Source organism: Cryptosporangium phraense, from assembly GCF_006912135.1.
GTDB lineage: Bacteria > Actinomycetota > Actinomycetes > Mycobacteriales > Cryptosporangiaceae > Cryptosporangium > Cryptosporangium phraense.
In genome coordinates this window covers 398,154-453,384 of record NZ_VIRS01000002.1, presented here as the reverse complement: position 1 = coordinate 453,384, position 55,231 = coordinate 398,154, and the positions used below count along the sequence as shown (strand labels likewise).

At 70.7% G+C, this 55,231-nt stretch carries 61 protein-coding genes and 1 pseudogene (1 of these 62 running past the window's edge); 17 read left to right on the top strand and 45 right to left on the bottom strand.

Going from position 1 to position 55,231, the window contains the following annotated elements; genetic code table 11:
- Positions 1–240 precede the first annotated feature (240 nt).
- The 3 genes from FL583_RS04475 to sigE are packed head-to-tail and all read right to left on the bottom strand — an operon-like array spanning position 241 to position 2,626.
- Positions 241–1,386: a sigma-E factor regulatory protein RseB domain-containing protein gene (locus tag FL583_RS04475; protein ID WP_142703157.1), complete on the bottom strand. Its 1,146-nt coding sequence runs from the start codon at positions 1,384–1,386 to the stop codon at positions 241–243.
- Positions 1,383–2,000, bottom strand: a complete 618-nt coding sequence (locus FL583_RS04470; protein WP_142703156.1) for an anti-sigma factor family protein — start codon at positions 1,998–2,000, stop codon at positions 1,383–1,385. Before FL583_RS04470 ends, FL583_RS04475 begins: the two co-directional genes overlap by 4 nt.
- Positions 1,997–2,626, bottom strand: coding sequence for an RNA polymerase sigma factor SigE (sigE, locus tag FL583_RS04465; RefSeq protein WP_142703155.1), 630 nt, complete (start codon positions 2,624–2,626; stop codon positions 1,997–1,999). The genes FL583_RS04470 and sigE overlap by 4 nt, the downstream gene beginning before the upstream one ends.
- A 140-nt stretch (positions 2,627–2,766) precedes the next feature.
- Between sigE and FL583_RS04460 the strand changes: the two genes are divergently transcribed.
- Positions 2,767–3,423 (top strand): O-methyltransferase, encoded by a 657-nt coding sequence (locus FL583_RS04460; protein WP_205751829.1) that lies wholly within the window; start codon positions 2,767–2,769, stop codon positions 3,421–3,423.
- On the opposite strand, the gene glgC is transcribed toward FL583_RS04460, so the two are convergent.
- Positions 3,413–4,627 carry a glucose-1-phosphate adenylyltransferase gene (glgC, locus tag FL583_RS04455; protein ID WP_240746573.1) on the bottom strand — a complete coding sequence of 405 codons (1,215 nt, stop codon included), beginning with the start codon at positions 4,625–4,627 and terminating at the stop codon, positions 3,413–3,415. The genes FL583_RS04460 and glgC overlap by 11 nt on opposite strands.
- A gap of 124 nt (positions 4,628–4,751) precedes the next feature.
- On the opposite strand from glgC, the gene glgA reads away from it, so the two are divergent.
- A complete protein-coding gene (gene glgA / locus FL583_RS04450) occupies positions 4,752–5,903 on the top strand; it encodes a glycogen synthase (RefSeq protein WP_170323474.1) in 1,152 nt (383 codons plus the stop codon).
- Here glgA and FL583_RS04445 read toward each other — a convergent pair.
- The 5 genes from FL583_RS04445 to FL583_RS04425 all read right to left on the bottom strand — a co-directional run bounded on the left by FL583_RS04445 (position 5,900) and on the right by FL583_RS04425 (position 9,450).
- The gene (locus FL583_RS04445) at positions 5,900–7,426 is read right to left on the bottom strand and encodes a leucyl aminopeptidase (protein ID WP_420843115.1); all 1,527 of its coding nucleotides are present in this window, start codon (positions 7,424–7,426) and stop codon (positions 5,900–5,902) included. The genes glgA and FL583_RS04445 overlap by 4 nt on opposite strands.
- Before the next feature lie 96 nt (positions 7,427–7,522).
- Positions 7,523–7,690, bottom strand: coding sequence for a DUF3117 domain-containing protein (locus tag FL583_RS04440; RefSeq protein ID WP_142703152.1), 168 nt, complete (start codon positions 7,688–7,690; stop codon positions 7,523–7,525).
- A gap of 211 nt (positions 7,691–7,901) precedes the next feature.
- Positions 7,902–8,495, bottom strand: coding sequence for a DNA-3-methyladenine glycosylase I (locus FL583_RS04435; protein WP_142703151.1), 594 nt, complete (start codon positions 8,493–8,495; stop codon positions 7,902–7,904).
- Complete coding sequence (locus FL583_RS04430) at positions 8,492–8,974, bottom strand: SRPBCC family protein (protein ID WP_142703150.1); 483 nt, start codon at positions 8,972–8,974, stop codon at positions 8,492–8,494. The genes FL583_RS04435 and FL583_RS04430 overlap by 4 nt, the downstream gene beginning before the upstream one ends.
- The gene (locus FL583_RS04425) at positions 8,971–9,450 is read right to left on the bottom strand and encodes a DivIVA domain-containing protein (protein ID WP_142703149.1); all 480 of its coding nucleotides are present in this window, start codon (positions 9,448–9,450) and stop codon (positions 8,971–8,973) included. Before FL583_RS04425 ends, FL583_RS04430 begins: the two co-directional genes overlap by 4 nt.
- 85 nt (positions 9,451–9,535) lie before the next feature.
- On the opposite strand from FL583_RS04425, the gene folP reads away from it, so the two are divergent.
- Positions 9,536–10,399, top strand: coding sequence for a dihydropteroate synthase (gene folP, locus FL583_RS04420; protein ID WP_142703148.1), 864 nt, complete (start codon positions 9,536–9,538; stop codon positions 10,397–10,399).
- Here the strand turns inward: folP and FL583_RS04415 are convergent.
- From FL583_RS04415 to FL583_RS42305, 8 genes are read right to left on the bottom strand one after another with little or no spacing between them, the layout of a single operon-like run.
- Entirely contained in the window at positions 10,396–11,631 is a 1,236-nt protein-coding gene (locus tag FL583_RS04415; RefSeq protein WP_142703147.1) for an MFS transporter, read from the bottom strand. The two genes, folP and FL583_RS04415, sit on opposite strands and share 4 nt — an antisense overlap.
- Positions 11,628–13,406 (bottom strand): HEXXH motif domain-containing protein, encoded by a 1,779-nt coding sequence (locus FL583_RS04410; protein WP_142703146.1) that lies wholly within the window; start codon positions 13,404–13,406, stop codon positions 11,628–11,630. The genes FL583_RS04415 and FL583_RS04410 overlap by 4 nt, the downstream gene beginning before the upstream one ends.
- Complete coding sequence (locus FL583_RS04405; RefSeq protein WP_205751827.1) at positions 13,403–14,647, bottom strand: FxsB family cyclophane-forming radical SAM/SPASM peptide maturase; 1,245 nt, start codon at positions 14,645–14,647, stop codon at positions 13,403–13,405. The genes FL583_RS04410 and FL583_RS04405 overlap by 4 nt, the downstream gene beginning before the upstream one ends.
- 55 nt (positions 14,648–14,702) lie before the next feature.
- Positions 14,703–14,834, bottom strand: coding sequence for a hypothetical protein (locus FL583_RS42325; RefSeq protein WP_276611554.1), 132 nt, complete (start codon positions 14,832–14,834; stop codon positions 14,703–14,705).
- 16 nt (positions 14,835–14,850) lie between these two features.
- Positions 14,851–14,982 (bottom strand): phenylacetate--CoA ligase, encoded by a 132-nt coding sequence (locus FL583_RS42320; RefSeq protein ID WP_142703145.1) that lies wholly within the window; start codon positions 14,980–14,982, stop codon positions 14,851–14,853.
- Positions 14,983–15,007: 25 nt separating this feature from the next.
- The gene (locus FL583_RS42315; protein WP_276611553.1) at positions 15,008–15,139 is read right to left on the bottom strand and encodes a hypothetical protein; all 132 of its coding nucleotides are present in this window, start codon (positions 15,137–15,139) and stop codon (positions 15,008–15,010) included.
- A 16-nt stretch (positions 15,140–15,155) separates the two neighbouring features.
- The gene (locus FL583_RS42310) at positions 15,156–15,287 is read right to left on the bottom strand and encodes a hypothetical protein (protein ID WP_276611552.1); all 132 of its coding nucleotides are present in this window, start codon (positions 15,285–15,287) and stop codon (positions 15,156–15,158) included.
- A 15-nt stretch (positions 15,288–15,302) separates the two neighbouring features.
- On the bottom strand, positions 15,303–15,434 hold the full coding sequence (locus tag FL583_RS42305; protein WP_276611551.1) for a hypothetical protein: 132 nt from the start codon (positions 15,432–15,434) through the stop codon (positions 15,303–15,305).
- Between the two features lie 205 nt (positions 15,435–15,639).
- Here FL583_RS42305 and FL583_RS42300 point away from each other — a divergent pair, with 205 nt between their 5' ends.
- The gene (locus tag FL583_RS42300) at positions 15,640–15,771 is read left to right on the top strand and encodes a hypothetical protein (RefSeq protein ID WP_276611550.1); all 132 of its coding nucleotides are present in this window, start codon (positions 15,640–15,642) and stop codon (positions 15,769–15,771) included.
- A 7-nt stretch (positions 15,772–15,778) separates the two neighbouring features.
- On the opposite strand, the gene FL583_RS04395 is transcribed toward FL583_RS42300, so the two are convergent.
- Genes FL583_RS04395 through dapE form a run of 4 tightly spaced genes read right to left on the bottom strand, consistent with a single transcriptional unit; the run spans position 15,779 to position 21,289 of the window.
- A complete protein-coding gene (locus tag FL583_RS04395) occupies positions 15,779–18,763 on the bottom strand; it encodes an AfsR/SARP family transcriptional regulator (RefSeq protein WP_142703144.1) in 2,985 nt (994 codons plus the stop codon).
- Between the two features lie 56 nt (positions 18,764–18,819).
- The gene (locus FL583_RS04390) at positions 18,820–19,419 is read right to left on the bottom strand and encodes an LOG family protein (RefSeq protein WP_142703143.1); all 600 of its coding nucleotides are present in this window, start codon (positions 19,417–19,419) and stop codon (positions 18,820–18,822) included.
- A complete protein-coding gene (locus tag FL583_RS04385) occupies positions 19,420–20,196 on the bottom strand; it encodes an LOG family protein (RefSeq protein WP_142703142.1) in 777 nt (258 codons plus the stop codon).
- A 31-nt stretch (positions 20,197–20,227) separates the two neighbouring features.
- Complete coding sequence (dapE, locus tag FL583_RS04380) at positions 20,228–21,289, bottom strand: succinyl-diaminopimelate desuccinylase (RefSeq protein WP_142703141.1); 1,062 nt, start codon at positions 21,287–21,289, stop codon at positions 20,228–20,230.
- A 22-nt stretch (positions 21,290–21,311) separates the two neighbouring features.
- On the opposite strand from dapE, the gene dapD reads away from it, so the two are divergent.
- Positions 21,312–22,286 (top strand): 2,3,4,5-tetrahydropyridine-2,6-dicarboxylate N-succinyltransferase, encoded by a 975-nt coding sequence (gene dapD / locus FL583_RS04375; protein ID WP_142703140.1) that lies wholly within the window; start codon positions 21,312–21,314, stop codon positions 22,284–22,286.
- Here the strand turns inward: dapD and dapC are convergent.
- Both dapC and fdxA read right to left on the bottom strand, forming a co-directional pair.
- Positions 22,272–23,357 (bottom strand): succinyldiaminopimelate transaminase, encoded by a 1,086-nt coding sequence (dapC, locus tag FL583_RS04370; protein ID WP_142703139.1) that lies wholly within the window; start codon positions 23,355–23,357, stop codon positions 22,272–22,274. The two genes, dapD and dapC, sit on opposite strands and share 15 nt — an antisense overlap.
- Entirely contained in the window at positions 23,354–23,680 is a 327-nt protein-coding gene (fdxA, locus tag FL583_RS04365; protein ID WP_035857536.1) for a ferredoxin, read from the bottom strand. The genes dapC and fdxA overlap by 4 nt, the downstream gene beginning before the upstream one ends.
- Before the next feature lie 120 nt (positions 23,681–23,800).
- On the opposite strand from fdxA, the gene FL583_RS04360 reads away from it, so the two are divergent.
- Entirely contained in the window at positions 23,801–24,751 is a 951-nt protein-coding gene (locus FL583_RS04360; RefSeq protein ID WP_142703138.1) for a GNAT family N-acetyltransferase, read from the top strand.
- Here the strand turns inward: FL583_RS04360 and FL583_RS04355 are convergent.
- Genes FL583_RS04355 through mshB form a run of 3 tightly spaced genes read right to left on the bottom strand, consistent with a single transcriptional unit; the run spans position 24,741 to position 26,487 of the window.
- Positions 24,741–25,232, bottom strand: a complete 492-nt coding sequence (locus tag FL583_RS04355; RefSeq protein WP_142703137.1) for a hypothetical protein — start codon at positions 25,230–25,232, stop codon at positions 24,741–24,743. The two genes, FL583_RS04360 and FL583_RS04355, sit on opposite strands and share 11 nt — an antisense overlap.
- A 41-nt stretch (positions 25,233–25,273) precedes the next feature.
- Positions 25,274–25,651 carry a hypothetical protein gene (locus tag FL583_RS04350; protein WP_142703136.1) on the bottom strand — a complete coding sequence of 126 codons (378 nt, stop codon included), beginning with the start codon at positions 25,649–25,651 and terminating at the stop codon, positions 25,274–25,276.
- Positions 25,648–26,487, bottom strand: a complete 840-nt coding sequence (mshB, locus tag FL583_RS04345; protein WP_142703135.1) for an N-acetyl-1-D-myo-inositol-2-amino-2-deoxy-alpha-D-glucopyranoside deacetylase — start codon at positions 26,485–26,487, stop codon at positions 25,648–25,650. Before mshB ends, FL583_RS04350 begins: the two co-directional genes overlap by 4 nt.
- Positions 26,488–26,517: 30 nt before the next feature.
- Here mshB and FL583_RS04340 point away from each other — a divergent pair, with 30 nt between their 5' ends.
- Positions 26,518–28,599: a S9 family peptidase gene (locus FL583_RS04340; protein WP_142703134.1), complete on the top strand. Its 2,082-nt coding sequence runs from the start codon at positions 26,518–26,520 to the stop codon at positions 28,597–28,599.
- A 142-nt stretch (positions 28,600–28,741) separates the two neighbouring features.
- On the opposite strand, the gene FL583_RS04335 is transcribed toward FL583_RS04340, so the two are convergent.
- The 6 genes from FL583_RS04335 to typA all read right to left on the bottom strand — a co-directional run bounded on the left by FL583_RS04335 (position 28,742) and on the right by typA (position 36,962).
- Positions 28,742–29,761 (bottom strand): ABC transporter ATP-binding protein, encoded by a 1,020-nt coding sequence (locus FL583_RS04335; RefSeq protein ID WP_420843114.1) that lies wholly within the window; start codon positions 29,759–29,761, stop codon positions 28,742–28,744.
- 5 nt (positions 29,762–29,766) lie between these two features.
- Positions 29,767–30,825, bottom strand: a complete 1,059-nt coding sequence (locus FL583_RS04330) for an ABC transporter ATP-binding protein (RefSeq protein ID WP_142703132.1) — start codon at positions 30,823–30,825, stop codon at positions 29,767–29,769.
- Complete coding sequence (locus tag FL583_RS04325) at positions 30,822–31,811, bottom strand: ABC transporter permease (RefSeq protein ID WP_142703131.1); 990 nt, start codon at positions 31,809–31,811, stop codon at positions 30,822–30,824. The genes FL583_RS04330 and FL583_RS04325 overlap by 4 nt, the downstream gene beginning before the upstream one ends.
- Positions 31,812–31,880: 69 nt before the next feature.
- Positions 31,881–33,623, bottom strand: a complete 1,743-nt coding sequence (locus FL583_RS04320; protein WP_205751826.1) for an ABC transporter substrate-binding protein — start codon at positions 33,621–33,623, stop codon at positions 31,881–31,883.
- A 53-nt stretch (positions 33,624–33,676) separates the two neighbouring features.
- A complete protein-coding gene (locus FL583_RS04315) occupies positions 33,677–34,753 on the bottom strand; it encodes an ABC transporter permease (protein WP_142703129.1) in 1,077 nt (358 codons plus the stop codon).
- A gap of 316 nt (positions 34,754–35,069) precedes the next feature.
- Positions 35,070–36,962, bottom strand: a complete 1,893-nt coding sequence (typA, locus tag FL583_RS04310) for a translational GTPase TypA (protein WP_142703128.1) — start codon at positions 36,960–36,962, stop codon at positions 35,070–35,072.
- A 291-nt stretch (positions 36,963–37,253) separates the two neighbouring features.
- Between typA and FL583_RS04305 the strand changes: the two genes are divergently transcribed.
- From FL583_RS04305 to FL583_RS42295, 5 genes and pseudogenes are all read left to right on the top strand, one after another.
- A complete protein-coding gene (locus FL583_RS04305) occupies positions 37,254–37,565 on the top strand; it encodes a hypothetical protein (protein WP_142703127.1) in 312 nt (103 codons plus the stop codon).
- 35 nt (positions 37,566–37,600) lie between these two features.
- Entirely contained in the window at positions 37,601–38,425 is an 825-nt protein-coding gene (locus FL583_RS04300; RefSeq protein ID WP_142703126.1) for a hypothetical protein, read from the top strand.
- 6 nt (positions 38,426–38,431) lie between these two features.
- Positions 38,432–40,471, top strand: coding sequence for a fumarate reductase/succinate dehydrogenase flavoprotein subunit (locus FL583_RS04295; RefSeq protein WP_142703125.1), 2,040 nt, complete (start codon positions 38,432–38,434; stop codon positions 40,469–40,471).
- Positions 40,471–41,247 (top strand): annotated as a pseudogene (locus FL583_RS04290) (succinate dehydrogenase/fumarate reductase iron-sulfur subunit); the annotation flags it as partial. The gene FL583_RS04295 and the pseudogene FL583_RS04290, both read left to right, overlap by 1 nt.
- Positions 41,248–41,507: 260 nt before the next feature.
- Complete coding sequence (locus tag FL583_RS42295) at positions 41,508–42,968, top strand: CpaE/TadZ family protein (RefSeq protein WP_276611549.1); 1,461 nt, start codon at positions 41,508–41,510, stop codon at positions 42,966–42,968.
- Positions 42,969–43,005: 37 nt separating this feature from the next.
- Here the strand turns inward: FL583_RS42295 and FL583_RS04275 are convergent, their stop codons facing one another.
- Positions 43,006–43,467, bottom strand: coding sequence for an SRPBCC family protein (locus FL583_RS04275; RefSeq protein WP_142703121.1), 462 nt, complete (start codon positions 43,465–43,467; stop codon positions 43,006–43,008).
- Positions 43,468–43,480: 13 nt separating this feature from the next.
- Complete coding sequence (locus FL583_RS04270) at positions 43,481–43,873, bottom strand: (deoxy)nucleoside triphosphate pyrophosphohydrolase (RefSeq protein ID WP_142703120.1); 393 nt, start codon at positions 43,871–43,873, stop codon at positions 43,481–43,483.
- Positions 43,874–43,981: 108 nt separating this feature from the next.
- Between FL583_RS04270 and trxA the strand changes: the two genes are divergently transcribed.
- The 4 genes from trxA (at position 43,982) to FL583_RS04250 (ending at position 47,256) form a co-directional block, all read left to right on the top strand.
- Complete coding sequence (trxA, locus tag FL583_RS04265; protein WP_142703119.1) at positions 43,982–44,356, top strand: thioredoxin; 375 nt, start codon at positions 43,982–43,984, stop codon at positions 44,354–44,356.
- A gap of 156 nt (positions 44,357–44,512) precedes the next feature.
- Positions 44,513–45,784 (top strand): EAL domain-containing protein, encoded by a 1,272-nt coding sequence (locus FL583_RS04260; protein WP_205751825.1) that lies wholly within the window; start codon positions 44,513–44,515, stop codon positions 45,782–45,784.
- Between the two features lie 56 nt (positions 45,785–45,840).
- Positions 45,841–46,020 carry a DUF1059 domain-containing protein gene (locus FL583_RS04255; protein WP_142703118.1) on the top strand — a complete coding sequence of 60 codons (180 nt, stop codon included), beginning with the start codon at positions 45,841–45,843 and terminating at the stop codon, positions 46,018–46,020.
- Between the two features lie 60 nt (positions 46,021–46,080).
- Positions 46,081–47,256 (top strand): low temperature requirement protein A, encoded by a 1,176-nt coding sequence (locus FL583_RS04250; RefSeq protein WP_142703117.1) that lies wholly within the window; start codon positions 46,081–46,083, stop codon positions 47,254–47,256.
- Here FL583_RS04250 and FL583_RS40750 read toward each other — a convergent pair whose 3' ends face one another.
- From FL583_RS40750 to FL583_RS04210, 11 genes are all read right to left on the bottom strand, one after another.
- Positions 47,257–47,760 carry a GNAT family N-acetyltransferase gene (locus FL583_RS40750; RefSeq protein WP_205751824.1) on the bottom strand — a complete coding sequence of 168 codons (504 nt, stop codon included), beginning with the start codon at positions 47,758–47,760 and terminating at the stop codon, positions 47,257–47,259. It abuts the gene before it with no gap.
- Positions 47,757–48,104, bottom strand: a complete 348-nt coding sequence (locus tag FL583_RS40745) for a nuclear transport factor 2-like protein (protein ID WP_205751823.1) — start codon at positions 48,102–48,104, stop codon at positions 47,757–47,759. The genes FL583_RS40750 and FL583_RS40745 overlap by 4 nt, the downstream gene beginning before the upstream one ends.
- Before the next feature lie 137 nt (positions 48,105–48,241).
- Entirely contained in the window at positions 48,242–48,616 is a 375-nt protein-coding gene (locus tag FL583_RS04240; RefSeq protein ID WP_142703115.1) for a YciI family protein, read from the bottom strand.
- A complete protein-coding gene (locus FL583_RS04235; RefSeq protein WP_142703114.1) occupies positions 48,613–49,008 on the bottom strand; it encodes a VOC family protein in 396 nt (131 codons plus the stop codon). Before FL583_RS04235 ends, FL583_RS04240 begins: the two co-directional genes overlap by 4 nt.
- A 134-nt stretch (positions 49,009–49,142) precedes the next feature.
- Positions 49,143–49,271: a hypothetical protein gene (locus tag FL583_RS42290; RefSeq protein WP_276611547.1), complete on the bottom strand. Its 129-nt coding sequence runs from the start codon at positions 49,269–49,271 to the stop codon at positions 49,143–49,145.
- A 513-nt stretch (positions 49,272–49,784) separates the two neighbouring features.
- A complete protein-coding gene (locus FL583_RS42285; RefSeq protein ID WP_276611539.1) occupies positions 49,785–49,919 on the bottom strand; it encodes a hypothetical protein in 135 nt (44 codons plus the stop codon).
- Between the two features lie 482 nt (positions 49,920–50,401).
- Positions 50,402–51,082, bottom strand: a complete 681-nt coding sequence (locus tag FL583_RS04230; RefSeq protein ID WP_142703113.1) for a glycerophosphodiester phosphodiesterase — start codon at positions 51,080–51,082, stop codon at positions 50,402–50,404.
- Positions 51,083–51,214: 132 nt separating this feature from the next.
- Positions 51,215–51,952, bottom strand: coding sequence for a class I SAM-dependent methyltransferase (locus tag FL583_RS04225; RefSeq protein WP_142703112.1), 738 nt, complete (start codon positions 51,950–51,952; stop codon positions 51,215–51,217).
- 47 nt (positions 51,953–51,999) lie between these two features.
- Positions 52,000–52,827 carry a metal-dependent hydrolase gene (locus FL583_RS04220; RefSeq protein ID WP_142703111.1) on the bottom strand — a complete coding sequence of 276 codons (828 nt, stop codon included), beginning with the start codon at positions 52,825–52,827 and terminating at the stop codon, positions 52,000–52,002.
- 95 nt (positions 52,828–52,922) lie between these two features.
- Complete coding sequence (locus tag FL583_RS04215; RefSeq protein ID WP_142703110.1) at positions 52,923–53,423, bottom strand: methylated-DNA--[protein]-cysteine S-methyltransferase; 501 nt, start codon at positions 53,421–53,423, stop codon at positions 52,923–52,925.
- Between the two features lie 11 nt (positions 53,424–53,434).
- A complete protein-coding gene (locus tag FL583_RS04210; RefSeq protein ID WP_240746572.1) occupies positions 53,435–54,877 on the bottom strand; it encodes a DNA-3-methyladenine glycosylase 2 in 1,443 nt (480 codons plus the stop codon).
- 82 nt (positions 54,878–54,959) lie between these two features.
- On the opposite strand from FL583_RS04210, the gene FL583_RS04205 reads away from it, so the two are divergent.
- Positions 54,960–55,231, top strand: partial view of an alpha/beta hydrolase gene (locus tag FL583_RS04205; protein ID WP_142703108.1) — the 5' portion only. 628 nt of this gene lie beyond the right edge of the window; the window shows 272 of its 900 coding nt (coding positions 1–272); its start codon is at positions 54,960–54,962; its stop codon lies beyond the right edge, outside the window.

Below are 55,231 nucleotides of genomic sequence, written 5' to 3'. Positions count from 1 at the left end.
TTACCGGACTGCGGGTTGATCCAGGGCGAGCCACCCCCCGCGCCGCTACCCGGCGCCGAGGATCCCCCGGCCGGAGACCCGGCCGGAGACCCGGCCGCCTCCGACCCTGCTGCGGACGGGTCGGCCGGTCGTCCGCCGACCCGGCTCGCGTCGGTCAAGGGGGTACCTCCGCCTCGGAGCCCCGGCTCGGCCGCCGGGTGCTTCAACTCCAGTGTTCCTCGCGTATTCCACACGAGCGAGTCAGTGGAATGGATCGACCCACGATCCCACTCTGCGGATACCCTTACTCATCCGGGCGAGAACACCGTCGTCGGGTGTAACCGTAGGAACAGCCTCGACGATCGACGTCACGGTGCTGTCCGGTGCGTCGGTGACCATCGTGTAGACCATGCCCGAGCGCGCCCAGCTGAGCTCCCGGTAGAGACCACAGCGCAGGTAGACGTCGGTGGAGCCGACCTGGCGGCGGCTGAAACCGGCCGGTACCGCCGGGTCGAGCCGGCCCTGCTGGGCGAAGAGCGAGAGCGTGAACAGGCCGTCGGAGTAGCTGAGCTGGATCGACCGGTCGGCGCCGGTGCCCACGGTCCGGGCACACACCTGGGTGAGGCCGGCCAGCTGGGTGCCGGGCAGGTCCCAGCCCTCCTCCGCGAGGTCGGCCAGCTGCGCCGCCGACAACCCGTCGGCGCAGTCCGAGACGTCGCTGACCGGCGACGGGGCCGCCGCCACGGCCGGCAGGATGCTCAGCCCGGTGAACACCGAGCGGCGGATCACCCGCCCGGCCGTGTCGAGCAGCTCGCGCTGCACGGCCAGCCCGGTGGCGTCGTCGAGCCAGATGTGGCCGACCACGGTGCCGGACAGCCGCAGGACGTCGACCCGGGTCACCGCGCGGTCGAGCATCCGCTCGGCGCCGCCGATCTGCACCCGGTAGGCCTGGGTCAACGTCGCCAGGGCGGAATCCGAGAGGTCGGGCTTGACGTCCGCGCTCTCCAACTGGGAGCTGCGCTGGCCGGAGACGCCCCGGCCGGACCCGTCGTTGGCGACGACCGTGACGCCCTGGCCGGGCACGTTCCGGATGTACGCGGTGGTCGTCATCTGGCCCCAGCGCGACCAGCTCTTGAACAGCTTGGTGCCCTGGTAGTTGATCTCGGCCGGCGCCCGCCCGGCCCGTCGCAGGAGGTCGAGCGCCCGGCGCTCCGACGTCCCCATCGTCGTTCGGGCGGGCGCGCTACGGAGCGTCGTGCCGCCACCGGACTGACCGGCACCGGTCGTCTCGACCGGAGCCGGGACGAACAGGTAGACGCCGGTGGAACACACCACGGCTCCGAGCGCCCCCGCGCCCATCACGAGCACGAACCGACGGGCCACGCGCAACAGCCCGACCCGCTTCACTCGTGGTCGTCCGCTACGTCGACGACGGAGGCCTCGCGATCACCACCGGGCACGCCCCCGGTCGTCGCGCCGTGCTCCTTGATGTACGTCAGCATCGGCGGGTTCACCGTCGTCGGCTGCTGGTCGCCGCCGAGGACGACGACCGTGCCGAGGCTGATCGCGAACGCGGCCACGCCGCCGACCGCCGTCGCCATGACCTTGCGGCGCAGGCGGCGATTACCGGGCCGGGCGCCGGCCGGGCCGCGGCCGGCGGGCCGACGTCGGCCGGGGACGGCTACCGGACGACGGGAGCCCGACGGACGACCCGCCGGGGCCACCGACCGAAAGCTGGCCTCCAGACGGACCGGCGGAGGCGTGAGCTCGGGCGCCGACCGCTCGGCGGGCGTGCACTCGGGAAGCGCCCGCAGCCGGTCGAGCAGGGAGCTCGGGCAGGGCGGCGACTCGAGCTTGGCCAGCCGGGCCTTCACCTGGCGGTGCCCCTCGACCTCGGCCCGGCACTCGGCGCAGTGCGCGAGATGGACGAGGACCCTGTCGCGGGTGGTCAGGTCGAGCGCGTCGTCCGCGAATGCGGACGCGAGCTCACCCAGGTGCGGGTCTCGACGCGGCCCCGTCACGACGTCGCCCCCTCGCCGTAGGGCGAGTTCTTCGGTGCGCGGTGGGCCAGCGCCTCGCGGAGCTGGCTGCGGCCGCGGTGGATGCGGCTGCGGACGGTGCCGAGCTTGACGCCCAGCGTCGCCGCGATCTCCTCGTACGAGAGGCCCTCGATGTCGCAGAGCACGACCGGAGCCCGGAAGTCCGGTGGCAGCGCGGCCAGCGCCCGCTGGACGTCGTCGTCGAGGTTCTCGTCGACGTAGACCTGCTCGGGGCTGCGCTCGCGGCCGGGCACGCGCTCGGCGTCGTCGGGCAGGGCCTCGAAGCGGATACGCGCGCGGCGGCGGGCGAGGTCGAGGAAGAGGTTCGTCGTGATGCGGTGCAGCCAGCCCTCGAACGTGCCGGGGCGGTAGCGGTCGAGCGCGCGGAACACCCGGACGAAGACCTCCTGGGTGAGGTCCTCGGCGTCGGGGCGGTTGCCGGTGAGGCGGTAGGCCAGCCGGTAGACGCGGGCGGAGTGCTCCCGGACGACCTCGTCCCAGGCCGGCGGGTCCCACACCACACCTTCGTTGAACCCTGTCTCAGCGGGCTCGTCGGAGGCCGTGCTCACAGCGACCTCCTTCTCAGGCGCTATCGGTGTGATCACCATTGTGCCCGGACCCTCCCACTCCTCGCTGTGGCGCGGCTGAGAACATCCGCCGCGCCAGGTGCTTCCTGCCTGCCAACGGATCGCGGGCCGAGCGCGTTCCCCTACCCTGTCCGAGGCGGTGCTGGGACGGAGGGACTGTGATGGATGCCTCAGCGCGCCCCGGCATGCCCTCGTTGCCCGAAAGGTCCAAGAAACCGCACGACGTCGCCCCCGAGGACGCGGTGCTGACCACCGCCCGGGCCCGGGCCGCCGAGCTCGGCTGCCTCGCCATCTCCCCCGACTGCGGAGCCGCGCTGCGGATGCTCGCGGCCGCGATGCAGGCCAAGGCCGTCGTCGAGGTCGGCACCGGCACCGGCGTCAGCGGGCTCTGGGTGCTGCGTGGCATGCGGCCGGACGGCGTCCTCACGAGCATCGACTCGGAGTCCGAGCTGCAGAGCGCGGCGCGGCTGGCGTTCCGCGAGGCCGGCGTCCCGCCGAGCCGGGCCCGGCTGATCAACGGCCGGGCCCTGGACGTCCTGCCCCGGCTGGCCGACGGCTACTACGACCTGGTGCTGATCAGCGACGCACCGGTCACCGAGTACCCGGACTACCTCGTCGAGGCCCTCCGGTTACTCCGGCCGGGCGGAGCGGTCGCGTTCGGCGGCGTGCTGCTCGGCGGGCGGGTCGCGGAGCCCGGCGTCCGCGACCCGATCACGCTGGTGGCCCGGGAACTGCTGCGCACGATCCGCGACCACCCGGCCCTCACCCCGGCGATCCTCCCGGTCGACGACGGCCTGCTGGTCGCGGTCAGACGATGACCGGCTGGCCCTTGCCGAGCACGACGACCCCGCCCTCGCTGACCCGGTAGTTGTGCCGGTCGAGGTCCCCGTCGACGCCGATCCGCGCGCCCGGCGGCACGACGACGTTCTTGTCGAGGATCGCGTTGCGGACGATCGCGCCCTCGCCGATCACGACGCCGTTGAGCAGCACCGACTCCGAGACCTCGGCCTTCGCCCCGACCAGGACGCCGGGCGAGAGCACCGAGTCGCGCACCTCGCCGGTGACGATGCAGCCGGCCGAGACGATCGACTCGATGGCCCGGCCGGTCAGCGCGAACTTCGCCGGCGGCAGCTGCGGCATCGACGTCAGGATCGGCCAGTCGCGGTTGTACAGGTTGAAGATCGGGTGCACCGACGCCAGGTCACGGTGGGCCTCGTAGTACGAGTCGAGCGTCCCGACGTCACGCCAGTAGCCGCGGTCGCGATCGGTCGCGCCCGGCACCTCGTTGTCGGAGAAATCGTAGACCGCGGCCTCGCCCTTGCCGACCAGCATCGGGATGATGTTGCCGCCCATGTCGTGGGCCGACGCCGGGTCTTCGGCGTCCAGTCGCAGCGCGTCGAGAAGCGTCTTCGTCGTGAAGACGTAGTTGCCCATCGACGCGTAGGCCACGTTCGGGTCGTCCGGGACGCCCGGCGGGTCGGCCGGCTTCTCCAGGAACTCGCTGATCGTCCGGCCGTCCTCGGCCGTCTTGATGACGCCGAACGCGGTGGCCTCGTGGCGCGGGACGCGGATGCCGGCGACGGTCACGCCGGCGCCGGAGAACACGTGCTGCTCGATCATCTGCGCCGGGTCCATCCGGTACACGTGATCGGCGCCGAAGACCGCGATGTACTCCGGGTCCTCGTCGTACACGAGGTTCAGCGACTGGTAGATCGCGTCGGCCGAGCCGGTGTACCAGCGCGGGCCGAGGCGCTGCTGGGCCGGGACCGGGGTCACGTAGTTCCCGAGCAGCGTGCTCATCCGCCACGTGGTGGTGACGTGTCGGTCGAGCGAATGGGACTTGTACTGGGTCAGAACGCAGATCTTCCGGATCTCCGCGTTGACCAAGTTCGACAAAACGAAGTCGATCAGGCGATAAGGGCCGCCGAAGGGGACCGCGGGCTTGGCCCGGTCCGCTGTCAACGGCATCAGCCGCTTGCCCTCGCCACCAGCCAGGACGATGCCGAGAACTGAACGTGTCACCGAGCCACCCACCATAGTGCGACCCTAGTTCCCCGGAGACCGCCGTCCTAGTCGGGATTGTGGCCACAGGTTTAACGCTGTTGACACAACAAGGAATCCAGGGTCGGGCCGTAGGGTGTGCGCTATGCGCGTCGCGGTTCTGACCAACGAATACCCGCCCGAGGTCTATGGGGGCGCGGGCGTCCACGTCGACTTCCTCGTCCGAGAACTACGACGCCTCGTCGACGTCGAGGTGCACGCGTTCGGCAAGCCCCGCCCCGACGCCCGGGCCTACACGCCGCCGGAGTCGCTGGCCAACGCGAACGGTGCAATTCGGGCACTCTCCATCGACCTCGAGATGGCCAACGGCATCGGTGACGTCAGCGTCGTCCACTCGCACACCTGGTACGCGAACCTCGGCGGGCACCTGGCCAAGCTGCTGCACGACAAGCCGCACGTCGTCACCGCGCACTCGCTGGAGCCGCTGCGGCCGTGGAAGGCCGAGCAGCTGGGCGGCGGCTACCGCATCTCGTCGTGGGCCGAGCGCACCGCGTTCGAGGGCGCCGACGCGGTCATCGCGGTCAGCAACGGCATGCGCGAAGACGTGCTGACCGCCTACCCCGCGCTCGACGCCGGCCGGATCCACGTCGTCCACAACGGCGTCGACACCGAGCTGTACTCGCCCACCACCGACGACGCCGCACTGCACCAGGTCGGCATCGACACCGACCGGCCGTACATCCTCTACGTCGGCCGCATCACCCGGCAGAAGGGCATCACGCACCTGCTGGCCGCGGCCGAGCGGATCGACAAGAACATCCAGCTCGTGCTGTGCGCCTCGGCGCCGGACACGCCGGAGATCGCGGCCGAGGTCACCGAGCGGATCGAGCGGCTGCGCGCCGCCGGGCACACCGTGCTGCACCAGACCGAGATGCTGCCCCGCGAGGACGTCATCTCGCTGCTCAGCCACGCCGCGGTGTTCGCCTGCCCGTCGGTCTACGAGCCGCTGGGCATCGTCAACCTCGAGGCGATGGCGTGCCGGGCGCCGGTGGTGGCCAGCGCCGTCGGCGGGATCCCCGAGGTCGTGCAGGACGGCGTCACCGGGCTGCTCGTGCCCTACACGCCGGACGACCTGCCCGCGTTCGAGGCCGGCTTGGCCGACGCGCTCGCCGAGGTCGTCGGCAACCCGCTGCGCGGGAGCGAACTCGGCCGCGCCGGCCGTCAGCGCGCGGTCGACCTGTTCAGCTGGGAAGCCATCGCCGAACAAACCCTCACCGTGTACATGTCGCTCGGTTAGAGCGATTCCAGCCACCTGGTTAGGGTGCGTACGCCCCAGCCGGTTCCGCCCTTGGTGAGCTCGTCGGACGGGCCGTCGGACCAGGCCGGGCTGGACATGTCCACATGCACCCAGCGGTCCCGGGCCTCGCCCGCGAACGGCCGCAGGAACAGCGCTGCGGTGGCGCTCTGCGCGCCCCGTCCGCCGCTGTTGTTGGCGTCCGCGACGTCCGAGTCGATCTGCTCCAGGTAGTCCTCCGGCAGCGGCATCTGCCAGACCCGCTCACCGGCCTGCTCGGCCGCCTCGAACAGCGCCTTGGCCAGGTCGTCGTTCTCCGAGAACAAGGCCGCGGTGCGCTTCCCGAGCGCGACGCCCTGACCGCCGGTCAGCGTGGCCAGGTCGATGAGGACGTCCGGCCGCAGCGTCGCGACCGCGTACGCCAGCGCGTCACCGAGCACCATCCGGCCCTCGGCGTCGGTGCTGAAGATCTCCGAGGTGCGGCCGCCGTAATGGCGGACGACGTCCCCGGGACGGTACGCGCTGCCGCTGGGCATGTTCTCGGCCAGCGGAACCAGCACGGTGACCCGCAGCGGCAGCCTCAGGGCAGCCGCGGCCAGCACGGCGCCGACGACCGCGGCCCCGCCGCCCATGTCCTTCTTCATCAGCTGCATGCCCTGCGCGGGCTTGATCGAGATGCCGCCGGTGTCGAACGTGATGCCCTTGCCGACGAGCACCACGTGCCGCAGCGAGTGCAGGTCGACGCCGTCCGGGGCCCAGCGCAGCTCGAGCAGGCGCGGGCCGCGCGTCGAGCCGCCCCCGACCGCGAGCATCCCGCCGAAGTCGTTCGCGGCCAGCCACTCGGGGTCGCGGACCTGGGCGTCGATGCCGAGCGGCGTCGCCGCCTCGACGGCCTGGGCGGCGAACCACTCCGGGCTCTTGATGTTGCTCGGCGTGTTGACCAGGTCGCGGGCGAGCGCGGTCCCGCGGGCGACCGCCTCGGCCCGCGCGACCGCGTCGGCGAAACGTGACGGATCGTCGGTGACGACGGTGAGCGAGGTCAGCGTGGGCGGCTTCGGGTCGGACGCCAGCGTGAACCGGTACGAGGCCAGCAGCGCGCCCTCGAACAGGCCCCGGACGCCCTCGGGGCTGACGTCGGACGGCAGCGCCAGCGTCAGCTCGGGGTCACCGGAGGCGGCCCGGACCAGCGCGGCCCCGGTCTTGCGCCAGTCCGCCTCGGCGCCGTCGCCGGACCCGGCGAGCAGCAGCACGGCCGGTACCCCACCCGGGAGCGGCAGCGTGGCGATCTCGCCCGCCTTGCCCTTGGCCGGCGGCTCCGGACGTCGCTCGTCGCCCAGCCAGGCGTCGACCAGGCCGCGGAGCTGCTCCGGGAGCGCGTAGGCGGTGCCCAGGAGCGTCGCCGGCTCGGCCCGCCGCTCCCCGTCAGCCGCCTCGGCCGCCTCGGACGATTCAGACTCCGCGGGTACGGTCGGCAGCGCGAGCACCAGCGGAGGCGCGTCGGCGGGCAGATCGGCAACAGCCACCAGACGGACGTCGAGCACGAAACCCTCCCGATCTGCAGTTACCAACGCAAACGACAGCCGGCCCGGCCTGACTGGCCTGGGCCGGCTGCCCGTGGGCGACTAACCCACGACGTTCTTCAGAGCGTCCCCGAGCGCGCTGGCCTCGTCGGCATTCATCTCGACGACGAGACGACCGCCACCCTCGAGTGGTACGCGCATCACGATGCCGCGGCCCTCCTTGGTGACTTCGAGCGGACCGTCACCCGTCCGCGGCTTCATGGCCGCCATCTCATGCTCCCCTCGACCGGTGACCGTCGGTGAAACTCTGGTCACGCCTTGCAGGCTCGCTGGATCTCACGTGCCCGGGACATCTCACTACTGTCTTATTCTCGCCCATACCTGCTGGCGTCCCAAACTCGACCCGGCTAAACACAGTGGACAAGCACGCGTCGGACCTGCACAAAAGAGGCCGGGCACGGTTCCGACGGGGTCTCCGCGGCTACGTCGCGCCTACCGAACAGCCCTGAATGTGGTCATCGACCATACCGGTTGCCTGCATGAGCGCGTACGCGGTGGTCGGCCCGACGAACCGGAAACCCCGCTTGCGGAGGTTCTTGGCCATCGCCACGGATTCCGGGGTCGTCGACGGGACGTCGGCCCGGCTGCGCGGGCGCGGCCTCGGCGGCGGCGCGAACGACCAGAGCAGCGCGGACAGCCCCTCCGGGAGCTCGGCCGCGAGCCTGGCGTTCGTGATCGCGGCCTCGATCTTGGCCCGGTTGCGAATGATTCCGGCGTCGGCGAGCAGGCGCTCGACGTCCGAATCGTCGAATTCGGCCACCGCGGCGATCGAGAAGCCGGCGAACGCACGCCGGAAGCCCTCCCGGCGGCGGAGGATCGTGATCCACGACAGCCCGGACTGGAACGCCTCCAGGCTGACGCGCTCGAAGAGCGCGTCGTCGCCGGTCAGGCGGCGGCCCCACTCGTCGTCGTGGTAGGCGACGTAGTCCTCGGTCGAACCGGCCCAGAAGCAGCGCAGCGCGCCGTCCTCGCCCCGGACCAGCCCGGTCTCGGCGAGCGTGAGCTCGTCGGTCATCGGGAGACCACGTACCGGGCGAAGCGCCGCAGGCCGGCCTTGAGCGCGGCCGCGGCCAGCGGGCGGGCCACCGCCCAGGCGACCTCACCGGCCCGGCCGAACGGGAGGTACAGCTCCTCGCTCCAGGCGAACTCGGTGCGCTGACGCCCGTACTCGGTGAGGTGGAACGCGCCCGGGCCCCGGATCAGCCGCCCGGTGTGCACGACCTGGACGCTGTGCGGCGGATCCCAGCCGACGACCGTGAACACGTCGAGGAAGCCCACCCGGCCGATGCCGGTGAACGCGTGTACGACGCTGCCCAGGCTGCGTCCGTCGCCTTCGACGACCTTCACCGACGTCAGCGGGATCCAGCGGGCCTGGGCCGGCCAGTCGGTCGCAGCGGCGAACGCGGTCTCGATGTCGGCGTCGACCATGACCCGGACGGTGAGCGTCCCCGGTCCGGGACGGGCGAGGTCGGCCGGCACCGCCGGAAGCGTCATCGGGCCTTCTCCGCCGCGGACGCCTCGGCCGGGGCAGCCGGAGCCGGTTCAGTGGAAGATTGCTGTTGCTCGGGCACCAGCGAATCTTCATCCACGGTCGCGGACGGCTCGGCGGCCGCCTCCTCGTTCGCCCACGGGAACTCGAACGGGCGTTCGTCGTCCTCGCCGTCGCCGCGACGGGCCGCGAGCTGGTCCTCCAGATCGATGATCCGGGTGTGCAGGAAGTCGAAGTCGTCGGCGATGCGGGCCAGCAGGTCGTCGACCTGGTCCATCCGGTAGCCGCGCAGGCCGGTGTCGAACCGCAGCTGGTCGACGTCGGCCCGCTCGAGCGGGCGGTCGGCCGGCAGGTCGAACGGCACGCCGTCCGGCCGGGGCGGGGTCAGCCCGCGATCACGGCCCAGCGTGAACGCGGCGGCACCGAAGATGATGCCGGCCAGGATGATCGCGGCCACGACGATGAGGAGGAAGCTTCCCACCCCCGCATCGTGGCACGTGTGTCACGCGCCCATGCGGTCAGACGCCCACAAAGCGGGGAACACACCGGCAGCGCAGAATGGCGTCATGCCACTCAGGCTCGGCGCCCACCGCTACGACGACACCCAGTTGCTGGTCATGGCCATCGTCAACCGCACACCGGATTCGTTCTACGACCGGGGCGCCACGTTCACCGACGAGGCCGCGCTGGCCGCCGTGGAGGCGGCCGTGCGCGACGGCGCGGACATCGTCGACATCGGCGGGGTGAAGGCCGGCCCGGGCGCCGACGTGGACGCGGCCGAGGAGGCCAGGCGGACGGTTCCGTTGATCCGGGAGGTCCGGGCCCGCCACCCCGAGCTCGTGATCAGCATCGACACCTGGCGCGCCGAGGTCGGCGCGGCCGCCGTCGAGGCCGGCGCCGACCTGCTCAACGACACCTGGTCGGGTGCCGACCCGGGCCTGGCCCGGGTCGCCGCCGACACTGGCGCCGCGCTCATCTGCTCCCACGCCGGTGGGCTGACCCCCCGCTCCCGTCCTCACCGTCCGACGTTTCCCGACGTCGTGGCCGACGTCGTGAGCACGGTGACGCGGCTGGCCGAGGGCGCCGTGGCGGCCGGCGTCCGCGCCGACGGCATCTTGATCGACCCGGCGCACGACTTCGGCAAGAACACCTGGCACTCGCTGACGCTCACCCGCGAGCTGGAGGCGCTGGTCGCGACCGGGTGGCCGGTGCTGGTGGCGCTCTCCCGGAAGGACTTCGTCGGCGAGACGCTCGACCTGCCGGTGGACGACCGCCTCGAGGGAACGCTCGCCGCGACCGCGGTCAGCGCCTGGCTCGGGGCTCGGGTGTTCCGGGCCCACGACGTCCGGGCGACCCGCCGGACCCTGGACATGGTCGCGTCGATCCGCGGCACCCGGCCGCCCGCCTTCACGCGTCGGGGGCTGGCCTAGGCGGGCACGGGTTCCGCCGCCGCCGGAGCCGGCACCGCGGGGACGCCGGCCGGCAGGCCGCGGAGCACCACGGTCAGCACCACGGCCCAGAGCGCACCGGCCGCGGCCAGCGCCAGCAGCGTCCACTCGGCGCCGATCGCCGGCAGCGCGTACCCGGCCACCAGCGCACCGAGCGGCACCATCCCCATCGACAGGAATCGATCGACGCTCACGACCCGCCCGAGCAGTTCCGGCGGCACCTCCCGGGCCTGGTAGTTCACCATCGCCACGTTCGTGTGGGCGGCGACCAGCCCGTACAGCACGAACGCCCCGATCAGGGCCCCGGCCTGCGGCAACGCGGTCACCAGGCCGGCGAACAGCGCCCATCCCCAGGCCACCGCGACCAGCACCTGGCGGACGCTGCGCCCTCGCAGCGTGGACGGAGCGACCCAGGCGCCGAGCACGCCGCCCGCTCCACCGGCCGCCATCGCGATGCCGATCAACCACCCCGGCACACCGTCGCCGACCGCCCGCGCGATCACGGTCAACCCGACCGCCTGCATGAGGAAGTTCTGCAGCGTGTCGTGGGTGATCGAGAGCCGGATCAACGGGTGCCGGGCCACCCAGACCAGCCCGTCCCGCAGGTCGGTCCGGATACTCGCGAACGAGAGCTCACCGCGCGTGGAACCGCGCGGACCGCGAACGAGCGCGGCCAGCACCGCCGCCGCTACGCCGGAGACCGCGTTCAGCACGAACGGCAGGATCTGGGCCAGGCCGAACAACAACCCACCGAGGGGCCGCCCGAGCAGCGTGGCCAGATGGAACCGGGCCTCGTTCCGGGCGATGGCCCCGGAGAGCGCGTCCGGTGGCACCAGTCGGGGGACGAACGACGCCTCGGTCGTCGCGTACACCGTCGAACAGGTGCCGTCGACGAACGCGACCAAAGGCAGCAGCCACGCCCATCCGTGCCCGGTCCCGAGCGTCAGCGGCAGGGTCAGCGCGGCCACGCCGCGGACACCGGCGCTGACGATCAACAGCGTCCGCCGGTCGAGCCGGTCGGCGAGGACGCCGGCGGGCAGGTAGAGGATCGTCGCCGGCACCATCCCCGCGCACACCACCCAGCCCGCGAACACGGGAGAACCGGTCAGCGCCAGGGCCAGCAGTGGGTAGACGAAGATCGACCCCGACCCGCCGAGCTGGGTCAGCGTCGTCCCCGTCCAGAGCAGATGGAAGTCCCGTCGCCAGGAGTTCACGGCAGCAGCACCGCCAGCCTCCGGGCCACCTCGTACGGCGGCAACTGCCCGGCCAACTCCTCGTACACCGAGGCCACCACCTCGGGTCGGGCCCGGAAGAACTCGGCGGCCGGCCCCGGCCGGGTCTGCGGATAACAGTGGACGAGCCCGACCCACGCCTCCCAGGATCCGCCGTCGGCGATCTGCGCCTCGTAGGCCGGTTCGGCCGTCGCGTAATCGCCGACGAGGCACGCCAGATCGGCGTCGGACGCCTCCACGTCCAGCGCCTGCTCGCCGCTGCGCAGACGTTCGTACAGGTCGGGCTGGGTGACTCCGGCGTACATCAGCCGGAGCCGCGCGCTCCACACGCCGGTCGGACCGGACTGCTTCGCGGTCGCCGCGACCGGCTCGGGCAGCGGGGTGATCGGCTCGCGGCGGATCGCATCGGCGAGCCGGGCTGCGTCCAGTTCCAGGTTCCGCAGCCGCCAGCCGATCCGGTGCTCGAACCGGGCCGCGGCCGCGAGTTCGTCGGCCGATCCGGGCACCGGCTCGGTGCCCCACTCGGCCAGCCGCCCGGAGATCACGTCCAGGAACGCCAGCCCGGATTCCGTCACGACGTCGGCCCGGGCGAGTTCGGCCGCCGCCTCCTCGGTCTGCTGCCGCCACCGGGTGAACTCCATGTGCGCGAGCGTCGCGTCGTCGCCGTCGGCGGCCCAGCGGTGGACCCGCCAGAAGTTCGCCACGCCGAGGTGCGCGTAGACCCCCTGGAGCACGGCTCCGAACGGCCGCGGGTCGTCCCGCCAGGGTGCGTAGAAGCGGTCGTCGGAGTCGGCTCGATAGAGCGGCTCGAGGTCGAGCAGCGCCGAGAGCTTCCCGTGCTGGGTCTCGTGGATGAGTGTCAGGGCCAGGGCACCGCCGTTCGCCGGCGGCGTCGTGACGACCGAGCCGAACGCGTCGCCGACCGTGAGGCTGGAGCTGCGTCCGCCTCCCAGCGAGGCCAGCGGCACGAGGCACTGCAGTCCGGCCCGGATCTCCTCCGCGTAGCCGGGCTGCTCCGCCAGCAGCATGGCCCAGGCCTCGTCGAACGCCTGCTGCCAGGCCTCCCATTCGGCCGCGTCGGCCCGGGGCGCGAGCGTCAGCGTCGGGCCGCAGCTGCGCGCCGGGTCCTGTTCGTCGAACGCGACGTCGATCGGGCTCCCGTGGTCGGACCGCAACCGCCGGACCGGCTTCCACTCGTCCGTCTCCGCGGACAGGTCCGCCGGGAGTGCGACCTCGTGCTGGCCGTCGGTGATCCGCCGTCCCGCCAACCTCCAGGCGGACGCCGTCCCGGCCGGCAGCAGGCAGGTCCCCACCGCGGGCAGCACGACCCGGCCCGGTTCCTCGATCGCCAACGGCACGCTCAGCTCGGCGTCCGCACGGAGTACGGCCGCCGCGACCAGCGCGGAGAGGTAGCCGAGCTGCGCCTCCGGGGTCTCGTCGGAGGGCCGGCCGGGGTCGAGGCGCCGGAGGCTCTCGGCCAGCCAGGCGCCGACGTGCGGGTACAGCAGCAGCGCGGTCACGACCCGGGGATGGGTCTGCTGGAGCTCGCGGAGTGCGGCGTAGCTCTCCTCGAGGAACGCGTCGCGCGCGCCGTCGGGGTCGAGCGCGACGGCCCGGGCGACCAGCGCACGGAGCCGGCCGGTCCGTAACCGCAGCTGACCGGAGTACAGCCGGTTCACGGTCGCCGCGGGCTCGCTGCCGTCCGCGAGAGCCGTCGCCAGGCCGTCAGCCGGTGCGGGTCGGGTCGGTGCGCTCATGATCGAGACTCCTTTCGTGCGGCCAGCAGGTCGGATTCCAACCGGTTCTTGACGTGCGTGATCAGCCGCATCAGGTCCGGGCAGTACACCGACGGGTGCCGGAACCCGGAGTTCGGCCGGTACCGGTGCGGATAGTCGCCGCCGCCGCAGACGTCGCGCAGGGAGCAGGCCCGGCAGGTCGGGCCGAGGGCGTCGACGCCGATCTGCCTGGCGACGATCGACGGGTGCAGCAGCGCGTCGTCGAGCGCGTTGCCCGCGACGTTCAGGCCGGTCTCCGGGGCGCCCGCATAAGTGCTCTTGAGTGTGTCGACCTGCTGGAGCGTCCCGTCGGTCTCGATCACCAGCAGCCGGATCGGCGCGAGCCCTACGTGCTCGGTCGCCACCGCCCGGCCGAGCAGCGTCCGCATGATCGCGCCGAACATCCGGACGCGTGGCGCCGGGCGCGGAGCGTCGTACCAGTGGTCGAAGATCGGGATGAGCCAGTCGGCGTAGGGCGTCGACGACGGGTCCGGGGTCCGGCGCGGCGGCGGGGTCTCCCAGTTTCCGTGCGGGAGCAGGTAGTCGAGCTTGGGCGGCGCCCAGCCGGCCATCTCCCGATAGGTCGCGATCGGGTCGTTGTCGACGTCGACCGTGCAGAGCAGGCCGCTGAACAGCGGGCGGTACTCGTCGGAGGTCAGCAGGCGCAGCCCGGCCGCGACGCGGTCGTAGCTACCGCGCCCGTTCGTGTAGCGGCGGTGCCGGTCCTGCCCGGCCTCGTCACCGTCGAGGCTGACGCCGACCCGGACGTCGTACTCGCCGAACAGGTCGAGGAACTCCGGCGTGAGCAGGATGCCGTTGGTCTGGACGCCGAACCCGACCCGGGTCGGGCCGGCGACCTCGCGGGCCCGGCGGACGAACCGGCGGATCGCCGAGGGACCGGCCAGCAGCGGCTCGCCGCCGTGCAGGACGACCTGGACCGCGGGGAGATCGTGGGCGGCCGCGTGTTCGGCGATCCGCTCGCACACCTGGTTCATCACGCGCTCGGACATCACGACCGGCTGGGACCGCCAGCTCTGGTCGGCCATTTCGTACATGTAGCAGTAGTCGCAGGCCAGGTTGCACCGGCTGTGCACTTTGACGACGAACTCGGTGAACGGCTCCGGACGCCAGCCGGTCCGAAGCCGGCCGTCGACGTCCAGGAGGTCCGTCGGCCATTCCCCGGTCGGCCGGGGCGCCGGCGACATCAGGTCGATCGCAACCATCTTCGCTCCCTCGAAGAGTCCCGGCCCGGGCAGCTGCCCGGGCCGGGAATGCCGATCAGATGAAGCTGCTCCAGGCGATCCAGTCCATGCCGTCGCCCACTGCGACGTCGGCATCGATCAGCTCGCCGGCGATTGCCTCCGGGACCGCGTCCAGGGAGACCTCGTCGATCCGGTCGAGGTCGAGCATTCGCCCTCCCTCGCGATCAGACGAAGCTGCCGAAGGCGACCATGTTCGTCTGCTCTCCGAGCGTCGAAGTGGTCTCCACCAGCTCGCCGGCCAGACCCTCCGGCAGCTCGTCGAGTCGGACGTCGTCGATGACTTCGAGGTTCAGCATTCGATTTTCCTTTCTCGGATACCGCTCAGACGAAGTTTCCGAAACCGATCGACTTGCATTCGTCGCCGACCGGTGCGTCCAGCTCGGCCAGCTCGCCGGCCAGGACGTCCGGCAGTTCGTCCAGAAGAATGTCTTCGATGAACTCGAGGTTCAGCATTCGATTCTCCTGACGACTAGAGAAAGCTGTTGAATCCGATGGATTCCGAGCGCTCACCCGGCATCGAATCCACGTCGGCGATTTCTTCGGCCAGCGCGGCCGACAGCGGGACGAGCTCGGCGTCCCCGATCAACTCCAGATCCAGCACGGCAGACTCCTTCGCTCAGGCAAAACTCGTGAAGGCGATGTTCTCGGTCCGCTCGCTCGGCTCCAGGGCGTCGTCGGACAGCTCACCGGCGAGTACGGGCGGAACTGCCTCCAGCGCGGCCGACTCGATCAGTTCGAGATCCAGCATCGTGTTCACCTCCTCTCGTGGGTCGAGACTCACCGTATTCATTCCCGACCGCACCGAAAGATCCGAGCGCACATCCTGAAATGTTCTAAAGCCGCACGCCGATACCGTGAAAGCACTCTGAAGAAATCCTGAAAAGCGATCGGGGTTCCAAAGGCGGCGGAAGCGCGTTTAGTCTCGGAACCCGACCGCCTTGGAATGGAGAGTCATGGCAACGCTGAGGAAGCTGGCCTTTCGCGCGTTGGTCGTCCTGGTCACCGCCGCCGTGGGGATAGGCGTGGCCGCCGCTCCCGCGTCGGCGCTCCCCGACCCCAACAAGTGGGTCTTCAACCCCCCGTAGAACTCGTTCAGGCGACGGACGTCTCGGCCGGCCGGCGCAGCACCGAGCGGGCATATCCGATCGCCGACGACACGTCCTTGCCCGCACCCGTCCGCATCGCCTCGCGCGCGCCGCGGTGTCCCAGCACGCGTTCGCAGGCTGCCAGCACGCCGCTCCGCCGGGCGTCGTCGTGCGGGGTCGTCACCGCCCCGGCCGATGACCGGACGGCGTCGGCCGCGCCGAGCAGCACCGCAGCGTTCCGCATCGCGTTCTGACCCGCGCAGATCGCCGCCGCCACGTCGAGGTCGTGGGCGATCGCCCACGGATGCCCGATCTCGGCATGGTGGTCGAACGCGTCCTCCATCAGGTCGGCCGCATCGGATCGAGCACTGCGCCGGGACACGGCGTCGGCCAGCAACGCCGCCGCTCGAGCGACCTGCTCCTCGTTCTCGTGTCCGCGGAAGACCCCGAGCACGTCGTCGAGCACGGCCTCCGCCTCGATCGCCGAGCCACCGACCAGCAGTACCTCGCCGAGCAGCAGCCGCGCGTCGGCCCGACCGCCGTCGTCGCCCGCCCGGGCGAAGCACTGTTCGGCCTCGGTCGCCCAGCGCGCGGCGGCCTCGGTGGCCCCGGCCGCCAGGTGGTTGTAGGCGACCGACAAGCCGCACCGCCCGGTGGCCCACGGATCGCCCAGGTCCGTGGCCAGCCGCCAGGCCTCGTCGGCGGCGTCCCGGGCGGTATCGAGGTCTCCCAGCTCCAGCGCGATGTCCGCCTGGTGCTGCAGGGCACGCATCCGGCCGCCGTCGTCGGCCAGCCGATCCGCGGTCGCCTCGGCCTCCCTGGCGTAGTTCAGCGCTTCCGGAAGCACGACGTACGACGCGATCACCGCGGCCGACAGCTGGGCCGCGAGTAGCAGGTCGGACGGTGCCGGTTCGGCCGCGGATCCGGCGACGGTCAGCACCCGGCGGTACCACTCCAACCCGACCTGCGGATCGTTCGACCACCACCACCAGAGCGCGGCCGACAGCGGCAGGGCCACGTCCAGGCGGCCGGTCCGCACCGCGTCGTCCAGCGTCCGGCGGAAGTCCTGACGCATGTCGTCGAGGCGGCGCCGCCACACCACTCGGTCCGGGCCGCTGTGTGCCTCCGCCGCGCGCATCGCCAAGTCGAGCAGGTACGCCGTCCGACGCTCGTCGGCGTCCGCGACCTCGGCCGGCCCGAGGATCGACCGGCCGAACTGACGCACCGGCTCCAGCATCCGGTACCGGCTCTCCCGGCCCGACACGTCGGCGACGATCAGGGACGCGTCGACCAGGCTGTGCAGGACGTCGATCACCGGCGTGCCCGGCGGAGCCACCGCTTCGGCCGCCCGGAGCGTGAACGAGTCGCAGAACACCGCGAGCCGCGCGAACAGCGTCCGTTCGGCGACGTCGAGGGGCGACACCGCCGCCGCGACCGCGGACACCAGCGAATCGTGCCGGTCGTCCGGCCGGCGCGGCACCGCACGGAGCAACTGGAGCTGATCCCCCAGCCGTTCAGCCAGCTCCGCCGGGCTGAGCACCTGGGTGCGGCTACCGGCCAGCTCCAGCGAGAGCGGGATGCCCTCGACGAGACGGCAGATCTCGCTGACCACGGGCGCGAGATCGTCCGTGAGCACGAACGCCGGCCGAAGGGCGCGGGCCCGCGCGCAGAACAACTCCACCGATTCGATACCGGCGATCTGCGCGGCCTTCACAGCCTCCGGCGGCGGGACGGCAAGCGGGGCGAGCCGGACCGTCGCCTCGCCGTGGGCGTGCAACGGCCGCGTGCTCGTCGCCAGCACCCGGACCGTGCCGTCGGAGAGGATCTCGTCCCACAGCTCGACACAGGCCGCCGCGACGTGTTCACAGTTGTCCAGCACCACCAGGGCAGTGGTCCCGACCAGCGAATACCGGATGCGTTCGAGCGCGGAGCGGCGGCCTACGGCGGTCGGCTGCGGCCCGCAGGCATCGGCGACCGCCGCGAGAACGTCGGCCGCGTCCGAAACCGCGTCCAACCGCACCATCAGCGGCTGCAAACGCCCCATTTCTCCGGCTCGCGCTGCGATTTCTGCGGCGAGGCGCGACTTGCCGACGCCCGGGGGCCCGGTCAGCGTCACCAAGCCGGGCTCCGCGAGCAGCTCGAGTACGCGTGCGAGCTCGGCGTCACGTCCAACGAAGTCACCACCGGCGGACCGGCCGACAGCCGGACCGGGCGACCGGACCGCGGTCGGTTCCGGTGCACCGTCGGCGATGATCGCCTGGTAGCGGCGGGTCAGCCGGACGCTGGGCTCGACGCCCTGCTCGCGCAGCAGGCGCTCGCGGAAGTCGGCATAGACCGTCAGCGCTTCGGCGCGCCGGCCGTCGTTCTGCAGGGCGTGCATCAGATGCCGGGTGAACTGCTCGTCGAGCGGACGGGCGCGCACCAGCTCGGTGAGCTCCGCGACGAGGCCGGGGGTACCGAGGGCCAGGTCGGCCACGAACCGGTCGCTGAGCGCCCCGACGTGCGCCCCGTCCATTCCGGCCGCGAAGGCGGCGTGCAGCGGTGTCTCGCTGATGTCGGCGAGCGGCGCGCCCTCCCAGAGCGCGAGCGCCTCGGTCAACGCGCTGAGCGCGGCCTCGTGGTCACCGTTCCGGCCGGTTGCGCGCGCCCGGCCGACCAGCAGTTCGAACCGGAGCCAGTCGACCTGCTCGGGACGCCCGGACAGCCGGTATCCGCCCGGCAGCCGGTCGAGGCGGAACGGGTGACCGGTCGTCTCCAGCGCCCGCCGAATCCCCGAGAGGTAGACCTGAGCCGTGTTCCGGGCGGTCGCCGGATGCTCCTCACCCCAGACGTCGGCAATGAGCTGGGACACCGGGACGGTCTGATTCAACCGCAGACCGAGCGCGGCCAGGACGATCCGAATTTTCCGGCCCCCGAGCCGGTGCTCGGACTCCGGGGTACGCAGACTCACCGCGCCGAGCAGGCGCAGCGCAACGGAGTTCGGTAACCCCACTGGGACATCGTCCACAACGGGCGGTTGCGTCGGAGCCAGTTACCGCAAGTCCGCGTTTATTCAGGTTTGATACGCACCGGAGCGGACGGCCCGGCCTCGACCACGGACGCGTGGCGGAGGCCGTCCTCGATCGCGTCGAACGCGGCCGGCACCGAATCGACGACGGTCAGCAGGGCCAGGGCCTCCGGGCGCACGAACGCGCTGCCGGCGAGCTCGCGCAACCAGTTCAGCAGCCCGTCGTAGAACCCGCCGACGTTGAGCAGCACGACGGGTTTGGCGTGCATGCCGAGCGACCGGGACGTCCAGATCTCGAACACCTCTTCGAGCGTGCCGATGCCGCCGGGGAGGCCGAGGAACGCGTCGGCGCGGTCGTCCATCGCGGCCTTGCGCTCGCGCATGCCGGTCGTGACGATCAGCTCGTCGGAGTCGAAGTCGGCAATCTCCCGGCTGCTCAGCGCCTCCGGGATGACGCCGATCGTGCGTGCTCCCCCGGCCCGGGCCGCGACCCCCACCGCGCCCATCATCGAGACGCGTCCGCCGCCGGAGACGAGTGAGTGGCCCCGCGCCGCCAGCTCGGTGCCGGCCGCGTACGCCAGGTCGACGTACGACGCCTGGATCGACGTCGAGGACGCGCAGTAGACGCAGATCGCGGCCACTCAGGCCTCCACCGGGGCCTCGTCGATGCCGGTGGCCTGGTCGGCGGCGAGGCTCTCGGCCGACTGGACGGCCGCGACCGCCTCGTCGATGTCGTCGGTGAGCTGGATGAGGTCGAGGTCGTGCTCGGAGATCTTGCCGTCGGCGAGCATCGTCTCGCGCAGCCAGTCGACGAGCCCGCCCCAGTACCGGGTGCCGATCAGGACGACCGGGAAGCGGGTGACCTTGCGGGTCTGCACCAGCGTGAGGGCCTCGAACAGCTCGTCGAGCGTGCCGAACCCGCCGGGCAGGACGCAGAACGCCTGGGCGTATTTGACGAACATCGTCTTGCGGGCGAAGAAGTACCGGAAGTTGACGCCGATGTCGACCCACTTGTTCATCGACTGCTCGAACGGCAGCTCGATGCCCAGCCCGACGCTGACCCCACCGGCCTCGCTGGCGCCCTTGTTGGCGGCCTCCATCGTGCCCGGGCCGCCGCCGGTGATCACCGCGAAACCGGCCTCGACCAGCGCCCGGGCCAGCTGCTCGGCGAGCGCGTAGTCGGGGTGGTCGACCGGCGTCCGGGCCGAGCCGAACACGCTGACCGCCGGACCCAGCTCGGCCAGCGCGCCGAAGCCCTCGACGAACTCGCTCTGGATGCGGAGCACCCGCCAGGTGTCGCTGTGGATGAAGTCGGCCCGGCCGCTCTTGTTGTCGAGCAGGCGCTGATCGGTCGTGCTCGACGGCACCTGCTTGCGGCGGAGCGTGACCGGTCCTCGCTGGTGCTCGGGACTACTCATGCTGGCCACGGTATCCCGGTCGGGGGAACTGCTAACCGGCAGTCAGGTAGCGACGAAGTGCCGCTGCGGCGTCCGTGATCTTCCGGACGTCGACGTACTCGCCGGCCTGGTGGGCCAGGTTCGGGTCACCGGGCCCGAAGTTGACCGCCGGGACGCCGAGCGTGGCGAACCGGGCGACGTCGGTCCAGCCCAGTTTGGCCTGGACCGGCACATCCAGCGCCTCGACGAAGCTCACCGCGGCCGGCGAGCTCAACCCCGGCAGCGCGCCCGGCGCCGAGTCGGTGACCGTCACCTCGAAGCCCTCGAACACCTCCCGGACGTGCTCCTCGGCGTCCTTCTCGGTGCGGTCGGGAGCGAACCGGAAGTTGACCGTGACGTCGCAGCGGTCGGGGATGACGTTGCCGGCGACCCCGCCGGAGATTCCGACCGCGTTGAGGCCCTCGCGGTAGAGACAGCCGTCGATGTCGATCTCCCGCGCGGTGTACGCCGTGAGGCGGTTCAGGATCTCGGCGGCGCCGTGGATGGCGTTCACCCCGTGCCAGCTCCGGGCCGAGTGCGCCCGTTTGCCATGGGTGGTGACCTGCGCCCTGAGCGTGCCCTGGCAGCCGCCCTCGACCGTGCCGTCGGTGGGCTCGAGCAGCACCGCGAAGTCGGCCGCGAGCCACTCCGGGTGGTTGCGGCTGACCCGTCCGAGCCCGTTCTTGGACGCCTCGACCTCCTCGTTGTCGTACGCGACGACCGTGAGGTCGAAGGCCGGGTCCGGCACGGTGGCGGCGAGGTGCAGCGCGACCGCGAGTCCGCTCTTCATGTCCGACGTGCCGCAGCCGTAGAGCAGGTCGCCGTCGCGGCGGGACGGGACGTTGCCGGCGATCGGCACCGTGTCGAGGTGGCCGGCCAGGATGATCCGGTGGGACCGGCCGAGGTCGGTGCGGGCCACGACCGTGTCGCCGTCGCGGGCCACGGTCAGGCTGTTCAGCGCGCCCAGCGCGCGTTCGACCTCGTCGGCGAGCGGTTGCTCGGTACCGGATTCCGACCGGAAGTCGACCAGCGTCGTCGTGAGGGCGACCGGGTCACCGGCGAGGTCCAGCGTCATGGGTCCACGCTAACGTGGGCCCGTGAGCAGCATCTGGGGTGTAGGCCTGGCGACCGAGTTCGACGGTCAGATTCTCGACGTGTGGTTCCCGGCCGGGAAGTTGGGGCTGGGCGAACCCGGGGTATCAGGGACAAGCCCCGGCGTCGCGCGGCTGGACAAGGCTCAGGGAGAGGCTGTACTCGGCTCCGAGCTAGCGGGTGCGGTTGGGCCTGACCCAGTGCGCGGCGTCGAGGTCTTCGCGATCTCGGTGGTCACCGACCTGGACGACGCCCCGGTCGACGCGGCGGACGCCTACCTGCGCCTGCACCTGCTCTCGCACCGGCTGGTCAAGCCGCACGGGGCGAACCTGACCGGCATCTTCGGAGTACTGGCCAACGTGGCCTGGACCTCGGCCGGGCCGGTCGCGGTGGCCGCCGTCGAAGACGTGCGGGCCCGGGCCCGAGCCGCAAAGACCCACTTCGAGGTCTACGGCGTCGACAAGTTCCCGCGGATGACCGACTACGTGGTCCCGTCCGGCGTCCGGATCGCCGACGCCGACCGGGTGCGGCTCGGCGCGCACCTCGCGTCCGGCACCACGGTCATGCACGAGGGCTTCGTCAACTACAACGCGGGCACGCTCGGCTCGTCGATGGTCGAGGGCCGGATCTCGGCCGGCGTCGTCGTCGGCGACGGGTCCGACGTCGGTGGTGGCGCGTCGATCATGGGGACGCTCTCCGGCGGCGGCACGACCGTGATCTCGATCGGCGAGCGGTGCCTGCTCGGGGCGAACTCGGGCCTGGGCATCCCGCTCGGCAACGACTCGGTCGTCGAGGCCGGTACCTACGTCACGGCCGGCTCGAAGGTGACGCTCCCGGACGGGTCCGTGGTGAAGGCGGCCTCGCTGTCCGGCGCCGACGGGATCTTGCTCCGCCGTAACTCGCTGACCGGAGCCCTGGAGGCCGTGCCCCGCGCCGGCCGCTCCTGGGGCGGCCTGAACGAGGCGCTACACGCCAACTAGGCGCTTCGCCGCGGCCGCGACGCGCTCGTCGGTCGCGGTGAGCGCCACCCGCACGTGGTGGGAGCCCCCCGGGCCGTAGAACGCGCCCGGGGCGACCAGGATCCCGCGGTCGGCCAGCCAGGACACGGTGTCCCAGCAGGGCTCGTCGCGAGTGGCCCAGAGGTAGAGGCCGGCCTCGGAGTGGTCGATCCGGAAGCCCGCGGTCACCAGCGCTTCGCGCAGCGCTTCCCGTCGCGAGGCGTACCGCTCGCGCTGCTCGGCCACGTGGGCGGTGTCGCTCAGAGCCGCCACCATCGCGGCCTGCACCGGTGCCGGCACGATCAGCCCACCGTGCTTGCGCACGGCCAGCAACCGCTCGACGATCGCCGGGTCGCCGGCGACGAAACCGGCCCGGTATCCGGCCAGATTCGAGCGCTTCGAGAGCGAGTGCACCGCGAGCAGCCCGGTGACGTCGCCGTCGCACACCTCGTCGGCCAGTACGGAGACCGGCTCGACGTCCCAGCCGAGCTCGACGTAGCACTCGTCGGAGATGACGATCGCGCCCCGCTCGCGCGCCCAGGCCACCACCTTGCGCAGGTGGGCAACGCCGAGCACCCGCCCGGTGGGGTTCGACGGCGAGTTCACCCAGATCGCGGCGGTCTTACCCGGCCCGGCGGCCACGGTCGCGTCGGAGCGCACGCCGATGGCCCCGGCCAGCCGGATACCCACGTCGTACGTCGGGTAGGCCAGCTCGGGGAAGATCACGGTGTCGGACGGACCCAGCCCGAGCTGCGTCGGCAGCCAGGCCACGGCCTCTTTCGATCCGATCGTCGGCAGCACCCCGACGTCCGCGGACGCGGCCAGCCGCTGAGCCACCCAGGACGTCATCGCGTCCCGCAGCGCCGGAGTGCCCGCGGTGAGCGGGTAGCCCGGGGCGTCCGCCGCCGCGATCAGCGCGTCGCGCACCACCGGCGGGGTCGGGTCGACCGGCGTCCCGATCGAGAGGTCGACGACGCCGTCCGGGTGTTCCTTCGCCCGCTTCCCGTAGGGCGCCAACGTGTCCCACGGGAAGTCCGGCAGCTGGATGCTCAGTGCTCACCCTCCTGCGGCGGGAGCGCGGCCACCAGCGGAGCGTCGTGCTTGATCAGCCCGAGCTTGGACGCGCCACCCGGCGAACCGATCTCGTCGAAGAAGACGACGTTGGCGTTGTAGTACTCGCGCCACTCTTCCTTCACGTCGTCCTCGTAGAAGATCGCCTCGACCGGGCACACCGGCTCGCAGGCACCGCAGTCGACGCACTCGTCGGGGTGGATGTACAGCATCCGCTCCCCCTCGTAGATGCAGTCGACGGGGCACTCCTCGATGCACGCCTTGTCCTTGACATCGACACAGGGCTCGGCGATGACGTACGTCACGTAGGTAGTCCTTCCAGGCGCGGTGGCGGCTGTGCTTTCGGATCATTGCTGCAGAGCAGTGCCGCCGTAGCGGATCTAGTATCGCTGGCTGCGGAACCTGATGCAGAGGTGGGTCTTCAGATGTCGCTCCGCCCAGCGGACGTCGGTCACCGTGTCGTCGTTCGCCGCGTTCTCGGTGAGCCGGGTCCCGGCGAGCAGAACGACGGTCGTCCGCAGTTCGGCGACCTTCTCGGGGAGCTTATCGAGCTGGACGCGGATCGCCAGCGGGTGGTGGTGAGAACGGCGGCCGGCGACGTCGCGGTGCCGGTCGCCGAGGTGGTGGCGGCCAAGCGGGTACCGGCCCGGGTCGACGCGCTGGAGCTCGAACGGATCGCCGCGCTGGGCTGGCGCGGGCTCGACACCGGGACGCTGGGCGGCTGGCAGCTGCGGGCGGCCGGGGGTTGGACCGGCCGCGCGAACTCGGTGCTCCCGCTGGGCGATCCCGGCATCCCGCTCGAGGCCGCGCTGGATGCCGTTCGCGAGTGGTACGCGGCCCGCGAACTGCCACCCACGATCCAGCTGCCGCTCCCGGCCCGCGACGATCTGCGGCGGGAGCTGGAGGCCCGCGGCTGGGCCGACCAGTGGGGTGCGCTGGTGCTGGTCTCGAGCGCGGCCCCGCTCCGGCGCTCGGGCGTCCCCGGGCTGCCCCCGGTGACCGTCGACGACGAGCCGGACGACGCCTGGCTGGCCGCCTATCAGTACCGGGGAAATCCCCTCCCGCCGATCGCGCGACAAGTCCTGGTGGAGGGCGCCGCACCGGGGTTCGCGTCCATTCGGGAGAACGGCGCCACGCTGGCGATCTGCCGGACGTCGGTGGACGAGGGCTGGCTCGGCATCACCGCGGTCGAGGTCGACCCGGCCCACCGTCGCCGCGGTCTGGCCACGCACCTGCTGGCCGGCGTGGTCGAGCAGACCGCGGCGGAGAACGTCTACCTGCAGGTCGACCCGGAGAACACCGCGGCCGTGGCCCTCTACCGCAAGGCCGGCTTCCGCCGGCACCACATCTACCGGTACTACCGCCCTAGCGTTTGACCGGCTTGGTGCGGGCCTTGCCAGGGCGCTTGGCGTTGGCCGGGAGTTTCACCTGGTTGGCGTAGGCGCCCCAGGCCCGGCTCTTCGGGTCGAGACCGAGCGCGATGGCCAGGAACGCCCCGAGCGCGGCCCCGACCAGCAGCACGCCGACGCACACCAGGATTTGGATCAGCCACTGCCCCGGCCCGTCGACGAACGGCGTCCCGCCCGAGACGAACGGGCCGACCAGCGTCACCAGCAGCGAGGTGACGACGACGTCGAAGAACAGGTCACCGGAGGTGATCGCGGGCAGGTAGCGGCGGGCGGTCAGGAACGACGCGACCGCGATCACCACGCCCATCGCGGCCAGCGTCACGATGCCGGTGCGGAGCTCGGCGTCCTCGCTCGCTCCGCTCGCGATCCGCAACACGATCCGGGCCCCGAAGTTGACCGCCACCAGCACCGCGACGACGACGCCGACGCGGGCCCACCTGTTCTGCATGCTCGGAACTTAGGACATGGCCGCCACGCCGGGTGACGTGCTTAAGAAATTCTGCGCTGCGGACGCATGACGAACGCGGCAATCGTGACGATGATCGCGACCATGCCGAGCAGCAGCAGCCCGTAACCGACCCAGTTGCCCTGCACCGCGAGGTCGCCCTCGGCCCGCTTCGACGACAGCCAGAGCATCGCGCCGAACCAGGCCAGCGCCGGGATTCCGGTCAGGCCGTTCACCTGCGAGCCGTACCAGGTGACCCACAGCCCGATCACGATTCCGGCCACCGCGACCACCCAGCTGATCGGCACCAGCGTCGCCCCGACCCGGAACGCCGAGAGAAAGGCCGCGATCGTCGCGGTGACCACCAGCAGGACGGTGCCGACCAGCACCGCCGACGCCCTCAACACCCACTCGGGATTCATGCGAACAGATCGTCTTCCCACGCGGTTCCGTTGCCGCCCTCGCCGACGGCCCGGATGAAGTACTCGACGCCGACCGGCTCGACCCCGAGGTTCTCGGCCAGCACGTGCAGCCAGGTCCCCGGGTCGACCTGGGTCGCGTGCGCCCGCATCGCGGCCTGCTTGGCCAGCGCGTACGCGGACGCGTCGATCCGGGCGCCGAGCTTCTCGTCCGGCGTGACGAACGGCAGCGCGTCGACGTCCCGGACGCCCTCGAACGGGTTCTCCTTCGACGTCGCGAACTGCTCGATGCCCCGGGCGAGCAGTGAGCGGGGCTCGGACGGGAAGTAGACCTTCTCGACCCGCCAGACGTCGGCCGCGAGTTCGATGGCCCTCATCGTCACGCGGTGCGCCTGGATGTGGTCGGGATGGCCGTACAGGCCGTCCGGGTCGTAGGTGATGACGACCTGCGGCCGGACCTCGACCAGAATCGACGCGAGCTCGGCCGCCGCCACGTCGACGGAGGCCCGCCAGAACGCGCGCGGGTGGTCGTTCTGCGGGGTGCCCATCATCCCGCTGTCGCGGTAGCGACCGGTGCCGCCGAGAAACCGCTGGTCGGTGACGCCCAGGGCCTCGAGCGCCCGGTGCAGCTCGCTGATGCGGTAGCCGCCCAGCTGGTCGGCCTGATCGGCGGCCAGCCCGGCCAGCGACGGCACCAGGATCTCGCCCTCTTCGCCCAGCGTGCAGGTGACGAGCGTGACGTGGGCACCCTCGGCCGCGTACTTGGCCATCGTCGCGCCGCAGGTGATCGTCTCGTCGTCGGGATGGGCGTGAACGAGGAGGAGGCGGCGGGCGATCATGGGCGTAAGCGTATTTGACAGGATGGGAGCGTGAATCCGGAGACGTCGTTCCCTCGTCTGGCCGCGCGGACCCGCACGTTCACGCTCGGCGCGCCCCGCACCGTCGCCGTGTCCGGCGACGGCGAGCGGGTGGTGTTCCTCCGCTCCGCGGGCCCGACCGACCCCGTGCACGCGCTCTGGGTGTTCGACGTCGGGCCCGGCACCGAGCGGGTGGTCGCCGATCCGCGGGCGTTCCGGGATTCCGACGACGAGGACCTCCCCCCGGAGGAGAAGGCGCTGCGCGAGCGTCGCCGCGAGGCCGGTGGCGGCATCGTCTCGTACGCCACCGACGAGGAGACCCGCACCGCGGTGTTCACGCTCGGCGGCAAGCTGTTCCGGATCGGGCTGCTGCCCGGCGACGAGCCCACTCCGGTGGAGCTCCCGGTGGCCGGGCCGGTGCTGGATCCGCGTCCGTCGCCGTCCGGTGAGCACGTCGCGTACGTGACCGGCGGTGCGCTGCACGTACTGTCCCGAACCGACGAGGTGTGGACCGACCGGGTCGTCGTGGCCGAGGACGGCGTCTCCTGGGGCGTCGCGGAGTTCGCCGCGGCCGAGGAGATGAACCGGTTCCGGGGTTACTGGTGGTCGCCGGACTCGTCGCGGATCCTGGCCGCGCGGGTCGACGAGTCGCCCGTGCAGACCTGGTACATCGCCGACCCGGCCCAGCCCGGTCGCCCGCCGTCGGAGATCCGCTACCCGCAGGCGGGCAGCCCGAACGCGGTCGTGAGCCTGCACGTGTTCGCGCTGGCCGGCGGCCGGCTCGACCTCTCCTGGGACTCGGCCGAGTACCCCTACCTGGTCACCGGCGGCTGGGACGACAGCGGTTGCCCACTGTTCACGGTGATGGACCGCCGTCAGTCGGCCGCGCTGGTCCTCGGCGCCGACCCCGACACCGGCGAGCTCACCACGCACTCGACGCTGTCCGGTGCACCCTGGCTGGAGGTTCTGCCCGGAACCCCGGTGCTGCTCGGCGACGGTCGTCTGGTGCTGGGTTCTTCCACTGCGGACGCCAGGCAGCTGAGCGTCGGCGGGGTGACCGTGACGCCGACCGGCCTGTACGTGCGCCGGTACGTCGGCCAGGACGGAGCCGACTTCCTCGTCGAGGGCACCGAGGACGCCCCGGAGCAGAACCACGTGTACCGGGTCGGGCCGGACGGCACCGCGCGACGAGTCACCGAGGGCGTCGGCTGGTTCAGTGCGGTGTCCGGCGGCGCGACGACCGTCGAGATCCGTCGGACGCTGGACACGATCGGGGTGCGTTACGCGGTCGGGGACCACGTGCTCGAGTCCTCGGCGGCCGCGCCGCCGTTCGTCGCGTCGCCGGTGCTGACGCGGGTCACCGACCGGCGGTTGCCTGCCGCCGTCCTGTACCCGCGGGACCACACGCCCGGCACCCGGCTGCCGGTGCTGATGGACCCGTACGGCGGTCCGCACCACCAGGAGGTGATGGCGGCCGGGACGATGTGGCTCGAGCCGCAGTGGTGGGCCGATCAGGGGTTCGCGGTGGTGGTCGTCGACGGGCGGGGGACGCCGGGCGTCTCGCCGTCGTTCGAGGAGGCGATCCGGCTCGATTTCGCCGGTCCGGTGCTGGACGACCAGGTCGACGGGTTGCTGGCGGTGGCCAAGGAGCACCCGGACCTGGATCTGGGGCGGGTCGGGATCCGGGGCTGGTCGTTCGGCGGGTACCTGGCCGCGCTGGCCGTGCTGCGCCGGCCGGACGTCTTCCACGCCGGGATCGCCGGAGCGCCGGTGACCGATTGGGTGCTGTACGACACGTTTTACACCGAGCGGTACCTGGGGTTGCCGTCCGAGCAGCCGGACGCGTACCGCCGGTCGTCGCTGATCCCCGACGCCGACAAGTTGTCCCGGCCGCTGATGATCGTGCACGGGCTGGCCGACGACAACGTCGTGGCGGCGCACACGCTGCAGCTGTCGTCCGCACTACTGGCCGCCGGCCGCCCCCACGAGGTGCTCCCCCTGACCGGCATCACCCACATGGCCACGGACGAGACCGTCAAGGAGAACCTACTTCTCCTGCAACTCGACTTCCTCCGCAGGTCGCTCAGCTCCTGAGCGCCGCCAGGCGCTCTTGTTCTTGTTCTGACCTGGAGCCCGCCCAGGGCGGCGCTGACATCCGCGCCACTCGACGCCGCGTATAAGTGATACTCAAGTCGGGTGGCGCGGCTGTCAGCGTCGTTCTGGGCGGGCCGCCCACTCAGGTCTCTGGGTAGTGGCAGGCGGCTAGTGATCCGCCGTTCTTGATCGTGAGCGGCGGCGCCTCGGTGGCGCACTTTTCCTGGGCCTTCCAGCAGCGGGTGCGGAAGCGGCAGCCCGACGGCGGGTCCAGCGGCGTCGGCACGTCGCCGGCCAGCCGGATCCGCTTGGAGTCCGCGTTCCCGAGCCGCGTCACGTCCGGCACCGCCGACAGCAGCGCCCGCGTGTACGGGTGCGACGGCCGCTCGTAGATCGCCTCCCGGTCACCGACCTCGACGATCTTCCCGAGGTACATCACCGCGATCCGCTGCGAGAAGTGACGCACCACCGCGAGGTCGTGGGCGATGAACAGGAACGCCAGATCGAGCTCGCTCTGCAGCTTGCGCAGCAGGTTGATGATCTGCGCCTGGATCGACACGTCGAGCGCCGACACGGGCTCGTCGGCGACGATGAACCGCGGCTGCACGACCAGCGCCCGGGCGATCCCGATCCGCTGCCGCTGCCCACCCGAGAACTCGTGCGGGTACCGGTTGTAGTGCTCCGGGTTAAGCCCGACCAGCTCGAGCATCTCCTGAACGCGCTTCTTCCGCCCGCCCGGCGGGTTGATCCCGTTGACGTTCAGCGGCATCTCGATGATCCGCCCGACCGTGTGCCGCGGGTTCAGCGACGAGTACGGGTCCTGGAAGATGATCTGCATGTCCTGGCGCAGCTGGGTGAGCGACCGCCCGCGCGCCTTCGTCACGTCCTTGCCCTCGAACGTGATCGTGCCGGCCGACGCCTCGAGCAGCCGGATCACCATCCGCCCGGTCGTCGTCTTCCCGCAGCCCGACTCGCCGACCAGCCCGAGCGTCTCGCCCGGCGACACGTCGAAGTCGATGCCGTCGACCGCACGCACGACGGCCTTCTCGCCGAACACCCCGCCGCTGACCGGGTAGTGCTTCGCGAGCCCCCGGACCGACAGCAGCGCGTCCCGGCGAGGAGCCGCACCGCCCGGGACGCGGGCTTCCTCTTCCAGTTTCACGTCGGTCACAGCGCCACTCCGGCTTCCGCGATGTCCCGCTGGTAGATCTCACGCCGGCGGTCCGCCGGCAGGTGACACGCCACCGAGTGTCCGGCGTCGTCCAGCACCGGCAACAACTCCGGCACGTCGGTGAACGAACGGTTCCCGTTCTGCCCGGCGTACGGACAGCGCGGGTGGAACGCGCACCCGGACGGCCGGTTCAGCAGGCTGGGCGGGCTGCCCTTGATCGGCACCAGGTCCGCTTCCGCGTCCCCGTGCAGCGACGGTACCGAGTTCAGCAGACCCCAGGTGTACGGGTGCTGCGGACGCCGGAGCACCTGTTCGACGGTGCCCTTCTCGACGGCCCGCCCGGCGTACATCACCAGCACGTCGTCGGCGATCTGGCTGATCACGCCGAGGTCGTGCGTGATGATGATGATCGCCGAGTGGAACTCGCGCTGCAGGTCCTCGAGCAGGTCGAGGATCTGCGCCTGCACGGTGACGTCGAGCGCGGTCGTCGGCTCGTCGGCGATCAGCAGGTCGGGGTCGTTGACCAGCGCCATCGCGATCATCGCGCGCTGGCGCATACCGCCGGAGAACTCGTGCGGGTAGCTGTCGACGCGCTTGTCCGGGCGCGGGATGCCGACCCAGTCGAGCATCTCGATCGCCCGGGTGCGGGCGACCTTCTTGGACGCGTCCGGGTGGTGGATCCGGTACGCCTCGACGATCTGCCGGCCCACCGTGTAGTACGGGTGCAGCGCCGAGAGCGGATCCTGGAAGATCATCGCCATCGTCTGGCCGCGGAGCTTGCGCACCTTCTCCTCGGGGCACCCGACGATCTCGGAGCCACCGACGTTGATGTGCCCGGTGATGTCGGCGCGCTTGGCGTCGTGCAGGCCCATGATCGCCATGCTGCTGACCGACTTGCCGGACCCGGACTCGCCCACGATGCCGAGCGTCTGTCCGCGCCGGACGCCGAACGAGATGCCGTCGACGGCCTGCACCACGCCGTCCATCGTCTTGAAGGAGACCTTCAGGTCTTCGACCTTCAGGAAGTCCTCGGCGTCGAGTTCTGGGTTGGTCATCCGAGCCTCACCCGCGGGTCGATGTACGCGTAGAGCCAGTCGACGATGACGTTCGTCAGGATGATGAAGAACGCGGCCAGCAACACCGTGGCCATGACGACGGGCAAGTTCAATTGGCGGGCCGCGTCGGCGGCGACGAACCCGAGCCCCGGCATACCGAACACGTTCTCGGTGATCACCGCGCCACCGAGCGAGACGCCCAGGTCGAGACCGAAGATCGTGACGATCGGCGTGATGCCGGCCCGCAGCGCGTGACGCAGGTACACCTGCCGGGACGGGAGCCCCTTGGCCCGGGCCGTCCGGACGAAGTCCTCGGACAGCGTCTCGAGCATCTGGGCGCGGGTGAGCCGGGCGTAGATCGCCGAGTTCAGGAACGCCAGCGTCGTCCAGGGCAGGATCATCCCGACGAACCAGTCACCGACGTTGTCGAACGGGCTCGTATAGGACGGCGTCGGTAGCCATTTCAACGTGTAGACGAAGAACACCTGCAGCAGCAGGCCGACGAAGTAGATCTGCAGCGAGGCACCGGCCAGCGAGAACCCGATCGCCGAACGGTCGATCCAGGTGCCCCGGCGCAACGCGGAGATGAAGCCGAGCGTGACGCCCAGCAAAGCCCACAGCACCGCACCACCGACCACGATCGACACCGTCACCGGCAGCGCACGCCCGACGATGCTGGTCACGGCCTCACTGCTGCGGAACGACCAGCCCAGGCAGGGCGCCGGGCAGTCGATCGCGGTGTCGCCGGAGCCGATGGTCCGGCCGGCGACGATGCCTTTCATGTACTCGCCGTACTGCACGTAGATCGGACGATCGAGACCGAGCTGCTTCTCGATGTTCGCTACCTGCGCGGGACGGCAATCTCGACCGCACTGCAGTTCGGCCGGACTGGTCGGAACCGCGAAGAACATTGCGAACGTCAGGACGCTCACGCCGAACAACGTCAGCAGCGCGAGCGAGCCTCGCCGGAGGATGAACCGGGCCACGTGCCTCTCCCAAGGGAGCGGATCCGGCCGGCCGCCGTCGGACGGCCGGCCGGATCAGCGGAGATACTGCTACTTGACGTACAGGTTGTTCAGACCCGAGTTGCCGTACGGCGCGCTCAGGTAGATGCCACCGATCTTCGAGCCGTACAGGGTCGTCTGCTTGTCGTAGATGACCGGGATGGTCGGCGCGAGACGGGTCATGATGTCCTTGTCCAGCGCGGCCCAGGCCTTGTCCTGCTCGGTCAGGTCGGACAGCTTCAGGATTCGGGCAACCTCCGCGTTGGTCTTCGGGTCGTTCAGGTACGCGGTGTTGTTGTTACCTTCCGGCGTGATCCGGGTGCCGTCCCACAGCGGCGGGATGACCGTGCCGGCGCCCGGCCAGTCCGAACCCCAGCCGTACATGTACATGTCGAACTGGTTGTTCTTCTTGCCGATGACCGTGTAGTACTGGTCCTCGTCGATGGGCTGGATGTTCAGGTTGACGCCGATCGGCGCGAAGCTGCTCTTCAGGAACGCGGCGATCGCCTGGTTGCGCTCGGTGTTCCGGTAGCCGTAGGTCAGCGTGACCTTCTTGCCACCCAGCAGCTCCTTGGCCTTCTCGACGTTGCCGGTCACGCCACCGTCGTACGCGTTGTACTTCTGGTAGCCCGACGTCGTCGGCGACAGCAGCGTCGTACCCGGGTCACCCGCGTACGAGCCCCAGACCTTCAGCAGACCCTGGCGGTCGATCGCGTAGTTCAACGCCTGCCGAACCTTGAGGTCGGTCACCCGCTGGGTGTTGAAGTTGATCTGCCAGACGAACTGGTCCGGCCCGGTGAGGATCCGGTCCTTGGCCGACTGGACGGCCTTCGGGTAGACGCTCGCCGGGATCGTCATGTCCTGGAACGTCAGCGACGACGCAGCCGCACCAGCGTCGGAGATCAGCAGCTGGCTGGCCTGCTCCGCGGTCCGGGTGAAGTCGACGACGTACGAGTCCGGGTAGTCGTGACGCGCCGGGTCCGTCTTCGGGTCCCAGTACTGGTTCCGGACCAGCACCATCTTCTGGGTGCGCTGGTACGTCTGGATCTTGTACGGGCCGGACGAGAACGGCCGGTTGTCGTACTGGATCTTCGTGTCCCGCGCCTGCGGCACCGGGGCCGTGGTCGAGAGCGCGGCCGCGAACGGGGTGTCCGCGTGCGGCTCCGGGAAGTTGAAGATGATCGTCTTGTCGTCCGGCACCTGGGTGTTCGGCGGGACCAGCGCGCCACCGTTGTACGGACCCTTGTACGTCTTGTTGTAGTCCGCGTCACCCGAGAGCCACTGCGCCCACCAGTGCGGGCCGTTGGGCAGGTCCGGGCTGAACGAACGCGCGATGCCGTACGCGACGTCCTTGGCCGTGATCGCCGTGCCGTCCTCGTACTTCAGGCCGTCCTTCAGCGTGAACTTCCAGGTCTTACCGCCGTTGGACTCCTCGCCGGTGTTCGTGGCCAGGTCGCCCACGACCTCCAGCTTGCCGTCGCCGTTCTCCCGGTAGGTGGTGAGCGAGCGGTACAGCAGGTTCGTACCGGTCGTCTGGGCCGGCACGACGTAGTTCTGCTGCGGGTCGATGTGCTCGAAGTCGCCGCTCGTGTAGATCGTGACGGTGCCGCCCTTCTTGGCACCGGGCACCTCGGGAGCGGGTCCGTCGGAGTTGTCAGCCAGCGTGGCGGTCTGCGTGGTCGCCTTCTGATCGCTCCCAGTGGCGTTGTCGTCACCGGTGTTCTTGCTGCATCCTGCAGCGGCGAGCACCACCGCGAGGATGCCGACGCTCAGCGTCCGTACTGGTCGTCGCACGAGGACCTCTCTTTCCTTCGGGCACCCGGTGGGGTTCAGCCCGTACTGACCGGTCATCGCGCAGACCGGGGATCAAGTGCATCGCGCAGCGAATCACCGAAGAGGTTGAACGCGAGCACGAGCAAGAACAGAGCAATGCCGGGGAAGAACGCGTACGCCGGGTCGGCGGACACGAAGCTGGTCGAGCGGAAGATCATCCGTCCCCAGTCCGGCACCGGCTCGGTGACGCCGATTCCGAGGAACGACAATGCCGCCTCGGTGGTGACGTACTGCGGCACCGCCAACGAGAACGTCACCAGGATCGGCGCCCACAGGTTCGGCAACAGCTGACGGAAAATGATGTGCCGGGTTCCGGCGCCGGCCGCCCGGGCGGCGTCCACGAACTCGCGTTCGCGCAGCGAGAGAACCTGACCGCGGACGAGACGCGAAGTGCTCATCCACCCGAACGTCACCAGCACTCCGACGACGACGTAGATCCGTGATTCCACGCTCGGTTGTTTCTGCACGGAACCGGTGATCAACGTGTTGATGATCGGAATCGCGGCGAGCGAGAAGATGATGAACGGGAACGCCAGAAGGAGGTCGGTGATCCAGCTGATCACCGAGTCGACCCAGCCGCCGAGAAATCCCGAGACGAGCCCGAGGATGACGCCGACGACCGTGCTCAGCAGAGCGGCCGCGAGCGCGATCCCGAGCGACGTACGGGCCCCGAAGACGAGTTGGACGAAGATGTCCCGGCCCAGCTGCGGTTCCAGCCCGAACCAGTGATCCCCGCTGACGCCGCCCAGGTAGCCGAGCGGGTAGCCCAGCGAGTCGAGCTGGTTCTGGAAGAGCTGGTCCTTGTTAATTCCGTAGGCAGACACGATCAGGTCTGCGAAGATCGCCACCAGGACGAAGAACACCAGTACAACGGCACTGGCGACCGCGACCTTGTCCCGTCGCAGGCGGGCCCAGGCGAGTTGTCCGGGTGAGCGGCCCTGGATCTTGGGCGCGTCACCGCCGGCCTCACCGGGCTCGTCGCCGGACGCCGGTGCGAGCACGGCCTCCGTGTCGAGCGGCAGGACGGGACCTGGGCCACTGAGGTTGCCCGCGGCCTCCGTCGCGGACCGATCGCCGCCGACAGAGCTCATCGTTGGCGTTCTCCTTCCTTGCCGAAGCGGCCCACACTGGGCGTGAAGCGGAGTGAAGACGCGGCTGCGCGGACGACCCGCGAGGGTCGTCCCTGTTGTGACGTGCACATGCCGTTCTGCGCCGCCCCGCCGAAAAGCTACGCGAATGTTCATAACGGCGAGGCGGCAAGTGCCCACAATCGTGTAACAGCTCAATCACGAGCGCAGCGGCGACGCGACAGCGGGTAGCAGGACGTCTACGGATTTACCCGAGGTATCAATCAGCTAACAGAAACGGCCCGGTCGCATCGCGACCGGGCCGTTCATTGTTCAACGATCACGCGGGCGGGTTCGCCCACTTGCGACGTCCGCGGGTCTTCTCGCGCTCGTGGGCGGAGAGAACGACTTTCCGGATCCGCACGGTCGCCGGAGTGACCTCGATGCACTCGTCTTCGCGGCAGAACTCGAGCGCCTGCTCCATCGACATCTGCCGGTGCGGAATCAGCGGGACCAGCACGTCACCCGAGGACTGACGCATGTTCGTCAGCTTCTTCTCCTTGGTGGGGTTGACGTCCATGTCGTCGGCCCGGGAGTTCTCACCGACGATCATTCCCTCGTAGACCTCGGTGCCGGGGCCGACGAACATCACGCCCCGCTCCTGCAGGTTCGCCAGCGCGAAGCCGGTGGTCGGCCCGCGCCGGTCGGCGACCAGCGACCCGGTCGGACGGGTGCGCAGCTCGCCGTGCCAGGGCTCGTACTTCTCGAAGACGTGGTGCAGCAGGCCGGTACCGCGGGTGTCGGTGAGGAACTCGGTACGGAACCCGATCAGGCCACGGGCCGGCACCAGGTACTCCATCCGGACCCAGCCGGTGCCGTGGTTGACCATCTGCTCCATCCGGCCCTTGCGCAGGGCCATCAGCTGGGTCACCACGCCGAGGTAGTCCTCGGGGATGTCGATGGTCAGCCGCTCCATCGGCTCGTGCACCTTGCCGTCGATCTCCTTGGTGACGACCTGGGGCTTGCCGACGGTCAGCTCGAAGCCCTCCCGGCGCATGATCTCGACGAGCACCGCGAGCTGGAGCTCGCCCCGGCCCTGGACCTCCCAGGTGTCGGGCCGCTCGGTGTTCAGTACGCGAATGCTGACGTTACCGACCAGCTCGGCGTCGAGGCGGCTCTTCACCAGGCGGGCGGTCAGCTTCTTGCCGCTCTCACCGGCCAGCGGCGAGGTGTTGATACCGATCGTCATCGAGATGCTCGGCTCGTCGACCGTGATGACCGGCAGCGGGCGCGGGTCGTCCGGGTCGGCCAGCGTCTCGCCGATCGTGATCTCGGGGATACCGGCGATCGCGATGATGTCGCCCGGGCCGGCCGACTCGACCGGCTTGCGCTCGAGCGCGTCGGTCATGAGCAGCTCGGTGATCTTGACCCGCTCGATCGACCCGTCGGTGCGGCACCAGGCGGCCTGCTGGCCCTTCTTGATCGTGCCGTTATGGACCCGGCACAGCGCCAGGCGGCCCAGGTACGGCGACGAGTCGAGGTTGGTGACGTGCGCCTGCAGCGGCACGTTCGGGTCGAACTTCGGCGCCGGGATCGTCTGCAGGATCGCGTCGAACAGCGGCTTGAGGTCTTCTTCCTGGGGCAGGCTCGCGTTCGCGGGCCGCTCCAGCGACGCCCGCCCGGCCTTCGCGCTCGCGTAGACGATCGGGAACTCGATCTGGTGCTCGTCGGCGTCGAGGTCGAGGAACAGCTCGTAGGCCTCGTCGACGACCTCGGCGATGCGGGAGTCGGGCCGGTCGACCTTGTTGACGACGAGGATCACCGGCAGCTTGGCCTCGAGGGCCTTGCGGAGCACGAACCGGGTCTGCGGCAGCGGACCCTCGGACGCGTCGACCAGCAGCAGCACGCCGTCGACCATCGACAGCCCGCGCTCGACCTCGCCGCCGAAGTCGGCGTGGCCGGGGGTGTCGATGATGTTGATCGTCGTGTCGCCGTACTGCACCGCGGTGTTCTTCGCGAGAATCGTGATGCCCTTCTCGCGCTCGAGGTCCATCGAGTCCATGACCCGGTCGTCGACGTCGCCCTGTTCCTTCTGGTGGGCGCTGAACGCGCCGGACTGCCAGAGCATGGCGTCGACCAGCGTGGTCTTGCCGTGGTCGACGTGGGCGACGATCGCGACGTTGCGCAGATCGTCGCGGCGGGAGAGCACCGTGTCGTCGGAGTGGGCGGACATGCGAGGACGCTCCTGAGGTTTTCGGGTTGCGCCCGCGACATTCTCGACACCGGGCAATACCTATTCTACGTTGCACGCCGGTCGAGCCCGACCGGCAGCGTCGTTCATGACGGAACCGGACTTTGCACGATCAAGTCCGATCGGCGGCACGCCGGATACGCGTAAACGCTTCCCGTGTGGGATGGATCACGGCAGACTGCCGATACGTAGGGTCGACGCGCAATGGGGCGCCGGCGGGCTGACTTGCCCGGCGTCCCGTAGGCGCGTTGGGGCGCCACGGAGGTGGTCACGATGTCGGTGCGTGAAAGCGGAGCCACAACCTCGACCCAGCTCGATCCGGACCTCCCGCAGGTCCGGCGCGCGCTGGTCGAGCTGGAACGCGCAGTGAGCCGGCTACAGGCCCATCACGCCGAGACGCTCGGCGTCCGGCGCCTGGTGAGTGACGTCCGCCGGCTCGTCGAAGACCTCGACGAACTCGGCGACCTGCCACCCGCCCCCGCCGGAGCAACAGCCGAGACCCGGCTGCACTACGTGTCCGATACGCCATATCCACCGGATCTCTGGCGCGATTGCGACGACGAAGGCCTCGGCGGTCACCGGTAGGTCACGACGAAAACTTCACAGGAGCCACCCCAGGCATGAGTGCACCCCCTATTCCCCCGGCAGTCTCCCCCGCCAGTTCCCAGCCCCGAGAACGCGCCAAGATACGCGTCCGGACGCTGCGCACCGACAGATGGTGGCTGGCCCCCCTGCTGACCGTGCTGGGCCTCGTGGCCTGGGTCGCCTATGCGACCGTGCGGGCATTCATGCAGAAGTGGTACTGGGTCGACGACTACCACTACCTGACGCCGTTCTATTCGCCCTGCGTCTCCAATGGCTGCGTGCCGGAGAGCGCACACTTCGGGCGGGTGCTGCCGGACGTCTGGTTCATTCCGTTCGCCGCGTTCAGCCTGCCGTTCCTGCTGCTGTTCCGGCTGACCTGCTATTACTACCGGAAGGCGTACTACCGGTCGTTCTGGCTGTCGCCGCCGGCCTGCGCGGTCTCCGAGCCGCACACGAAGTACACCGGTGAGACCCGGTTCCCGCTGCTCGGCCAGAACGCCCACCGGTACGCGTTCTACGCCGCGTTCCTGATCTCGCTGATCAACACCTGGGACGCGATCCAGTCGTTCCACTCGCCCGGCGGCTTCGGCTTCGGGCTGGGCAACCTGATCCTGGTCGGCAACGTCGTGGCGCTCTGGGCCTACACGCTGTCCTGCCACTCCTGCCGGCACATCGTCGGCGGGAAGCTCAAGCACTTCTCCAAGCACCCGGTCCGGTATCGCGCCTGGACGTTCGTGTCCAAGCTCAACGGCCACCACATGGGCCTGGCCTGGACGACGCTGGCGACGCTCGCGGTCACGGACTTCTACGTGATGGCGGTCTCGGCCGGCTGGTTCTCCGATCTGCGATTCGTCGGGTGATCTTCGATGACTGAAATTGAGAAGTACGAGTACGACGTCGTGGTGATCGGGGCCGGCGGGGCCGGGCTGCGGGCCGCGATCGAGGCCCGCCAGCAGGGCCTGCGGACGGCGATCATCTGCAAGTCGCTGTTCGGCAAGGCCCACACGGTCATGGCCGAGGGCGGCGCCGCGGCCGCGATGGGCAACGTCAACAGCCGCGACAACTGGCAGGTCCACTTCCGCGACACGATGCGCGGGGGCAAGTTCCTCAACCACTGGCGGATGGCCGAGCTGCACGCTCGCGAGGCACCCCAGCGGATCTGGGAGCTGGAGACCTACGGTGCGCTGTTCGACCGCACCAAGGACGGCAAGATCAGCCAGCGCAACTTCGGTGGCCACGAGTACCCGCGGCTCGCGCACGTCGGTGACCGCACCGGCCTGGAGCTGATCCGGACGCTGCAGCAGAAGATCGTCAGCCTGCAGCAGGACGACCAGCGCGAGCACGGTGACTACGAGGCCTACCTGCGGGTGTTCCACGAGGTCACGGTCACGACGCTGCTCAAGGACGGCGACCGGATCGCCGGGGCCTTCGGCTATGCCCGAGACGACGGCCGGTTCCTGCGGTTCGACGCCCCCGCGGTGGTGCTGGCCACCGGCGGGATCGGCAAGTCGTTCCAGGTGACGTCCAACTCCTGGGAGTACACCGGCGACGGGCACGCGCTGGCCCTGCGGGCCGGCGGGACGCTCGTCAACATGGAATTCGTCCAGTTCCACCCGACCGGGATGGTCTGGCCGCCGTCGGTCAAAGGCATCCTGGTGACCGAGTCGGTGCGCGGCGACGGCGGTGTCCTCACGAACTCCGAGGGCAAGCGCTTCATGTTCGACTACATCCCGGACGTGTTCAAAGACAAGTACGCGACCACCGAGGAAGAAGCCGACCGCTGGTACACCGACGCCGACAACAACCGGCGTCCCCCCGAGCTGCTCCCCCGCGACGAGGTCGCCCGGGCGATCAACTCCGAGGTCAAGGCCGGGCGCGGCTCCCCGCACGGTGGCGTCTACCTGGACGTCTCCAAACGGCTGCCGGCCGACGAGATCCGGCGTCGGCTCCCGTCGATGTATCACCAGTTCAAGGAGCTGGCCGACGTCGACATCACGGCGGAGCCGATGGAGGTCGGGCCGACCTGTCACTACGTGATGGGCGGGGTCGAGGTCGAACCCGACACCGCGGCCGCGGTCGGCGTAGCCGGCCTCTTCGCGGCCGGCGAGGTGGCCGGCGGCATGCACGGATCCAACCGCCTCGGTGGGAACTCCCTCTCCGACCTGCTGGTATTCGGACGCCGGGCCGGCGCGGGAGCGGCGGCCTACGTTCTCGGGCTCGACGGTCGCCCGGCGGTGCTCGACACCGACGTCGACGACGCGGTGGCCTTCGCGCTGGCGCCGCTGTCCCGGGAGGGGGGCGAGAACCCCTACACGGTGCAGCTCGACCTGCAGAAGACGATGCACGAGCTGGTCGGCATCATCCGGCGGGCCGGAGAGATCGAGCAGGCGCTGACCACGCTCGTCGAGCTTCGTGAGCGGGCGCAGTCGGTCGCGGCCGCCGGTGGGCGCACCTACAACCCGGGCTGGCACGTGGCCCTCGACCTGCGGAACCTGCTGGTCGTCGCCGAGTGCGTGGCCCGGGCCGCGCTGATCCGCGAGGAGAGCCGCGGCGGCCACACCCGCGACGACTTCCCGGAGATGTCGGCCGAGTGGCGCAAGCGCAACCTGATCTGCTCGCTGGTGAAGGAGCAGTCCGAGGTGGCCGTGCGTGAGCAGCCGCTGCCGACGATGCCGGTCGAGCTGCTCAGCCTGTTCGAGCGTTCGGAGCTCTCGAAGTACCTCACCGAGGACGAGCTGACCGTGCTGGCCTCGGAACCGGATGCACCGGCCCCGGTCGTCGCGGCCGCGCGTCAACCGGCCGACGATTCGTCGCGCACCGAGACGTCGCCGGAGACGGTCGCGGACGAGCGCAGTGCGACCGGGGACGCGGTCGGCAGGAGTCACTCCGAGGGGAGCAGGGGCTGATGGGGTACCAGGCGAAGTTCCGGGTCTGGCGCGGCGCCGGCCGTCCCGACGAGACGATCACCGCGACCGAGGCCGACGGCGCACTGCACGACTACGAGGTCGAGGTCAACGAGGGTGAGGTCGTGCTCGACGTCATCCACCGGCTGCAGCAGACCCAGACGCCGGACCTGGCCGTCCGGTGGAACTGCAAGGCCGGCAAGTGCGGGTCGTGTTCGGCCGAGGTCAACGGCAAGCCGCGGCTGATGTGCATGACCCGGATGTCGACGTTCGACGAGGCCGAGACCGTCACGGTGACGCCGATCCGGACGTTCCCGCTGATCCGGGATCTGGTCACGGACGTCTCGTACAACTACGAGAAGGCCCGCGAGATGCCGGCGTTCGCGCCGCCGCCGGGCGTCGAGCCGGGCGAGTACCGGATGCAGCAGGTCGACGTCGAGCGGTCGCAGGAGTTCCGGAAGTGCATCGAGTGCTTCCTGTGCCAGAACACGTGTCACGTGGTGCGGGATCACGAGGAGAACAAGCCGGAGTTCTCCGGGCCCCGGTTGTTCATCCGGGCGGCCGAGCTCGACATGCACCCGCTGGACGACCGGGCCGACCGGAAGGAATTCGCGCAGGCGGAGCAGGGCATCGGGTACTGCAACATCACGAAGTGCTGCAGTGAGGTGTGCCCGGAGCACATCCACATCACCGACAACGCGATCATCCCGATGAAGGAACGCGTGGTGGATCGGAAGTACGACCCGATCACGTGGCTGGGCTCGAAGATCGGCCGCCGCAAGAGCTGATCGGCGTCGGGGTCTCGGGGCGGTACCGCCCCGGGGCCCCGTTGGCTCGGGTGCAGTGACCAGGGAATTGGCCATGAGGCTGGATCTCCTGGTTAGTCTGATTCCGTACCGTAGAGGACGGAGAGGCCCGAGCCGTGACGAGTTCCCACGACGCGCGCCAGGACTGGCCGGGGACGGTATTAGGCGTCCCGCCTGACGACGCTGCCGAGTCAGGCGCTGCCGAGTCAGGTGCTGGCGCGTCCGAGACGGTGGTGGTCAACCCGGCTGAGCTCGGGGTGGCGCTGAGCGGTGGTTCTGGGCCGGTGCTCGACAGCGCGGGGTATCCGGCGCCGCCGGCCGACCCGAACTATCCGGTTCCTCCGCAGGCTGGTCCGCCGGCTCCGGAGTATGCGCCGAGCTACCCGCCGTCGGCGTTCCCGCAGTCCGGCCCCCCGCAGTCGGACGCGACCCAGCCGGTCTTTCCGCAATCGGAGGGGGCTCCCCCGGCGTTCCCGCCGCCCGGCTACCCGCCTGCGCAGCCCGAGGCGCCCGGCTTCCCCCCGGCGCCCCCGCAGTCGGCGTTTCCGCAGCCGGCGTTCCCGCCGGCGCCGGTCCCGCAGTCGGGGCCTCCGCAGCCGGGGTATCCGCAGTCCGGGCCTCCCGCCCAACCGGGCTTTCCCGCGCAACCGGGCTTTTCCGCGCAACCGGGCGGGCCCCAGGCGGGTCCGGCCTTTCCGCCGCCGCAGTACGCGCCGCAGGCGGGGCTCCCAGCCGTCCCGGCCCAGCCGGCCAACTACGCCCCCCAGCCCTCCAAGGTCTTCGGCCCCGACGCGACCCCGGTCCAGGCCACCTGGACCCCCGACGGCCTGCTCCCGATGCCCGAGCACGCCGACAACCGCCTCCAGCGCCTCAAGACCAGCCTCAACTCCGGCCGCGCGGCCCGCGAGTCCGCCGGCGTCGCGCACGAGCTGAGCCAGCCGATCACCGTCACCCGGCGCATCGCCGTCCTCGGCATCCGCGGCGGATCGGGCAAGAGCACGGTCGCCGCACTCCTGGTCAGCGCCTACGCGACCCACCGCGGCGACCGCGTGCTGGCCGTCGACGCCGACCCCGACCTCGGCTCGCTGGGCCTGCGCCTCGGGGCGTCGTCGCCGACGTCGTTGTCGGGCCTCGGCAAGGTCCCGCGCGTCTGGTCGACCCTCGACGAGGCCGAGCGCTGCCTCGGTCGGAGCCAGTCCGGCGCCTGGGTGCTCTCCGGCGAGCGCGGCTCGGCCGCGCCCGAGGTGGTCCCGCCGAACGCGTACCTCGGCGTCGTGCACGGCATCAGCCGTTACTTCGCGGTGACGGTCATCGACGCCGGTGCCGGCATGGTGACGCCGCTGAACCAGTCCGTGCTGGCCGACGCCCACTCGATCGTGCTGGCCACCCCGGCCAGCGTCGACGGCGTCGTGTCGGCCCGGCGCGCGCTGGAGTGGATCCGCGAGTGGGGCCCGCACCGGCTGCCCCAGACGCTGGTCGCGCTGACCGCGATGTCGCCGCAGGCGGCCGCCATCGACCTGAACCGCACCGCGGAGGCGTTCGCCCCGTTCGGCGTGGTGCCCGCGCTGCTGCCCTACGACCGCCACCTCGCCACCGGCTCGACGATCGAACCGTGGCGCCTCGGCGAGCGCACCCGCAACTCCGCGGTGCAACTGGCCGCCGCCGCCCTGGCCAAGTCCCGAGCCCTCCCCTGACCGCCGGGCCGCAACCGCGGCTGCGGCCCACGGCCCGCTACGCGGCCGATCCCGCGGCCAGGATCTCCGCCCGACGCTTCAGGTGCGTGTTCCGCGCCGTCAGGATCCCCAACAGCTGACGCCGGACCGCGACCTCGTCGGCCAACCGGCCCACGGGCCCCAGCGGCGACCGCCACCCGATCCGGTCGGTCACCAGCGTCCCGGCCCCGGTCGGCGCGAAGAAGTGGTCGTGACGCAGCGATGCGAACGGCCCGCGCACCTGCTCGTCCGAGAACGTCGTCGGCGCCTCCATCGAGACCACCCGCGCGTCCAGCCCGAGCCACAGCCCGAAGTGCCGAGCCCGGAAACACACCAGGTCCCCGGCGTCCAGCAACCCCGAGAGCCGCCCCGGCGCCACGACCCGCTCCCCCGTGTGCGCCATCGCCGACGTGTGCTCCCGCACGTCCCGGGCCAGGTCGAACACCAGCTCGACCGGCGCGTGGACGAGCGTCGTCGTCATGAGGACCGGCACGTCACACGGCCTGCAGACGCGTGCGCAGCTCCTCGATCAACGGCGCGTCGGCAGGCAGCCACGGCACGTCGTCCAGCGAGTCGGCGTCCAACCACCGAAGGGCGGCGTGCTCGAGAGCCGCAGGCTCACCGAGCGCGCGAGCCAGCCACACGCGGAGGACCCCGCGGCCGAGGGCGAGCGGGATGTCCGGACCGAGGCGCTCGCCGACCTCGACCTCGACGCCGAGCTCCTCGCGGCACTCCCGGACCAGGGCGGCCTCGTCGCGCTCGCCCGGCTCGACCTTGCCGCCGGGGAATTCCCAGCCTCCGGCCAGCCGATCGGGCTCGGCCCGCTGGGCAGCCAGAACCTGCCCGCGGTCGTTGATGATCGCAGCGCCCACGACGGTAAGAGACACGTCAACAGTGTTCCATCCGCGCGGAATCGGGCACCCAAGAGCCAGGAAGGTTCTGACCGACGCCTGCGTTGTCACGATGGACGGGCGGAACAACCGAGGGAGATTTTGATGGCCACGGTGGAACTCACCACCGACAACTTCAACGAGACGCTGTCCCGCGACGGCATCACGTTGGTCGATTTCTGGGCGTCCTGGTGCGGGCCGTGCCGGCAGTTCGCCCCGGTCTTCGAGAAGGCGTCCGAGCAGCACGACGACATCGTGTTCGGCAAGGTCGACACGGAGGCCCAGCAGGAGCTCGCGGCGGCGTTCGACGTCCGGTCGATTCCGACGCTGATGATCGTCCGGGACCGCGTGGTGCTGTTCGCGCAGCCGGGCGCGCTGCCGGGCGACGCGCTGGACGACCTGATCGGCCAGGCCCGCGCGGTGGACATGGACGAGGTGCGCAAGCAGGCCGCCGAGTCCGAGGAGACGGCCGAGGCCTGATCGCCTGAGCTCAGGCCGCCCGCATCGGCCCTGGGCTGAAACCCACGAAACCTGAGAGAGCACGGACCCAAAAGTCCGCATCTCTCAGGTTTTGTCTTTTCTGCCGATGAGCCACCCGGGGTGTCAGCATGCGCGCTGAGGTGGGAAGCCGGCCGGATGAGCACTGAGCTGGTCACCGGTCTCACGACCGGGTCCGACTACGACCCGCTGGACGACGCGTCGTCCTGGTGGGGCGGCCAGAAGAACCGGTCCCGGCCGACGATGCCGCCGGACCCGGCGGCGATCCGGCGTCAGCTGGCCTGGCGGCGGGCGATCACCGGTGTGCTGGCCGAGCCGGAGCAGATCCGGGTGGTGTTCCAGCCGATCGCCGACCTGGCCCGCGGCACGGTTGCCGGCTACGAGACCCTCGCGCGCATCGACGCCCCGGTGCCGGGCATCGGCGACCGCCTCTCCCCCGATCAGTGGTTCGGCGCCGCTGAGGAGAACGGGCTCGGACCCGCGCTCGAGGGCGTCGTCATCGCCCGGGCCCTCACCCGCCTGGACGATCTGCCGCCGAACGCGTTCCTGACCGTCAACGTCAGCCCGCACCTGCTGGGTACGCCGGAGCTCGACGAGGCGTTCGCCAGCGTGTCCGAGCTCTCGCGCGTCGTCGTCGAACTGACCGAGCACGTCGCCTTCGGCGACCTGGAGTCGATCACGACCGAAACCCGCCGCCTGCGGTCGGCCGGCGCCCTGATCGCGGTGGACGACGCGGGCAGCGGTTACGCGGGCCTGCAGCAGATCCTGGAGCTCCGGCCGCAGCTGGTGAAGCTCGACCGGGCGCTCGTGGCCGGAGCCGACCGGGACCCGGCGCGGGCCGCGCTGGCCGAGCTGCTCGGGCAGTTCGCCGGCCGCCTGGACGCGTGGCTGCTGGCCGAGGGCATCGAGACCGTCGGCGAGCTGGCCACGTTCTGCCGGATGGGCGTTCCGCTCGGGCAGGGCTGGCTGCTCGGTCGCCCGGCCGACGAGATGCTCCCGCTGGCCGACGAGGTGCGGGCGCGGGTGCTGGCCGAGACCAGCCGGGTCGCGGTGACCGACGCGATCGCCAGCGTGATGATCAGCAAAGTGACGGTGACCACCGCCGATCGGTGCGACTCGCCCGATCCCCAGCCGGAGCCGGAGCCGCTGGTGATCGTCGACCGGTCGGGGTCGCCGGTCGAGATGGTCGCGCCGGACCCGCGGGACGGCGTCATGCGGAAGCTGCCGGTGAGCCTGCGCGTGCTGGCCTCCGACGCGGCCGACGACGTGCTGCTGCGCGCGTTGACCCGCTCGGCCGAGCACCGGTTCGACCCGGTCGTGTGCACCGACTCCTGGGGTCAGGTGATCGGGATCGCGCTGGTCGACGAGCTGACCAGGCACGTCGTGAAAGCCCGGGCCGAGGACCACTAAACCGGTTCGTCGGGCGGTCGATCTCCAGGGGGTCTGCTCCCCCTTGGAGGTACGGAATGAAGCACTTCGCCTGCGGTGACGTCGTCAGCGGTTGCACGGCCGTCTTTGTCGGCGACAGCGACGACGAGATCCTCGCGCTCGTGGCGCAGCACGCCCGCCAGGACCACGGCCTCGTCGACGTACCCGGCGATCTCGTTTCCGCCGTGCGGGCCGCGATCGTCACCAAGGCGGCGTAGGCAGCGATCTCCCCGGTCGGTACGGATAAGCTGCCGAACCACGTCCGACCGGGGAGATCGATGACTACAGCACGTGTGAGCAGGCCCTGGCGGTCGCCGATCGTCGCCCGCGACCCGAACGAGGCCCACCGCGCCTCCACACCGCTCGAGTTGCTCTTCGACCTCTGCTTCGTGGTCGCGATCGCGTCGGCCGCGTCCGAGCTGCACCACGCGCTGATCGAGGAGCACCTCTATCCCCAGCTGCTGAACTACCTGATGGTGTTCTTCTCCATCTGGTGGGCGTGGATGAACTTCACCTGGTTCGCGTCCGCGTACGACCCGGACGACGTCCCGCACCGGCTGCTCACGCTGGTCGAGATCGCCGGCGTGCTGGTGCTGGCGGCCGGCATCCCGCAGGCGTTCGAGCACGAGGACTTCGGCATCGTGACGGTCGGCTACCTGATCATGCGGCTGCCGCAGATCGGGCTCTGGCTGCGGGTCGCGGTCAGCTGCCCGGGCGATCGGACGACCGCCCTCCGGTACGCCGGCGGGCTCGCGCTCGTCCAGGTCTGCTGGGTGTTGCGTCTGCTGCTGCCCGACCCGTGGGGCTTCGTCGGCTTCTTCGTGCTGGCGGCGGCCGAGATCGCGGTGCCGATCTGGGCCGAACGGACCGGCGTCACGACCTGGCACCCCGGCCACATCGCCGAGCGCTACGGTCTGTTCACGCTGCTCGTCCTGGGCGAGGGGGTGCTGGGCGCGACCGTGACGATCCAGGCCGCGATCAGCGAGGGTGTGTCGTGGAGCCTGCTCGGCGTCGCGCTGGCCGGGTTGCTGGTGATCTTCGGGTTGTGGTGGTCGTACTTCACGCGTCCGGCCGAGGAGGGCCTGCGGGGAACGTCCCGGGTGTCGTTCGTCTGGGGGTACGCGCACTACGCGGTGTTCGCGGCGCTGGCCGCGGTCGGGGCCGGGATCGAGGTCGTGGCCGAGACCGCGACGCACCACAGCGAGCTGCCGGCCGCGGGTGCGGCGTTCGCGCTGGCCGTGCCGGTGGCGGTCGCGCTGGTCACGGTGGGGGCGCTGCAGAGCGGGCTGGACTCGTCGCGGTCGTATCTGCTCCGGTTCGGCGTCGCCGGGGTGCTGGCGTTGGTGGCGGCGGCCAGCACGTGGGCCGGTGTTCCGCTGGCCGTCGCCGCGCTGCTGATCGCGGCCGTCGTGTGCGCGCTCATCGTCGTCGATCTGATCGACGTCGAACGGTGATCAAGGTTCGAGGCGGAACAGCAACGAGTCGCGCCACCGTCCGCGCACGAGGAGGTGGTCGGGGAGCCGGCCGACCGGCCGGAACCCGGCCTTGGTGAGGACCCGCGCGGAGGCGAGGTTGTCCGGGTCGCAGGTCGCGTCGATCCGGTGCAGGCCGAGGGTGCCGAAGGCGTGGTCGACGAGCAGCGTCGTCGCCTCGGTCGCGTAGCCGCGGCCCCACCAGGGGCGGGCCAGCGTGTAGCCGAGCTCGCCGCGGTCGGCGAGGACGCGGACCTCGGCCGCGCCGATCAACTCGTCCTCCGCCCGGACGACGACGGCGAACGGATGGATCGACGGCAGCGGGTCCACGACGGACCGGACGAACTCGGCGGTCTCCTCGGGGGTGTTGGGGCCCCAGTCGGTGTAGCGGGTGACCTCGGGGTCCGACGCGTAGCGGTGGACGGCCGCCTCGTCGGTGGGCCGGAACGGGCGGAGGAGCAGCCGCGCCCCGGCGAGCTCGGTCACTGGAAGTAGTCGCGGAGGTGGGTGATTTCGCCGTTCGCGGTCCGGACGATGTGGACGAGAGACATCGGTACGTCGCCGATCATGGCGTCGGTCTCGGCGATGAAAATCGCGGGGTCGATGGTCTGGTGCGGGACGTACCGGATGTCGGTCGGCGGCGGGGTGGTCGTGAGGGTCGCGTGGAGTGCGGCAAGGTGGGCCTGGATCGCGGAGCGGCCCTGGGCGCGGCTCGGGGTGAGGGGGGCTTCGTAGACACCGTCGACGGCGAAGAGGCCGGCCTGGAGCTCGGCGTTCCTGGTCAGGCCGGCGTAGATGTAGCGCTCGAAGAGCTCCTGGGGGGTGGGCACGGTTGGAGATTACGGAGGGGTACGGGGGTGAAGGGTGCGCGGACGGATTGTGGACCGAGGGGGTGACAGGGGGCTCCGGGTGCGAAACGATTCGCATGGAGTTTCGGCGTCAGATCGATTCTCATTGAGCTTCGGCGTCAGATCATCGGGCGGAGCTCGATTCCGGTGAAGCGGGCGTCGGGAATCGCGGCGGCGATCTCGGCGGCGCGCTCGGGAGTCGCGCAGTCGAGGATCACGAAGCCCGCGAGTTGTTCTTTCGTCTCGGCGTAGGGACCGTCGGTCACGATCTTCTGGCGAGCTCGGACGCGAACGGTACGGGCTGTCGTGGGTGCATCGAGCATCTCGCCGCCGAGGAGCTCGCCGGACTCGGTGATCGCGTCCCGGAGTTTTTCGGCTCGGTCGTGGATCGCGGCGCGCTCGGCCGGCGGCAGGGCGAGGAAGGCCGGGTCGTTGAGGTAGATCGGGTGTGCCCAGGTGAGTGGGTTGCCGTAGATCAGGACCAGGTACTTCATCGGGCCTCCGGCCGGATCGGGCCGGCGATTCCGACCACGTTGCCCTCCGGGTCGGAGAAGTGCCCGACCGCGATCGGGCCGTTCGCCGTGGACTCCAGCAAACGCTTCCCACCGAGCCGCTCGGCGTCCCGCAACGTTTGTTCGACGTCTGGTACGCCGACGTAGAAGATCACGTGCGGAGAGTGCCCGGGGCCGCCGCCGATGCCGCCGTTGATCGGGCTGGGGTTCTCGGTGGAGGCGCCGTCGATGAAGCCGTACTGGCCCGGGTCCGAGACGAGGTCGCTGGAGGCGTCGCCGACGTTGTACTCCCAGCCGAACAGTTCGGCGTAGAAGGTCCGTAGCGCTGCCGGGTTCTTGCCGATGATTTCGAAGTGCACCACTGCTCGTGCCATGTCCGACCTCCGAGTTGACGCCGTGCCTCGTCGGCACAGCTTGCAGGAGGGGGTCGGAGCTCGCGTGGACTGTTCGACGTTTCGCACACGAAAAGGCCCGGAGCGGTTTCGCTCCGGGCCTTTTCGTGGGGGCTTCAGTTGCAGTAGCTGTAGTCCCAGCAGTCGTTGTGGTGACGACGCTTGTGGTGGCGACGACGCGGCCGGCAGTCGTAGTCGTACGAGTAGTCGTTGCAGTCGTACTGGTAGTCGTAGCAGCCGCTCATGTCGTCCAGCCTCCGTGATGTTCTGTTGGGGCGTGTTCCCCGTGTGTCATTAGCTTCGCGGGGATCGGGTGTGGGTTCGTTCGGCCGCGTAACGGCGGGAACGTTCCCTTGCGAACACGGTGGGCCGGTCGTGGCCGGGAGCGGGTTTGTGACGAGATTGGATGGCGGGGTCCGGATCTTCGAGATCGGGACTGGCGGCGCAGTTCCTGTCCGGTCTGCAAGCACGTGCGTTGATCACCTGTCCTCGAATCGGGCTCACCGGCACGCCAGGCAGGGGGTCGGATCAGAGACATCCGCCAGGAGGGGCAGCTCAATGGCCCAGCGACCACGGCTCGGGGCAGTCGTCGCGGCGGCGACTGGCGCTGCTGATCACTGCCGAACACACCGCGGAGTTTGTACTGCCGGCCGGGGCGAGCGCTGGCCGATAAGGCCCACGGATCCTGCACCACTAGCATCCCGACGCGGCGAAGGGCCCGGAGCGGTTTCGCTCCGGGCCCTTCGCGGTGAGGAATTTCAGCTGCAGTAGCTGTAGTCCCAGCAGTCGTTGTGGTGACGGCGCTTGTGGTGGCGACGACGCGGCCGGCAGTCGTAGTCGTACGAGTAGTTGTCGTTGCAGTAGTCGTACGAGTTGTCGTAGCAGCCGCTCATATCGTCCAGCCTCCTGAAGTCCTCGGGGCCGTTCCCCGTGTGCCTCCAGCTTCGCCGGAATCACACCCAGGCTCGTTCGCCCTCCCGACGACAGGAACGTTCGCTTGCGAACAGAGGGGGCCGGCCGGATCCGGCCAGATGAAAACGGCGCGTCCGGCGTACCGGTCGCGATCGCGGTGACCGGGTTCAAGACGGGCGGCCACCGGCCCGGTCCGAGTGCTCCGTGGTAGCCGCCGAGATCCCGCTGCGGCTCGGGTACGCACGACGCGAGCGCGTCTCGTTTCGGCCACGACCCGGTCCGGTCGCTTCTGCGGTCGGCTGAGCCCTCTGACAGAGACCAGCACCTCACACGGCGGTGGCAGCAACCGCGGATCGTCGTCGGCCTGACTTGCGGTCGGCCCAGGACCATTTGCTTTGCAACACTCGCGGCCCGCCACAGGTGCCGACGGATCGGACGAAGGCTCGATCGGCGCCGGACGGCGTCAGCTCGGTAGCGGTAGGTTCTGCTGTCCCCGTAGAGCCAGTGCATACCGCGGACGGTCGGTCGTGAAGGCCCACAAACGGCGCTCTTCGCTCGCCCACTGGATCAGCCCCGGACTGTTCACGGTCCAGGCCAGAACGCGCAGCCCTCGGTCGTGCGCCCAGCGGAGCAGGCCGGCTCGGGCCAGGCGGTGATTGACGGCCAGCATGGTCGGCGAGCAGCGGGCGATTCGGCCGGCCGGGAAGAGCTCGGCCAGCAGCGCGGGGATCGCCGGGAGCTTGCCCAGCGACAGGGCCACCGAGAGGTGCGGCATCGAAGTCCGCAGCACCCGCACGCTCTCGTCTTCGGTCGTCGTGACGAAGAAGCCGTCGGTTCCCAGGTACTGCTCGCAGAGGCCGGCGATGGCGACTTCGTCGCCGGTCTCCTTGATGTCCACGTGCGCGATCGTTCGGCTTCCCTGGATCGCTTCCAGGGCTGACCGTAGGCTCGGCGCCTGCTCGGCTCCGGGGCGCGGTAGGAGAGAATCGTGGGCGATGGCCAGGGATCCGTCCGGCGCTCTGCGGACGTCGAACTCGACCAGGTCGACACCGAGTTCCACGGCAGCCTGGATCGCCTCCAGGCTGTTCGGGCGGTGGATCCCTTCGGGACCACCTCGATGAGCCGAAATCAACGGCTGGGACATCGCGCCTCCCCACGCACCGCGAACGGAGTTCGACGGTAACCAGGCCGGGTGTACGTCAGCCGCCCGAAATACGCTGACCGCGTGGCGCCAAGTCGAACTCCCCGTTCAGCGCCCCTCCGACGGCATCCCCATTCAGCCCTTCACCGCCACTACGCGGATCCGACGATAATCCGCCCACCAAGCCCCGTTCCGCCACAGCCGGTCCCGCACCCGGTCCTCCAGCTCACCGACGAACTTCTCCGCGTCCACGCCCTCGAGCAGGAACTCCGCGTGCATCCGCAGCCAGTTCGCCAGGCCCTCCGTGCCGTCGAGCACCGTCGGACGGTCGAACAGCCACGCCGACCGCACCTCCAGCTCGGCCCCCTCCACCACCGTCGCGTACTCGCCGACCGTCGGGTAGAACCACGGCACCGGCGCCCGCGGCAGCCCGAACTCCTCCCGGACGTCCTGAGCCGCGTCGACGATCGTCCGCACGTTGCCCGCGCCGCCGAACTCGGCCACGAACCGCCCGCCGGGCCGCAGCGCCGACGCGACCGACGCCACCACGGCGGCCGGCTCCGGAATCCAGTGCAGGACCGCGTTCGAGAACACCGCGTCGTAGTACGCCTCGACGTTCAGCGCCCGGGCGTCGGCCACCGAGAAGTACGGGTAGTCGGGATACTTCTCCTCGGCCCTGGCGATCCGCGACGGGCTCTGGTCGACGCCGTCCGCGGCCACCCGGCGCGACCGCAGCAGCGCCACGTGATCGCCGGTTCCGCAGCCCAGGTCGAGCACCCGCTCGCCGGGTAACGCGGCGAGCAGTTCGAGCAGGTCCCGCCCGTACGAAGCCTCCGAACCACGGTCGGACATCGAGGCTTCCCAAGTCTGCATGGCCCCCGACCCTACTCGCTGTCCCATCATTCAGGAAACTCGTCCCATTATGTAGACGATAGCCGCGACAGCGCACGGCTCAGCAGCGCCGCGACGCCCGGCACCGCGATGATCACGCCCAGCACCGCCAGCACCGTGAACGCCGGCACCAGCACCGTGCGCTCGACCGTGCCGCCGGCCCGGACCGCGATGCGATCGGGCATACCGACCTCGTGCCACCGCCTACCCCGGATCGGCAACGGCCACAGCACCGGACACCCGGCCTTCGTGATCATGTCGCCGAACGTGTGCACCACGCAGCCGATGCCGACCGAGAGCCCGAGCAGCGGATACCCCCGGTCGGCCGGCAGCGTGTCGATCGCCACGTACGCCGCCAGGGCCGACAACGCGGTGACGATGATCCAGCCCGACGACTTGGCGGCGTCGGCCATCAGTCCCCGGATACCCAGCCCGAACAGCAGGAACAGCGCGATCACCACTGCGGTGCGCCCGTAGCGCTCGGCCAGATACCCGACGCCGAACCCCAGTCCGGCCGCGAACAGCCAGGTATGGGTGAACGTCCGGTGCCCGTTCCGCCGCTTCGCGTCCCGACGAGACCGCGTCACCGTGTAGACGCCGAGCGACACCTTCTCGACGCACTCGGCCAGGAAGAGCGACACGATGCCGAACGTCCGCGCGACCGTGGCCCCGCCCTTGTTGGCGGTGACCCGGCCGGACGTGTCGAGATCGGGAAGCAGCGCCGCCCCCGCGCAGGCGACCGTGTAGGTCGTCAGCTCGATCGGGGACTGCATGTAGCCCCCGAGTTGGGCCGCCACCGCGGAGCCGACCAGCCAGGCGGCGGCTCCGGAGATGGCATGGGTAGGCCCCATGACCATGCGCGCTCACTCTCCACTGTGCACAACCAAAGTCCAAAGGCGAAACCCGCACAGTGAAGCACGCACCACTCACGAAACCGGACAGCGACACTCCGCTACTCGACACCGGCTTCGTGGTCGAGCAGCCAGCGCTTGGTCTGGACGCCCCACCGGAAGCCGCCGAGCGTCCCGTCGAGGCGGAGCACCCGGTGGCAGGGGACGAACAGCGCGGCCGCGTTGCGGGCGCACGCCATCGCCGCGGCCCGCACCGCCGTCGCGTTTCCGGCCAGCGCCGCGTACTCGGTGTAGGTCACCGGGTCGCCGGCCGGAACCGTGCGCAGCGCGTCCCAGGCCGCCATCATGAACGGCCCGGATTCCTGACGGACCGGCACCGCGTCGATCGCGTTGACGTCGCCCTCGTGGTACGTGATCACGGCCTTCGTGACGTCGCCCAGCTCGGCGCGCGGCGTCAGCTGGGCGGGCCGCAGCCGGGGGTGGATCAGCCCGACGAGATCGTCGATCGTGCTCGTCCAGCCGCTGGCCAGGACGGTTCCGTCGGCCTCGATCGCGGTGAACGCGCCGGCCGGGGTGTCGACAGTGGAGTAGTAGGCGGACATTTCTTGGCCTTTCACGATGAGAGGGAGTTCCAGAGATGAAGGACGGCGTACGACCGCCACGGGCGCCAGCGCCGCGCCCACTCGTCGAGCGCCGGCGCGGACTCGGGCAGCCCGAGCGCCGCGGCGGCCCGGCGGACGCCCAGGTCGCTGGCCAGGAACACGTCGGGCGCCCCGGTGACGCGCAGGGCGAGGTAGCCCGCGGTCCACGGACCGATTCCGGGTAGTGCTTCCAGCGCCGACACGGCTTCCGCCGGGTCGGTGCCCGCATCGAGCACCAGCTCGCCCGACGCGAGCGCGCTGCACAGCGCGACCAGCGAGCGCGCCCGGCTCGCCGGCATCGGCAGCGTGGACGGATCGAGCTCCGCGAGCGCCTCCGCGGTCGGGAAGACCCGGGCGCCGTCCGGCTCCACCGGCTCGCCGTACGCCGCGGCCAGCCGACCGGCCACCGTGCGCGCGGCGGCCACCGAGACCTGCTGCCCGAGCACGGCCCGGATCGCCATCTCGGCGCCGTCGACCGCCCCCGGGACGCGCAGCCCCGGGTGCGCGGCGACCAGCGGCCCCAGCACGGGATCACTGCCCAGCGCGGTGTCGATCGCGACCGGGTCGGCGTCCAGATCGAGCAGGCGACGGCACCGCTGCACGGCGGTGCCGAGATCGCGCAGGTCGGCCAGCGCCAGCTCGGCCCGCACGTGCCCGGCGGCCGGCGTCAGCGCGACCACCCCGACGCCGTGCGGCAGCCGCACTGTTCGCCGATACGTGTCGCCGTCGATCTCCTCGACGCCCGGCACCGCCCGCAGCGCCAGGAACGCCCACAGCGCCCCCGCGTCGAACGGCGACCGATGAGCCAGGCGCAGACTGATCACGCCCGGGCCGGAAGACTCCACTCGCCCGCGCTTCGAACGCAGCTCCGTGGGCGTCGCCGCGAACACCTCGCGGATCGTGTCGTTGAACTGCCGGATGCTGCTGAACCCGGCCGCGAACGCCACCTCGGCGAACGACAAGCCGGTGGTCTCGATCAACGTGCGGGCGATCTGGGCCCGGCGCGCCCTGGCCAGCGCCAGCGGGCCGACGCCGAGCTCGGCGATCAGCTGCCGGTTGAGGTGCCGGGCCGAGTAGCCGAGCCGCTCGGCCAGCCCGGTGACGCCGTCACGCTCGACGACGCCGTCGCTGACCAGCCGCATCGCCCGGCCGACCAGATCGGCCCGGAGGTTCCAGTCGGGAGAGCCGGGCGCCGCGTCGGGCAGGCAGCGCAGACAGGCGCGGAAACCGGCCGCCTGAGCGGTGGCCGGCGTCGTGTAGAAGCGGACGTTCGCCCGCTTCGGCGTCATCGCCGGGCAGCTCGGCCGGCAGTAGATGCCGGTGGACGTCACCGCCAGCACGAACTGCCCGTCGAACCGCGCGTCGCGGCTACGCGCGACGCGGTAGCAGAAATCAGGGTCGAGTAGCGCGGTCACGAGAACGATCCTGCACCCCGGTAGACCACCGACGCTGGCGGGAATCGGACCTGTGCACAACCGCCCTGACACACTGTCGGCCATGACGCCGTTCACGTTCCACAGCGATGGCCTGGCCCTCGAGGGCACCCTTCGGGTCCCCGACGGACCGGCCCAGGAGACCGGCTGGCCCACGGTCGTGCTCACCGGCCCGCTCTCCGGCGTCAAGGAACAGGTCGTCGGCCTGTACGCCGAGAAACTCACCGCGGCCGGGTTCGCCACGCTCGCGTTCGACCACCGCAACTTCGGCGCCAGCGAGGGCGAGCCCCGCCAGCACGAGAACTCCGCGGGCAAGCTCGCCGACCTCCGCGACGC

Excerpts from the sequence above, each read along its gene's own strand:
- sigE (WP_142703155.1), bottom strand. The coding sequence starts at position 2,626 with ATGGTGATCACACCGATAGCGCCTGAGAAGGAGGTCGCTGTGAGCACG.
- FL583_RS04460 (WP_205751829.1), top strand. The coding sequence starts at position 2,767 with ATGGATGCCTCAGCGCGCCCCGGCATGCCCTCGTTGCCCGAAAGGTCC.
- glgA (WP_170323474.1), top strand. The coding sequence starts at position 4,752 with ATGCGCGTCGCGGTTCTGACCAACGAATACCCGCCCGAGGTCTATGGG.
- FL583_RS04440 (WP_142703152.1), bottom strand. The coding sequence starts at position 7,690 with ATGGCGGCCATGAAGCCGCGGACGGGTGACGGTCCGCTCGAAGTCACC.
- FL583_RS04435 (WP_142703151.1), bottom strand. The coding sequence starts at position 8,495 with ATGACCGACGAGCTCACGCTCGCCGAGACCGGGCTGGTCCGGGGCGAG.
- FL583_RS04430 (WP_142703150.1), bottom strand. The coding sequence starts at position 8,974 with ATGACGCTTCCGGCGGTGCCGGCCGACCTCGCCCGTCCCGGACCGGGG.
- folP (WP_142703148.1), top strand. The coding sequence starts at position 9,536 with ATGCCACTCAGGCTCGGCGCCCACCGCTACGACGACACCCAGTTGCTG.
- FL583_RS04410 (WP_142703146.1), bottom strand. The coding sequence starts at position 13,406 with ATGAGCGCACCGACCCGACCCGCACCGGCTGACGGCCTGGCGACGGCT.
- FL583_RS04405 (WP_205751827.1), bottom strand. The coding sequence starts at position 14,647 with ATGGTTGCGATCGACCTGATGTCGCCGGCGCCCCGGCCGACCGGGGAA.
- FL583_RS42325 (WP_276611554.1), bottom strand. The coding sequence starts at position 14,834 with ATGCTCGACCTCGACCGGATCGACGAGGTCTCCCTGGACGCGGTCCCG.
- FL583_RS42320 (WP_142703145.1), bottom strand. The coding sequence starts at position 14,982 with ATGCTGAACCTCGAAGTCATCGACGACGTCCGACTCGACGAGCTGCCG.
- FL583_RS42315 (WP_276611553.1), bottom strand. The coding sequence starts at position 15,139 with ATGCTGAACCTCGAGTTCATCGAAGACATTCTTCTGGACGAACTGCCG.
- FL583_RS42305 (WP_276611551.1), bottom strand. The coding sequence starts at position 15,434 with ATGCTGGATCTCGAACTGATCGAGTCGGCCGCGCTGGAGGCAGTTCCG.
- FL583_RS42300 (WP_276611550.1), top strand. The coding sequence starts at position 15,640 with ATGGCAACGCTGAGGAAGCTGGCCTTTCGCGCGTTGGTCGTCCTGGTC.
- FL583_RS04385 (WP_142703142.1), bottom strand. The coding sequence starts at position 20,196 with ATGAGTAGTCCCGAGCACCAGCGAGGACCGGTCACGCTCCGCCGCAAG.
- dapE (WP_142703141.1), bottom strand. The coding sequence starts at position 21,289 with ATGACGCTGGACCTCGCCGGTGACCCGGTCGCCCTCACGACGACGCTG.
- FL583_RS04360 (WP_142703138.1), top strand. The coding sequence starts at position 23,801 with ATGTCGCTCCGCCCAGCGGACGTCGGTCACCGTGTCGTCGTTCGCCGC.
- FL583_RS04355 (WP_142703137.1), bottom strand. The coding sequence starts at position 25,232 with ATGCAGAACAGGTGGGCCCGCGTCGGCGTCGTCGTCGCGGTGCTGGTG.
- FL583_RS04350 (WP_142703136.1), bottom strand. The coding sequence starts at position 25,651 with ATGAATCCCGAGTGGGTGTTGAGGGCGTCGGCGGTGCTGGTCGGCACC.
- mshB (WP_142703135.1), bottom strand. The coding sequence starts at position 26,487 with ATGATCGCCCGCCGCCTCCTCCTCGTTCACGCCCATCCCGACGACGAG.
- FL583_RS04330 (WP_142703132.1), bottom strand. The coding sequence starts at position 30,825 with ATGACCAACCCAGAACTCGACGCCGAGGACTTCCTGAAGGTCGAAGAC.
- FL583_RS04315 (WP_142703129.1), bottom strand. The coding sequence starts at position 34,753 with ATGAGCTCTGTCGGCGGCGATCGGTCCGCGACGGAGGCCGCGGGCAAC.
- typA (WP_142703128.1), bottom strand. The coding sequence starts at position 36,962 with ATGTCCGCCCACTCCGACGACACGGTGCTCTCCCGCCGCGACGATCTG.
- FL583_RS04305 (WP_142703127.1), top strand. The coding sequence starts at position 37,254 with ATGTCGGTGCGTGAAAGCGGAGCCACAACCTCGACCCAGCTCGATCCG.
- FL583_RS04300 (WP_142703126.1), top strand. The coding sequence starts at position 37,601 with ATGAGTGCACCCCCTATTCCCCCGGCAGTCTCCCCCGCCAGTTCCCAG.
- FL583_RS04295 (WP_142703125.1), top strand. The coding sequence starts at position 38,432 with ATGACTGAAATTGAGAAGTACGAGTACGACGTCGTGGTGATCGGGGCC.
- FL583_RS04275 (WP_142703121.1), bottom strand. The coding sequence starts at position 43,467 with ATGACGACGACGCTCGTCCACGCGCCGGTCGAGCTGGTGTTCGACCTG.
- trxA (WP_142703119.1), top strand. The coding sequence starts at position 43,982 with ATGGCCACGGTGGAACTCACCACCGACAACTTCAACGAGACGCTGTCC.
- FL583_RS04260 (WP_205751825.1), top strand. The coding sequence starts at position 44,513 with ATGAGCACTGAGCTGGTCACCGGTCTCACGACCGGGTCCGACTACGAC.
- FL583_RS04255 (WP_142703118.1), top strand. The coding sequence starts at position 45,841 with ATGAAGCACTTCGCCTGCGGTGACGTCGTCAGCGGTTGCACGGCCGTC.
- FL583_RS04250 (WP_142703117.1), top strand. The coding sequence starts at position 46,081 with ATGACTACAGCACGTGTGAGCAGGCCCTGGCGGTCGCCGATCGTCGCC.
- FL583_RS04240 (WP_142703115.1), bottom strand. The coding sequence starts at position 48,616 with ATGAAGTACCTGGTCCTGATCTACGGCAACCCACTCACCTGGGCACAC.
- FL583_RS04235 (WP_142703114.1), bottom strand. The coding sequence starts at position 49,008 with ATGGCACGAGCAGTGGTGCACTTCGAAATCATCGGCAAGAACCCGGCA.
- FL583_RS42290 (WP_276611547.1), bottom strand. The coding sequence starts at position 49,271 with ATGAGCGGCTGCTACGACTACCAGTACGACTGCAACGACTACTCGTAC.
- FL583_RS42285 (WP_276611539.1), bottom strand. The coding sequence starts at position 49,919 with ATGAGCGGCTGCTACGACAACTCGTACGACTACTGCAACGACAACTAC.
- FL583_RS04230 (WP_142703113.1), bottom strand. The coding sequence starts at position 51,082 with ATGTCCCAGCCGTTGATTTCGGCTCATCGAGGTGGTCCCGAAGGGATC.
- FL583_RS04225 (WP_142703112.1), bottom strand. The coding sequence starts at position 51,952 with ATGCAGACTTGGGAAGCCTCGATGTCCGACCGTGGTTCGGAGGCTTCG.
- FL583_RS04220 (WP_142703111.1), bottom strand. The coding sequence starts at position 52,827 with ATGGTCATGGGGCCTACCCATGCCATCTCCGGAGCCGCCGCCTGGCTG.
- FL583_RS04215 (WP_142703110.1), bottom strand. The coding sequence starts at position 53,423 with ATGTCCGCCTACTACTCCACTGTCGACACCCCGGCCGGCGCGTTCACC.